Annotated in this window: 39 protein-coding genes; 18 read left to right on the top strand and 21 right to left on the bottom strand. The window is 70.8% G+C overall.

Annotated elements, in window-relative coordinates; genetic code table 11:
• Positions 1-63: 63 nt before the first annotated feature.
• The 4 genes from AC3WLN_RS12765 to AC3WLN_RS12750 all read right to left on the bottom strand — a co-directional run bounded on the left by AC3WLN_RS12765 (position 64) and on the right by AC3WLN_RS12750 (position 5,669).
• On the bottom strand, positions 64-570 hold the full coding sequence (locus AC3WLN_RS12765; protein ID WP_492481692.1) for a cupin domain-containing protein: 507 nt from the start codon (positions 568-570) through the stop codon (positions 64-66).
• 58 nt (positions 571-628) lie between these two features.
• Positions 629-1,705 (bottom strand): catalase family protein, encoded by a 1,077-nt coding sequence (locus AC3WLN_RS12760; RefSeq protein ID WP_492481698.1) that lies wholly within the window; start codon positions 1,703-1,705, stop codon positions 629-631.
• Between the two features lie 334 nt (positions 1,706-2,039).
• Positions 2,040-4,286, bottom strand: a complete 2,247-nt coding sequence (locus AC3WLN_RS12755; protein WP_492481690.1) for a polysaccharide biosynthesis tyrosine autokinase — start codon at positions 4,284-4,286, stop codon at positions 2,040-2,042.
• Between the two features lie 708 nt (positions 4,287-4,994).
• Positions 4,995-5,669, bottom strand: a complete 675-nt coding sequence (locus tag AC3WLN_RS12750; protein WP_492481688.1) for a hypothetical protein — start codon at positions 5,667-5,669, stop codon at positions 4,995-4,997.
• A 578-nt stretch (positions 5,670-6,247) separates the two neighbouring features.
• Between AC3WLN_RS12750 and AC3WLN_RS12745 the strand changes: the two genes are divergently transcribed.
• Together AC3WLN_RS12745 and AC3WLN_RS12740 are read left to right on the top strand one after the other, a co-directional pair.
• Positions 6,248-6,877 (top strand): recombinase family protein, encoded by a 630-nt coding sequence (locus AC3WLN_RS12745; protein ID WP_492481686.1) that lies wholly within the window; start codon positions 6,248-6,250, stop codon positions 6,875-6,877.
• An 89-nt stretch (positions 6,878-6,966) separates the two neighbouring features.
• Complete coding sequence (locus AC3WLN_RS12740) at positions 6,967-7,290, top strand: hypothetical protein (protein WP_492481684.1); 324 nt, start codon at positions 6,967-6,969, stop codon at positions 7,288-7,290.
• A gap of 15 nt (positions 7,291-7,305) precedes the next feature.
• On the opposite strand, the gene AC3WLN_RS12735 is transcribed toward AC3WLN_RS12740, so the two are convergent.
• Positions 7,306-9,441: a carbohydrate porin gene (locus AC3WLN_RS12735; RefSeq protein WP_492481682.1), complete on the bottom strand. Its 2,136-nt coding sequence runs from the start codon at positions 9,439-9,441 to the stop codon at positions 7,306-7,308.
• 371 nt (positions 9,442-9,812) lie between these two features.
• The gene (locus AC3WLN_RS12730; protein WP_492481680.1) at positions 9,813-10,031 is read right to left on the bottom strand and encodes a hypothetical protein; all 219 of its coding nucleotides are present in this window, start codon (positions 10,029-10,031) and stop codon (positions 9,813-9,815) included.
• 431 nt (positions 10,032-10,462) lie between these two features.
• On the opposite strand from AC3WLN_RS12730, the gene AC3WLN_RS12725 reads away from it, so the two are divergent.
• Entirely contained in the window at positions 10,463-12,154 is a 1,692-nt protein-coding gene (locus AC3WLN_RS12725; RefSeq protein WP_492481678.1) for a methyl-accepting chemotaxis protein, read from the top strand.
• Here AC3WLN_RS12725 and AC3WLN_RS12720 read toward each other — a convergent pair.
• The 4 genes from AC3WLN_RS12720 to gntA form a co-directional block, all read right to left on the bottom strand.
• Positions 12,120-12,755 carry a DNA-3-methyladenine glycosylase gene (locus tag AC3WLN_RS12720; protein WP_492481676.1) on the bottom strand — a complete coding sequence of 212 codons (636 nt, stop codon included), beginning with the start codon at positions 12,753-12,755 and terminating at the stop codon, positions 12,120-12,122. The two genes, AC3WLN_RS12725 and AC3WLN_RS12720, sit on opposite strands and share 35 nt — an antisense overlap.
• A complete protein-coding gene (gene rnhA, locus AC3WLN_RS12715) occupies positions 12,752-13,540 on the bottom strand; it encodes a ribonuclease HI (RefSeq protein WP_492481674.1) in 789 nt (262 codons plus the stop codon). The genes AC3WLN_RS12720 and rnhA overlap by 4 nt, the downstream gene beginning before the upstream one ends.
• Positions 13,541-13,645: 105 nt before the next feature.
• On the bottom strand, positions 13,646-14,254 hold the full coding sequence (locus AC3WLN_RS12710; RefSeq protein WP_492481673.1) for a DUF1989 domain-containing protein: 609 nt from the start codon (positions 14,252-14,254) through the stop codon (positions 13,646-13,648).
• Positions 14,244-14,942 (bottom strand): guanitoxin biosynthesis heme-dependent pre-guanitoxin N-hydroxylase GntA, encoded by a 699-nt coding sequence (gene gntA / locus AC3WLN_RS12705; RefSeq protein ID WP_492481671.1) that lies wholly within the window; start codon positions 14,940-14,942, stop codon positions 14,244-14,246. Before gntA ends, AC3WLN_RS12710 begins: the two co-directional genes overlap by 11 nt.
• A gap of 206 nt (positions 14,943-15,148) precedes the next feature.
• Between gntA and AC3WLN_RS12700 the strand changes: the two genes are divergently transcribed.
• From AC3WLN_RS12700 to AC3WLN_RS12690, 3 genes are all read left to right on the top strand, one after another.
• Positions 15,149-16,375: an App1 family protein phosphatidate phosphatase gene (locus AC3WLN_RS12700; RefSeq protein ID WP_492481669.1), complete on the top strand. Its 1,227-nt coding sequence runs from the start codon at positions 15,149-15,151 to the stop codon at positions 16,373-16,375.
• 220 nt (positions 16,376-16,595) lie between these two features.
• Positions 16,596-17,735, top strand: coding sequence for an HPP family protein (locus tag AC3WLN_RS12695; RefSeq protein ID WP_492481667.1), 1,140 nt, complete (start codon positions 16,596-16,598; stop codon positions 17,733-17,735).
• Positions 17,736-17,995: 260 nt separating this feature from the next.
• Entirely contained in the window at positions 17,996-18,298 is a 303-nt protein-coding gene (locus tag AC3WLN_RS12690; protein ID WP_492481665.1) for a cupin domain-containing protein, read from the top strand.
• Positions 18,299-18,301: 3 nt separating this feature from the next.
• Here AC3WLN_RS12690 and AC3WLN_RS12685 read toward each other — a convergent pair whose 3' ends face one another.
• The 4 genes from AC3WLN_RS12685 to AC3WLN_RS12670 all read right to left on the bottom strand — a co-directional run bounded on the left by AC3WLN_RS12685 (position 18,302) and on the right by AC3WLN_RS12670 (position 21,082).
• Positions 18,302-19,105 (bottom strand): TetR/AcrR family transcriptional regulator, encoded by an 804-nt coding sequence (locus AC3WLN_RS12685; protein WP_492481663.1) that lies wholly within the window; start codon positions 19,103-19,105, stop codon positions 18,302-18,304.
• 66 nt (positions 19,106-19,171) lie between these two features.
• A complete protein-coding gene (gene proC, locus AC3WLN_RS12680; RefSeq protein ID WP_492481661.1) occupies positions 19,172-19,999 on the bottom strand; it encodes a pyrroline-5-carboxylate reductase in 828 nt (275 codons plus the stop codon).
• Positions 19,996-20,499: a type III secretion system chaperone family protein gene (locus AC3WLN_RS12675; protein ID WP_463773485.1), complete on the bottom strand. Its 504-nt coding sequence runs from the start codon at positions 20,497-20,499 to the stop codon at positions 19,996-19,998. Before AC3WLN_RS12675 ends, proC begins: the two co-directional genes overlap by 4 nt.
• 304 nt (positions 20,500-20,803) lie before the next feature.
• Positions 20,804-21,082 (bottom strand): accessory factor UbiK family protein, encoded by a 279-nt coding sequence (locus AC3WLN_RS12670; protein WP_463773487.1) that lies wholly within the window; start codon positions 21,080-21,082, stop codon positions 20,804-20,806.
• 296 nt (positions 21,083-21,378) lie between these two features.
• Here AC3WLN_RS12670 and AC3WLN_RS12665 point away from each other — a divergent pair, with 296 nt between their 5' ends.
• Both AC3WLN_RS12665 and AC3WLN_RS12660 read left to right on the top strand, forming a co-directional pair.
• Positions 21,379-22,107, top strand: coding sequence for a response regulator (locus tag AC3WLN_RS12665; protein WP_463773489.1), 729 nt, complete (start codon positions 21,379-21,381; stop codon positions 22,105-22,107).
• A gap of 26 nt (positions 22,108-22,133) precedes the next feature.
• Positions 22,134-23,588, top strand: coding sequence for an ATP-binding protein (locus AC3WLN_RS12660; RefSeq protein ID WP_492481696.1), 1,455 nt, complete (start codon positions 22,134-22,136; stop codon positions 23,586-23,588).
• 133 nt (positions 23,589-23,721) lie between these two features.
• Here the strand turns inward: AC3WLN_RS12660 and AC3WLN_RS12655 are convergent, their stop codons facing one another.
• Positions 23,722-23,991, bottom strand: a complete 270-nt coding sequence (locus tag AC3WLN_RS12655; RefSeq protein WP_492481658.1) for a hypothetical protein — start codon at positions 23,989-23,991, stop codon at positions 23,722-23,724.
• A gap of 157 nt (positions 23,992-24,148) precedes the next feature.
• Positions 24,149-24,805, bottom strand: coding sequence for a glutathione S-transferase family protein (locus AC3WLN_RS12650; RefSeq protein WP_492481656.1), 657 nt, complete (start codon positions 24,803-24,805; stop codon positions 24,149-24,151).
• A gap of 370 nt (positions 24,806-25,175) precedes the next feature.
• Here AC3WLN_RS12650 and AC3WLN_RS12645 point away from each other — a divergent pair, with 370 nt between their 5' ends.
• Positions 25,176-26,390: a polyhydroxyalkanoate depolymerase gene (locus AC3WLN_RS12645; protein ID WP_492481654.1), complete on the top strand. Its 1,215-nt coding sequence runs from the start codon at positions 25,176-25,178 to the stop codon at positions 26,388-26,390.
• Positions 26,391-26,568: 178 nt separating this feature from the next.
• On the opposite strand, the gene AC3WLN_RS12640 is transcribed toward AC3WLN_RS12645, so the two are convergent.
• From AC3WLN_RS12640 to AC3WLN_RS12630, 3 genes are all read right to left on the bottom strand, one after another.
• On the bottom strand, positions 26,569-28,335 hold the full coding sequence (locus tag AC3WLN_RS12640; RefSeq protein ID WP_492481653.1) for an ABC transporter ATP-binding protein: 1,767 nt from the start codon (positions 28,333-28,335) through the stop codon (positions 26,569-26,571).
• 257 nt (positions 28,336-28,592) lie between these two features.
• Positions 28,593-29,951: an MFS transporter gene (locus AC3WLN_RS12635; protein ID WP_492481651.1), complete on the bottom strand. Its 1,359-nt coding sequence runs from the start codon at positions 29,949-29,951 to the stop codon at positions 28,593-28,595.
• Positions 29,948-30,664, bottom strand: coding sequence for a PRC-barrel domain-containing protein (locus tag AC3WLN_RS12630; protein ID WP_492481650.1), 717 nt, complete (start codon positions 30,662-30,664; stop codon positions 29,948-29,950). Before AC3WLN_RS12630 ends, AC3WLN_RS12635 begins: the two co-directional genes overlap by 4 nt.
• Positions 30,665-31,077: 413 nt before the next feature.
• Here AC3WLN_RS12630 and AC3WLN_RS12625 point away from each other — a divergent pair, with 413 nt between their 5' ends.
• The 4 genes from AC3WLN_RS12625 (at position 31,078) to AC3WLN_RS12610 (ending at position 36,192) form a co-directional block, all read left to right on the top strand.
• The gene (locus tag AC3WLN_RS12625; protein ID WP_492481648.1) at positions 31,078-31,455 is read left to right on the top strand and encodes a hypothetical protein; all 378 of its coding nucleotides are present in this window, start codon (positions 31,078-31,080) and stop codon (positions 31,453-31,455) included.
• A gap of 444 nt (positions 31,456-31,899) precedes the next feature.
• Entirely contained in the window at positions 31,900-32,640 is a 741-nt protein-coding gene (gene aqpZ, locus AC3WLN_RS12620) for an aquaporin Z (protein ID WP_492481646.1), read from the top strand.
• A 283-nt stretch (positions 32,641-32,923) separates the two neighbouring features.
• Positions 32,924-35,077 carry an FUSC family protein gene (locus tag AC3WLN_RS12615; protein ID WP_492481644.1) on the top strand — a complete coding sequence of 718 codons (2,154 nt, stop codon included), beginning with the start codon at positions 32,924-32,926 and terminating at the stop codon, positions 35,075-35,077.
• A 440-nt stretch (positions 35,078-35,517) separates the two neighbouring features.
• Positions 35,518-36,192, top strand: a complete 675-nt coding sequence (locus tag AC3WLN_RS12610; RefSeq protein WP_492481643.1) for a response regulator transcription factor — start codon at positions 35,518-35,520, stop codon at positions 36,190-36,192.
• Between the two features lie 109 nt (positions 36,193-36,301).
• Here the strand turns inward: AC3WLN_RS12610 and AC3WLN_RS12605 are convergent, their stop codons facing one another.
• Positions 36,302-38,074, bottom strand: coding sequence for a flagellin N-terminal helical domain-containing protein (locus tag AC3WLN_RS12605; RefSeq protein WP_492481641.1), 1,773 nt, complete (start codon positions 38,072-38,074; stop codon positions 36,302-36,304).
• A 330-nt stretch (positions 38,075-38,404) separates the two neighbouring features.
• Positions 38,405-38,698, bottom strand: a complete 294-nt coding sequence (locus tag AC3WLN_RS12600) for a PilZ domain-containing protein (RefSeq protein WP_492481639.1) — start codon at positions 38,696-38,698, stop codon at positions 38,405-38,407.
• 153 nt (positions 38,699-38,851) lie between these two features.
• Here AC3WLN_RS12600 and AC3WLN_RS12595 point away from each other — a divergent pair, with 153 nt between their 5' ends.
• From AC3WLN_RS12595 to AC3WLN_RS12575, 5 genes are all read left to right on the top strand, one after another.
• Positions 38,852-39,403, top strand: coding sequence for a hypothetical protein (locus tag AC3WLN_RS12595; RefSeq protein ID WP_492481637.1), 552 nt, complete (start codon positions 38,852-38,854; stop codon positions 39,401-39,403).
• A gap of 163 nt (positions 39,404-39,566) precedes the next feature.
• Positions 39,567-40,343 carry a DUF1217 domain-containing protein gene (locus AC3WLN_RS12590; RefSeq protein ID WP_492481635.1) on the top strand — a complete coding sequence of 259 codons (777 nt, stop codon included), beginning with the start codon at positions 39,567-39,569 and terminating at the stop codon, positions 40,341-40,343.
• A gap of 6 nt (positions 40,344-40,349) precedes the next feature.
• On the top strand, positions 40,350-41,075 hold the full coding sequence (gene flgF, locus AC3WLN_RS12585) for a flagellar basal-body rod protein FlgF (RefSeq protein WP_492481633.1): 726 nt from the start codon (positions 40,350-40,352) through the stop codon (positions 41,073-41,075).
• A 4-nt stretch (positions 41,076-41,079) separates the two neighbouring features.
• On the top strand, positions 41,080-42,405 hold the full coding sequence (gene fliI / locus AC3WLN_RS12580) for a flagellar protein export ATPase FliI (protein WP_492481631.1): 1,326 nt from the start codon (positions 41,080-41,082) through the stop codon (positions 42,403-42,405).
• Between the two features lie 191 nt (positions 42,406-42,596).
• A complete protein-coding gene (locus tag AC3WLN_RS12575) occupies positions 42,597-43,835 on the top strand; it encodes a flagellar hook protein FlgE (protein ID WP_492481629.1) in 1,239 nt (412 codons plus the stop codon).
• Positions 43,836-43,890 lie beyond the last annotated feature (55 nt).

Raw genomic sequence — 43,890 nt, 5'->3', positions numbered from 1 at the left:
GGCTCAATGGGGCGGCCTGGCGGGCAGGCCCGGTGGCGCGGGTCGAGACGGGTCGGCTCGACCTCAGCGAAGCCCCTGGGCCGTGCGGCTCGGGTCGTCGGCCGGGTCGATGTAGTTCAGGCCGAAGGGACCGGTTCCATTGACCTGCAGTTCCACCGGCTCGCCCGTGGTCCAGAGGGCGTGCGGCATGTCCTGCGGCAGGTAGACGAAGCCGCCGGCGCGCAGGACCTTGCCGGCGCTCTTGTCCAGCGTCGCGCCATGCTGGTGGTAGATCGAACCTGCCAGGATGGTCAGCGTCTCGGCCTGGGCATGCGTGTGGGGCGCGATCACGGTGTCGGCGGGAAACTTGATGCGCAGCACGAAGGGGCCGGCCTTGGCCGGATCGCCCGCCACCCGGCTGATCTGCGTGCCCTTGGGCAGGTTCGCCGGTCCCGGCTCGTAGACGACGCTGGCCGCGTCCGGGACCGTGACGGCGCCATGGCCTGCATGGTCGCCCGCCTCTGCCAAGGCCCCGCTCGCGACGGGGACCACCAGCAGGGTGGCGACCAGGGTTCGTGCGAGCGGACTCATGCGGCGTCCTTGCATGGGGGGATCTGGGGGGGATCGGGAGGACGGCCGGTGCCGGATCTCAGCGCTCGGCGCCGGGCTCGTGGATGGGGCAGCCGTTGAAGCGCTGCCGGAATTCGGCCGAGTGCTTGTAGGGGGCATTGCGGGCGCGGTTGATGTTGCCCAGCGGCTGGTGCGCGGCGAGCCCGGTCCAGACGCTGAAGCGCATCTCCTCGTTGACCGCCTGCACCCGCGCGGCGTCCCAGCTGTCCTGCGGCCGCACGGTGATCAGCCCGACGCGTTGGAAGGGGGCCTCCTCCTCGCTCCATTCCGAGGTCGGGTCCTCCACCGGCTGGCGCTCGAGATCGCGGCAGAGCTGGACGCGGAATTCCCAGACGCCCTCGATGCCGCGCATCTCGGACTGCACCGTCTCGCGGATCGCGTCGGGACGGCCGGACGCGTCGATCTCGCTGCCGGTCAGCGCGGTCAGGGCCGGAGCCACCGGGGCGACGGAGAACTTGGCGATGTGGTCGCCGTACCGGAACGGCGTGACGCTGTAATAGGTCTCGCCGAGCGGATCGACATTGGGTGCGCCGCCGAGGGAGGCGATGGTGGTGCTCTCCACGCCCACCGCGTGCAGGGCCTTGTTGACCCCGCGCAGCACCGTCGAGGCCGCCACCTTCAGGCCCTCGACCCGGTCGGTGGTGCCGGCCAGTAGCTTCAGGCTGCCGAGGAACTTCTCGGCGTTCGGTGCCTGGAAGACCTTGCCGTTGACCATGATGAAGTTCTGGGTACTGCCCTCGGCCCCCGGCAGGCGCTCGCCTTCCACGTCGAGCACCTTCAGCGCGAGGCCGCGCGGCAGGGATACGGCATCGGGAAGGATGTCGCCCGCATTGGTCGACAGGCGCATGTAGACCGGGTGCTCGCCGGGTCTGGCGAACAGACCCTGCGCCAGTTCCGGCGGAAGGCCATCGTCGATCCGGAGAACGCCTTCGAGGATTCCGTGCGACTTGGCGTGGACCGAACGCACCGCATGGCCCGAATGGTCCGCGACGGTTCCCAGGATCCTGTCGAACGTGTGATTCAGCTGCTCGATGGTCTCGCCCTCATCGGGCCGGATCACCTCCACCTCGGGGCTGTAACGGACGGGCGCTTGCAGGATCGGGGGCAAGGTCACGGGCTCCGGCTGGGACATCTCCCGGATGAACCGACTGGCCGGCCCTGCGTTCCGGGTTCCACCCGTTCAAGGCTGCGTGAGGGGATCTCGCGACGGAGGGGGGAGGGCAAGGCCGGACCGCCGCGTGGCGGCCCCGGATCGTCCCTCGGCGATCGCGGTCTCGGCGATCGCATCCCTGGCCGGCAGGCATGGGGCGGATGCGCGGGCCCCCCGAGGCCGGCGCCCGGCCGATCCGAACCGCGTAGCTCCGCTCGATGGGGAATCCGCGAAGCGTCCCTGGAACCCCGACGGCGCCGTCGCCGTCGGGGAGGACGGATCAGGCCGCTTCTTCGTGGTAGTAGTTGCTGTAGTAGCGGCCCTTGTAGAACTCGAGACGCTTCAGCGCGGCGACGTCGGCATTGTTCAGCACCACGCCGAGGGTCCGCTCGTGGATGGCGGAGGCGTTCGAGAGCGCCTCGACCACGGCGTGCTGGGAGGTCTTGCCCCACTCGACGACGTACACGAAGGCGTCGATGAGGTGAGCCGCGGCCTTCGCGTCCGCGACCGACATGATCGGCGCGAAGTCGACGAAGACGTACTCGTAGGTCCCGCGCGCTTCCGACAGCAGCTGAGCCATCGCCATCGACGAGAGGAGCTCGGCCGTGTTCGGGATCCGCTGCGGTATGACGGCGGGAAGGAAGTCCAGGCCCGTGTCGGTATCGCGGCACACGCCGTCCGCGAGGCTGATCGAGCGGCGCAGGACTTCGACGACGCCCACCTCGGCATGGGGAGTGAGGTTGCGCGTCAGGGTCGGGTTCCGCAGGTCGCCGTCCACCAGCAGGACCCGGTGGCCGGTCTGGGCGACCAGTTCCGCGAGGTTGGCGGCGACCGTGGTCTTGCCTTCCTTGGGCAGCGACGAGATCAGTCCAATAACCCGCACCTCACGGCCCAGGCGCGCGATGTCGATCGAGACCTTCACGTTGCGCAGCACCTCCGTGTAGCGCGAGAAGGGCGTATCGACGACGTGACGGAAGCGACTGCCCTTGCCGAGGGTGACCTTCGAGGTGACGTCGACCATCGCGGGCGGGCTCGCATTCGAATCCGGCACGGACGGAAGGATGCCGATGCACTCGAGGCCGGTCTGCTGCTTGATCTCCGCCGGGGTGCGGAAGAAGCTGTTCAGGAGTTCGAGGCCGATCGCCGCCACGAGGCCCATCATGAATCCCGCGATCGTGCCCGCCGGGACGATCAGCATGGTCTTCGGCCCCGACTTTCCGGATGGCTCCGTCGCCGGCGTGATCACGCGGGCGTCGGTGATCGGGAAGGTCTGCTGCTGCGTCGCCTCCTCGAACTTCTGCAGGAAGGTGTCGTACAGGTTGCGGTAGGTCTGGGAGGAACTCTCCAGCTCGCGCAGCTTCACCTGCGCCTGACTGGTGGTGCCGGCCTGATCGACGAGCTTCGAGAGGCTGGTCTCGAGGGACACCTCACGGGCGCGGGCGATGTTGTAATCGCTCTCGTAGGTCTGGGCGATTCTCCGGACCTCGTCGATGATGGAGCGCTTCAGCTCCTCCATCTGGTTGCGAAGGTTCACCGTGGCGCTGTGCTGGGGGCCGTACTTGGCCGACCAGTCCGCCTCCTTGCGCGCGGCGTCGAGATATTGCGCGCGGGCGCGATTGATCACGTCGTTGCGGAGCGCATCGGCGACGGTGGCGTCCGGAAGGTTGCCGTTGCTGATCTCGCGCACGCGGTCGAGGCGGGCCTTCGCTTCCGCCGTGACTGCCCGAGCCTGGATCAGCTGGCTGTTCACGTCGGCGAGCGACTGCTCGCTCATCAGGCCGCGGCTGGTGTCGACGATGTTGTTGTCGGCCTTGAACGCCTGCACGGCGAGGTCGCTCTGCGTCGCCTGCGTCTTGAGTTCGGCGATGCGCTCCTGGAGCCAGCGGCTGGCCCGGCGGGTCGCCTGAAACTTCGCGTCGAGTTCGCCGACCATGTAGGCATCGGCGATCGCGTTGGCGAGGCGCGCCGACTTCTCGGCACTGCCCGACTGGAAATCGACCTGGATCACGTAGGTCAGGCCGACGCGCTTCGCGGTGACGCGCCGGACGAAGTTCTGGATCGCGTCGCGCTCGATGTCCTCGTCGGAGCGGACCGTCGGCTCGGCATCACCCGGGGACAGCATCGACAGCAGGGAGCCGATCAGCGACGGCGATCCCGAGCCGACGAATTCCGGGTCCTTGAGAAGCTGCTGGTCGCGGATCACGGTCCGCGCCACGCCCTCGGACTTCAGGATCTCGACCTGGCTCTCGACCGCGCCGGCATCGACGGGGCCGCCGAAATTGACCTCCTGCTTCGACATGACGTTGTTCTTGCGGGTGTCGATCAGCAGCTTGACCGAGGCGGTGTAGCGCGGTGCGGCGGTGGCGGCGTAGCCGAGGGCCAGGAGCATGCCGACCAGCGTGCAGGCCAGGATCACAGGCCATTGCCGGCGCAGGATCATGATCATGTCTTTGAGGTCGAGCTTCTTGGCCGGCCGCTCCGGTGGCTCCTCCGGCATGGGACGCGTCTGGTCCAGCAGCTTCAGCATCCCGCTATTCTCCCACCGGTCACTTGGTGCACTCGAAGACCACTTGGTGCGTTCGAAGACAATGTAACAAAACGCCTTGTCTCTGAATCGACGAAGGCAGGTCCGACCTTCCGAGCTCTCGCGCCGGTCTGGACCAGCAATGCGCGTTTAGAAAGGCATGTGCGCCTGACCATCGATCTTGGACCGGAGCCCGTTCGCCGGAGCCGGACATCGCCGCCTCAGCCCCTGAGATCCCGCTCGTCTCTTCATCGCGCAGACTTACGGAACGACATCTGCACGAATCGGGCCGAGGCCGGTCGACGACGCGCGATCCGCGGTCGTCATCCTGCCCGCTGCGCGAGCGCCCGTGTTCGGCTGGGTCCTGCGCCCGATCCCGATGCCCCGGGAGCCGTCACGCAGGGCGGCACCGCGCGTCGCGAGGCCCGCCCGCCCGGACGAGGCGAGGGACCGTGCCTTCGCGCGCAGCGTGGGTGTAATCGATTCGGCGTGGAACCCGGTACGGGACCGGATCGATCCTGCAGCGTCTGGCCATGCCTTCAAGACTGCGACCTCCAACCTGCGCGCGGCCAGAGCGCTACGGTAGTCCCGATCGCGACCGGCTGCGTAGGGCGGACCTTAGACCAAGCCCCCCCTCAGACAAGGGTGTCGTCACCCGAAAATTGTGCGACGCAACGACCGAGGCATGGATCGCAAATTTTCTTGCTCGGTTCAAGGCCGGAAGGTGCTGACGGACCCGAACCGGCCGTTCGGCGTGTCCCGGATCGACTGGACCGAGGAGCCCGACGCCCCGCGTGACCCGATCACGGCGATCAGGTTGCCGCCCAGGAGGTAGGTGGTGCCGGTGGGCAGCGCGCCGCCGCTCCGCTCGACCGGCGGCCGGGGATACACGCCCCCGCCGGGGACGCTGTCGGCGACTTCGCCGGGTGGGGCGAAGGACGTGGGCGCCACGATCGACTCCGTCACGATGTCGCCCGCCACGCCCTCGAAGCCGCGCTGGACGTCGGTGTTGCCCGCGACCACCACGGCGCGCTGCATCTGCAGGGCGATCGCCGGGTTGCTCCGCATGCAGATCACCGCCGCCGCACCCAGGCCGGTGCCGAGGGCGCGCATCTGATCGGTGTTGCCCTTGCCGTTCAGGGAGAGGAGCTGAGGCACGAGGTCGGGGTTCCGGAGCGTCGCGTTCCGAACCTCGATGGCCATCGTTCCGCCACCCGTGCCGAACTGGGTCAGGAGCGAGGCGGGATCGGCCGCGAGACGCTCGGCAGCGGCATCGGTCTCGGTGGAGCGTGCCGACAGGCAGCCGTTCGTCGCCGCCGATGCGCCAGAAATCGAAAGACAGGTGGACGCGACGAGTCCGGCGAGGGCCGCGTGAAGTCTGGTCATTGGCCCAAAGCCCTGAGTCGAAGGGAGTCTAACTGCCCGGGTTGCAACTTTAGACCATCCGTTATGGTTCCACAATCAAATGTCTGCGATATTCACAGGGCGGAAAGGACTCGTCCGCCACTTCGCCGATGGTAAATCAGCGCAGGCCTCCGGCTTGGCTGCGGTACTCGTTCAGTAAACGTCGAGATACGATGCGATGCCCGTCGGTGCGCGTCGCGAGTCGGGGCCGAAATTCGAACGCTGAATGTTGGGGAACATAGAAACGGGCCCGTTCCCCGACAGGTCTGGGCGGATGCAATCGGTGGCTGCGCCGGACGATGACATGCTCCGGTCGAGCCTCCGGGGGCGGTCCAAAGGGAGCTTCGCCCGAACCGAGGCGCATCGACCGGCGGGTCCGGCGCGATCCCCTGTCCCGGACCTCGCGCGCGACCGTCCCGGCGCCGCCGGGCGTCCGGCAAGCCCTCTGTTCGCCCCGAAGATCCCGATTCTCCCCGAGAGTCTCGGCCCGCGCGGAGGATTGACAGCCGAGCCGCTGCCCCCCGTCCTGCGGCCGGATTCCATGAGCGCGGCCGTGAACGATGAAGACCATTCTGTATGCCCGGGTTTCGACAGGCGACCAGACCATCGCGCACCAGCAGGCGCAGGCCGCGGCGGCGGGGTTCGCCATCGACGAGGTGGTGGCGGATGACGGGGTCTCGGGCCTGAACACCGCCCTGCGCGAGCGGCCCCAGGGGCGCCGTCTGTTCGATCTGCTCCGGCGGGGCGACGTGCTGGTGGTGCGCTGGGTCGACCGCCTCGGCCGGAACTACGCGGATGTCTGCGACACGCTGCGGGAGATGATGCGCCGCGGCGTCGTGGTGCGCACGGTGATCCACCGGCTCACCTTCGACGGCGCCACGGTCGACCCGATGCAGCAGGCCGTGCGCGACGCCCTCATCGGCTTCATGGCGGCGACCGCCCAGGCCCAGGCGGAAGCCATGCGGGAGGCCCAGAAGGCCGGGATCGCCCAGGCGCGGGAGCGGAGCGACGCCTATCGCGGGCGCAAGCCGAGCTTCACCCGGCCGCAGTACGAGGCGGTGCGCGGCGCGCTCGGCGAGGGCAGGGGGATCTCCGCCATCGCCGCCGCGACGGGCCTCAGCCGGCAGACCATCTACCGCATCCGCGACAACGCCGCCGAGGCGGAGGCGGCCCTGGCGCGCTGGGCCTGAGGCGGGCCCCGCACGGGGCGCGAGGCTCGCTGCTTCGTATGGTCGCCTCCCCGGAGCGCCCGCATCGGCTACCCTGGGGAACCGGATTGGTGCGGGATGATCACGAGCGCGGGATGACCATGGGCGCCGCCACTCTCCTCGGGCTCACCACGCTGGCGTTCCTCGCGCCGCTGCCCCCCGAGCGGTTCCATCCGCCGGAGCCGCCGCCCCGCGGCGTCGGCTGGGCGGTCTGCGCCGTGGTCGCGCTCCTGCTCGTGGTCACGGTGGTGCCCCTCAGCCTCGCGCTCGCCGACAAGTGGGCCATGGACGCGCACGTCGCCGAGTGCCGGGCCGCGGGCGGCCGCTTCGTGCCGGTCGCCTCGGTCAACGGGCGCGCCTATCGCTGCGACCAGCCGGAGCGTCCCCGCTCCTGACGGAGCGCCCGGGATTCAGAAATCCGCGTGGATGCGGGTGCCGAAGAAATCGGCCGGCCCGCGGTCGCGGTTGTAGGCCGGGTTCACCACGTGCTGGTAGTTCAGCGACAGGGTCAGGGTCTTGTTCAGCGCGAAGGCATAGTAGGCCTCGACCGCGCGTTCGGGGGCGTAGTTGAGCCGCCCGTCGCCGATGAGGAGGCCGACGCCGCCTTGGGCGAAGAAGGCGCGGTGGCTCGGCGAGATCGCGTTCATCGAGGTGCCGAGGCCCACCGTGTCGCCGGGGCGGCCCCAGGCGGTGCCCTTGAGCGACACGCCGCCGGAGACGGAGCGGTCGATGTCGGTGAAGGACAGGCTCTCGCTGCGGCCGTCATTGGCGCTGAAGCGGGCGAAGACGCCGAGGTCCGGCGTCACCGCCTGTTCGAGGTTGAGGTAGAAGCCGGTCTTGCGCCGGGCCGCCCGGGTGGCGGCGGCCGCGTCGTTGATGTCGCCGAACACGCCGGCCTGGGTCAGCGACACGACCTCGCGGAAATCGGCCGTGTTGCCGACATTGGTGAAGAAGCCGAGGCGCAGCTTGCCGGGCTGGTCGAGGCCCGGCAGCACGTGGCGCTCCTCGAACTCGATGGTGGTGCCCGCCCGGCGGAAGACGCGCGGGTCGAGGACGTCGCTGGACGGCTCCTTGGGCACCTGGGTGTAGGCGGCGCGGATCGCGAACTCGGCGCGATTGTACTCGACCATCACGCCCTGGGTGAAACCCGGCAGGTTGGCGGGAAAATCGTAGGCGCCGGAGGCCCAGATGCCCCAGTTCATGAAGTCGACCCGGGGGTCGTGCGCGTAGACGTTGCCGTCGAAATAGTCGCCGAGGGCGAACTTGCCCGCCACCACGGTGATCCGCTCGATGTCGCGCCGGGTGGCGACCTGGTTCGGGCCGTCCGGCACGTCCTCGGTCTCGCCGCCGAGGCCGAAGGTTTGGCGCACGAAGTAGCGGTTGGAGCGCAGCTTCGGGAACGGCGCGCCCGCCTTCTGCGCCTCGCCGTTGACGAAGCCGGCGACGCCCAGGGTCCGGCTCAGGCCGAAGCCCTGGGAGAATTCCGGGTTGTAGTAGAGTTCCGTGCCCTCGAAGAGCTTGAGGCCCAGGAAGGCGGTGGCGGTGGTGGTCGACTGGACCTGGTGGCCGATCAGGCTGGCCGGACCGGTATAGGGCGCGCGGAAGCCCGGCACCCCTTGGGCGATGAAGGTGGTCTGGCCATGCAGCGAGAAGCGGTCGCCCAAGCCGTCGCCGGGGTCGTGCGGGGCGGCCTCCTCGGCCTCGGGCGGGAGCACGAAGCCGTTCGGGTGCCAGGACAGGCGCGCCATCATCTGGTGCGAGGTGAACGCGTCCAGCCGCGTCGCCACCGGGCCGAGGCCCGGAACGGCGCCGAGGCCGAAGCGGCCGCTGCCGCCGAGGTCGAGGTAGCGGTAGTCGATTCCGAGGGCGAGACTCTCGGTCACGGCGAACTGCACGCCGGCCCCCAGGGTGAAGCCGAGCGAGGAGAGGTCGCGCCGCGCGGTGGAGACGAGCCCGGTGCCGGGGTCGGGATAGCTCGCCAGGATGCGGGCATCGGCGCCGGCGAGCCCGAAGGTCGCGTAGACCAGCGCGCGCTCGAAGGCGTAGCCGAAGCGCCCGCGCAGGGTGCCGTAGACATCCGTCTTGGCCCGAATCAGGCCGAGGCCCGGATCGCCGCCACCGACGTCGCCGAGGGTGGGCAGGAGCACGGGACGCTTCAGGTTCGCCCCCGCGACATCGGCCTCGATGCCGGCGAGCCAGGGGCCGGTCTGCCAGTTGTAGCCGCCGAACAGGCCGCCGACGGCGGTCGTCGCGTTGCGGCCGAGGTCGGACCGGCCGGTGGCGTCGCCCGTCTTGAACGCCTGGACCGGGCGGCCGCCGACCGTGGTGTCGCGAAAGTTGTAGGCGCCGTAGGAATTGCCGGCGCTGCCCTCGATCCCGAGATAGGGGCCCGACCAGTCGACATAGGCGGGCGCCGGGACCACCGGGCGAGGCTTGCCCGGATCGGCGGCCTGCGCGCCGGAGATGGCCGTCAGGGTGAGCAGGGCGAGGCCGGCGGCCAATCCGCTGTCCGGGCCGCCGCGCCCAAAGCGATCCGATCTCGTCATGACGCCCCCCGAGCCTCCGTTCCAGGGATGCGGTATAGACGATGCTATAACTGTGACAATAGGGTTTAATCCGGGTCCGCAGCGGAGCGGTCGCACTGTTGCGCAAACAGCGCAGGTGCGCTCCCGGCCCAGGCCCCATCGCCATCGACGACTCGCGGGGCCGCTCCAGTGCGCTCGCGGATTCCGGACTCCGGATCGATGCCTAGACGCCGTTTGCGAAGGACTGATGATCGTCGCCGCACCCCCCATTTGAAGGATGTCGGGCCTGGAGGTGCGGTCTAACCTCGGGATCTCCAAGGTTTCGGACCGTCTCGGCCCGCGGGGCATCGACCCTGCGGGCCCTTTTTTGATGGCGGTGCCCGGCCCGCGCCTCAGGCGTCGCCCGTCTCGATCTTCTCGATCAGCGCGGTCAACTCGCCGATACGCAGGCGAAGGCCTTCGCGGGCGCTCTCGTCCATGTCGCGCAGGGCGTAACCGTCCTCGAACTGGCGCTTCTCCGTATGGGCTTCTTGCCCGAGCGCGGCGAGCTCCGCCATCAGGCGCGCGCGCTCGGCGAGATACTGGGTCTTCCGGTCGTCGATGGCGGACATGGTTATTCCCTGGTGTACGGCGCAGGCCCCGCCGTGGGCAGACCTGGCCAGGGGAACGCGGGGATTCGACCGGCGGTTCAGGAGCCGTGCGCCGAACCGGAACCATAGCGCCGCCCGACCGTTGCACCGACGACCCAAGCTCGATGACCTCAATCCCCGCCCGGCGCCCGCCGAGGCGGGTTTTTTTCATCCGTGCCTGCGGGGCGCCCAGCTTTCGAGACGTTGGGATCGTCCGTGATGTATTCATGTTCAAGTGGCGCAGAAATTTGCATGAGACATGACAGAGCCGGCAGATAAACTTTCCGTGTGACAGTAATTATAATGCCGCGTCGAGATCAGGGGCTAGAAAAACCACTCCGATACGATTCCTTAGCGGGACTTTAAGCATCCGACCGTTAGTCAGGATGTCGATGTCGGTCCGGAGATCTCTCGTGGGTTTGCTCGCGCGCTTCAGTATCATCACCAAGTTGATCGCCGTGGTCAGTCTGATCGGGGTCATCGTCAGCGGCTGTCTCTGGTACGCCACCACGCAGATGACGATGATCGACGGCGCCTACAGCCGCTTCATCTCCCACGATACGAAGGCGATCGCCGACCTGCGGACGGTCAACCGGCTGGTCTTCACGATGAGCTACTTCAACTTCCGCAACATCGCCGAGGTGAGCCCCGTCGAGATGCAGAAGACGGACAAGGGTTTCGAAGACGCCAGCGAGCGCCTGAACAAGGTGCTGGCGGAGTTGCGGGACGGGGCGCCCAGCTTCGCGCCGCGCATCGACGCCCTGAAGCAGAAGGTCAACCGCTTCATGGCCGACAGCTCGGAGGCGCGCACCCTGGCGAGCAGCGGCCTGAAGGCCGAGGCCGTCACCCTGCTGCACGAGACCGTCGATCCCACCTTCGACGCCATGGTGGCGGAGGGCAGCGCCCTCGGCCGGGACATCCGGACCTTCGTCGACGACGGTGCCCGCGACCTCGCCGCGATGACCGACCGGACCCGGTTCAACACCCTGCTCCTCGGCGGCCTCGGCCTGCTCGCCGGGCTGGCGGCGGCCGGGCTCGTCGCCGTGTTCGGGATCACCCGTCCGATTGGCCAGCTGGTCGAGGCCCTGCGCCGGATGGCGCGCGGGGACGGCGACGCGGTGATCCTCGGGCGCGATCGGCGCGACGAGGTCGGCGCCGTGGGCCGTGCGGTGGAGGAGATCCGGGCCCTGGTCGCCCGCAAGGCCTCCGAGGAGGCCGAGCGCCGCCAGATCGCCGATGGGGCGGCGGCGGCCGAGCGCCAGCGCACCATGCGCGAACTCGCCGACGGCTTCGAGACCGCGGTCGGCTCGATCATCGCCACCGTCTCGGCCTCGGCCGGCGCGCTGCAGGAGACCGCCGAGGCGATGAGCACCAACGCGGCCCGCACCACCGACCGGTCGGTGACGGTGGCCGCCGCCGCCGAGGAGGCCGCCTCCAACGTCAACACCGTGGCGGCGGCGGCCGAGGAGCTCGGCTCGTCGGTTCAGGAGATCGGCCGGCAGGTGGACGGCTCGGCCAACCTCGCCCTGCGGGCGGTGGAGGAGGCGGCCCAGACCGCCGGTCTCGTGCAGGACCTCAGCACCGCGGCCGCCCGGATCGGCGACGTCGTCGCGCTGATCACCACCATCGCGGGCCAGACCAACCTGCTGGCACTGAACGCCACCATCGAGGCGGCCCGGGCGGGCGAGGCGGGGCGCGGCTTCGCGGTGGTCGCCGCCGAGGTCAAGGAACTCGCCAACCAGACCACGCGGGCGACCCACGAGATCGAGGAGCAGATCGGCCGCATCCAGGCCTCGACGGCGCAGGCGGTGGGGGCGATCCGCACCATCAGCGGCCGCATCGGCGAGATCAGCCAGGTGACGACCTCGATCGCGGCGGCCGTCGAGGAGCAGGGTTCGGCGACCCAGGAGATCGTGCGCAACGTGGGCCAGGCCGCCAGCGGCACCAGCGAGGTCACCGAGAACATCTCGGGCGTGGCCCACGCGGCCGAGGAGACCGGCGCCGCCGCCCGTCAGGTGCTGGTGTCGGCCTCCGACCTGACCGCCCAGTCGGAGCACCTGACCGTGCAGGTCACGCGCTTCCTGGAGACCGTCCGGGCGGCGTGAGCGCGCTGCCGGGACTCGCGTGACGCGACGGCGGCCGGCTCACCGAGCGCGATCCGGCGAGCAGGAAGCGCCAGGGCGTCTCCACCGCGCGGGAGATGCCGATCCGGCGATCGGCGATCCAGGCCGGCGCCGTCCCGGGGGCGGCGAGCGCGAAGGGCGGCGCGTCGAGGGGGAGGCCGTCCATCGCGAGGCCGACGGCGAGCGCCTGGCAGAGGCGGCCGGGGCCGGCGCAGAACAGGCGCGGGTCGGACAGCCGGCGACGCGCCGCCATCATCTCCAGCCCGTGGCGGGGCTCCAGCGCCCGGATCAGCACCGCGCTGCCCGGCTCGCAGACGAGGTTCAGGCACCAGTGCATGCCGTAGGAGCGGTAGACATAGGCGTGCCCCGGCGGCCCGAACATGCTGGCATTGCGCCGGGTCGGGCCGTTGGCGCTGTGCGAGGCGGGGTCGCCGCGATCGTAGGCCTCCGTCTCCACGATGATCCCGCCGATCCCGTCGACCCGCAGGTCGCAGCCGATCAGGGCGACGGCCACCGCCGCCGCCGGCCGGGCGAAGAAGCCGGCAGGGAGGGGCGCGCCCGCGGGGTCGCCCGCCGGACTCACGGGGTGGATGCGCCCTTCGCGCCCTTTTGATCCTCGGCGCCCTTCGCGACCTTGGCGCCGCGCAGGTCGGCGCGGGCGCGCTCCAGCCCCTCGGGGCCGAGGTCGAGGGCGAGGCGAACGGCCCGTTCCACGTAGGCCTGGGGCGTCAGCCCGGAGGCCTTCGCGGCCCGCGACACCTCCAGGCCGAGCCCGAGATCGAGGGGGATCGCGCTCGTGCGCGGCGGGGCCGCCTCCGCCGCCGCGGGGGCCGTGGCCAGGGCGGCCGGCGAGACCGACGGGGACATCGCCGGGGCGCCGGCACGCAGGGCGGCCGTCCCGGTCAGCGGCGCCGGTCCGCTCTCCGGGCGCGGCGGCAGGCCGAGGGCCTCGCGCCGGCCCTGCGCGGCCAGCCGATCGGCGCGCTCGTTGCCGGCCTCGCCCGCATGGCCCCGCACCCAGGTCCAGCGCACGTCGCGGCGCGCCGCCAGGGCGTCGAGTTCCTGCATCAGCTCGACGTTCTTCACCGGGCCGGTGGCGGTGCGCCAGCCCTTGGCCTTCCAGCCGCGCATCCACTCGGTCACCGACTTGATGACGTACTGGCTGTCGCAGCGCATCTCGATCTGCGCGCCCTCGGGGAAGTGGCGCAGGGCGTTGATCGCGGCGGTGAGCTCCATGCGGTTGTTGGTGGTGGTCCGGTCGCCGCCGCAGAGCTCGATCCGGCCGCTCTCGGCCTCGATCACCACGCCCCAGCCGCCGGGGCCGGGATTGGGGTCGCATCCGCCGTCGGCATAGACGATGGTTCGCATGGGGCTCGCTTCGACCTGTTCACGACGGGCCGCCCCCGGGAGGGACGGCGCCGGGGTATCCGGGCGCCGCCCATAGCACGCCCGCGGGCCCCTCGGGCACCCGCCTCAGGGGCGGGCCGGGTCGATGCGGTAGCGGATCGGCTTGAAGCTGTTGTTGTTCGACTGCAGGGCCGAGCAGGCGGTGAGCCCGATCACGAGGTCGCATTCCGCCGCGAAGGTGACGTGGTCTCCGGCCCGGCTCAGCGGCGGCTCCACCTTCAGTTCGCCCGTGCCGCCGTCCACCGTGACGTTCATGAACACGTTGAAGGCCACCGGAATCCGGTCCGGCGCGACGCCGTAGGGGGCGAGCGCCGCCGCGAGGTTGCCGAAGCAGCCCCGGTGCGGGTGGGCGTCGCCGTAGATGATCCGGAAGGTGTCGGCCGAGCACGGCGTCAGCAGGAAGTCGTGGCGGCCGACCGTGTCCTCGACGATGCGCAGCAGCACGTTCGAGCGGTTGGAATAGATCGGGTCCCCGGTGGTGAGGTAGATCCGGCTGGCATAGTCCAGGGTCCGGCCCGACGAGATCACCTCGTCGAGGTCGCCGCGCACGAAGGCGAGGAGGTCGGCCACCTGCTCGCCCTGCGGGTCGATCACGGTGAGGCGCTCGCCCTTGTCGAGGGTGAAGGCCACGCCGGAGCGGGGCGCGATCTCGTGCGTCGGGGCGTCAGGCGGCATCCCGGTCCTCCGTCGCACGGCCGCGGAACGGACAGATCCAGTCGGCATCGACGGCGCGGCCGCTGTACTGGCGCGCCTCCGAGGCGTCGCCGTGCCGGGCGAGCATCGGGTTGATCGAGCCGGCCAGCGCCTCGTCGCGGGAGAGGATCGCGCTGCGCAGCTTCTCGTAGCGGCCTTCGGCGCGGAGTTGCTCGAACTGGGCGCGCAGGTTGAACACCAGCACCGGGTGCGGGAAGCGACGGGCGGGCCGGCTCGCGCCGGGATGCATGCCGACGACGAAGAACGCCTCGCCGCCGAACGAGAGCGAGAAGTGCGGATCGTTCGGATCGGCCTCGACGCGGGTGTCGTAGCGCTGGCCGAGGAACGCGTCCTTGTCCGACAGGGACTGCACCCGGTCCCAGAGATGGCCCTCGAAGGCCTCCTCGCCCAGATCGGTCGCATCCTCGAAGATGACGGCGAAGCTCTGGAACAGGTCGGGCTTGGCGCGGTAGCGGCAGATGAAGGCGAGCAGCGCCGGATAGAGTCGGGCATCGTCCCAGCTCGAGGCGATGCTGCGCGCCACGACGATCTTCATCTGGCCCTTCGAGAGGGCGGATTTCGCGCCGACGCAGGGGAAGGGCTGGCTCCGGATGAAATCCTGGAAGGCCACGGCCAGGGGATGGCCGCTGTCGTCGGTGGGGATATGCATGGGGACTCGACGCTGACCGCACCCGGAACGCGGGATGCCGAGGTGAACCGGGGGCGGATGGCCCTGTTCCGTTCGCGCGACGGCATGGCGCGCACCGTCCACAGCCCTTCGGTCGCGGCCGAAGCGGCGCACGCCGAACCTTTGCCGGCGCCGGGCATTGAACCGCCGATGCCGAAACGGGGCCCCACGACGATGACGACGCACCCATGACCGGCCCGAAAGGGGCCGCCCGGTTCGCGAAGGGCACCTTGCGGGCGCTGCGCCTGCTGGCCAAGCCCGTGCGCCGGTCCCAGGGCCGCGCCGGCACCGTGGTGGAGACCTACCGGGGCTACGGCTCGCGCGACGAGGTCTTCCTCATCGGGCGGGTCTTCCGCCAGTCGCGCCGGGCCGCCGAGGCGCCGGACGAGGGCTGGGCCGCCGAACTGCGCGACATCCGGCGCCGCATCACCCGCCGCAAGGTGGCGGGCGCGGTTCTCACCGCGCGCTTCTTCGGCTGCGAGGAGCGGGTCGTCACCGACCGCGACGGCTATTTCCGCGTCCACCTGCGGCCGAACCTGCCCGCGCCCCCGCAGGCCTCCTGGCACGAGATGGAGCTCGATCTGGCCGGCCCCGAACCCGTGCGGGCGACGGGACAGGTGTTCATCCCGTCGGCCGATTGCCGGCGGGTGGTGATCAGCGACATCGACGACACGGTGATGCGCACGGGCGTGGCCAACAAGGTCAAGATGCTGTGGCGCCTGTTCGTGGAGGACGCCGAGAACCGGGTCGCCTTCCCGGGTGCCGCCGCGCTCTACCGGGCGCTCTATGCGGGGCCGTGCGGAGCGGAGGGCAACCCGATGCTCTACGTCTCGCGGGCGCCGTGGGGCCTCTACGACATGCTGAGCGAGTTCTTCGTCCTGCACCGGATTCCCGTCGGGCCGGTGCTGTTCCTGCGCGAATGGGGCCTGTCCTGGACGAGCCCGCTGCCGCGCCGGGCCGAGGACCACAAGCGCCACCTCATCGACCACATGCTGGCGCTCTACCACGACCTGCCCTTCGTGCTCATCGGCGACAGCGGCCAGCACGACCCGGAAGTCTATGCCGGCATCGTCGCCGCCCATCCGGGCCGGGTGGCGGCGGTCTACATCCGAAACGTCTCGCGGGATGCCGGCCGTCTGGAGGAGATCGCCAGGCTCGCCGAGGCGGTGGAGGCGGCGGGCAGCAGCCTCGTGCTGGCCGCCGACAGCCTCGCCATGGCGGAGCACGCGGCCGAGCAGGGCACGATCGCCCGCTCCGCCGTGGCCGAGGTGGCGCGGGAATACGGCGCCGTGCCCGAGACGCGCCGCCGCGCCGGCCGCACCCGGGCCCGCGCCCTGCGCAAGGTCCTCGACGGCGCCGGCCCGACGCCCCCCAGCGTCATCGTCGAGCCCGGCCGCTCCGACCCGCAGGGCTGAGCCGCAGGGCGCGCGCCCGACAGCCGCGAACGCGCGTCCACCCATCACGCCTTCCGACCGGTGACTCGGACCAAAGGTCTGCCTTTGCGGAAGGCATTATGCCTATACGGTTTGCAATTTGCGCCTCGCTCTGTAAGGTCGATCTGGTATACCAGAGTCGCAAGCCTGCATTTTCAGCGGTCGCCCGCTCTGCGGGCCCTGCGCGAGCGAGGGCAGAGGAATGTCCGACACCGCCGGCCCCGACCGCCCAGCCGCCACGCTGTTCGGCTCCCGCCTGTTCCGGCCGATCCTGGCGGGCGCGACGCTGCGTGAGCGCCTGATCGGCTGTCTGGGCGCCCTCATCGGCATCGCCCTGACAGGGCTGGTCTCCGGCTGGATGGTGGGGCAGGGGCCGCACATTCCCCTCATCGTCGCGCCCATGGGGGCGACGGCGGTGCTGCTCTTCGCGGTGCCGGCGAGTCCGCTCGCCCAGCCCTGGCCGATCATCGGGGGCAACACGATCTCGGCCCTGATCGGCGTCACCGCCGCCCACTTCATCCCGAACCCGGTGCTGGCCATCGGGGTCGGCGTCTCGCTCGCCATCGCGGCGATGTCGTTCACCCGCTGCCTGCACCCCCCGGGCGGCGCGGCCGCCCTGACCGCGCTGATCGGCGGCCCGGCCATCGCCTCCTCGGGGTTCCTGTTTCCCTTCGTGCCGGTCTGCCTGAACTCCATCATCCTGGTCAGCCTCGGCATCGCCTTCCACCGGATCTCCGGCCGCACGTATCCGCACGTCCCGGCCGCACCTCCGGCCAACCCGCACGGCACCGCCGACCTGCCGGCCCCGATCCGGGTCGGCTTCAACGCCCGCGACGTCGATGCGGCGCTCCTCAGCCTGCACGAGACCCTCGACATCGACCGCAGCGACCTCGACCGCCTGTTGCGCGAGGTCGAGAACCAGGCCCTCGTGCGGACGCACGGAACGCTGGCGTGCCACGCCGTGATGTCCCGCGACGTGATCACGATCGGGCTGCACGAGCCCCTGGCGCGGGCGCGCGACCTGCTGCTCCGGCACAACATCCGGACCCTGCCGGTGGTGGACGAGGCCGGCCGCCTCGCCGGGACCCTGGGCCTGCGCGAACTCGCCCGGAGCGGGGAGGGCGACCTCGCTGGGGTGATGTCCGAGGCGCGCACGGCCGGCGCCGCCGAACCGGTGCTCGGCCTGATCGAGCCGCTCACCAACGGCCACGCGCACGCGGTAGTGGTCACGGCCGAGGACCGCAGCATCCTCGGGATCATCACCCAGACCGACCTGCTGGCGGTGCTGATGCGCCTCGTCGCGAACAAGGCCCTCGACCGGAGCGCCGCACCGCTATCCTGAGGGGCCGGCGGCGCGGGGCCGGAATCCATGGCGCGGTTGTTGCAGGGAGGCGCATTCCCTCGCACCGCAGCTCCACGGGTTCGAGCCGATGCACGACGCGCCGCTTCTCCTCCACCTCCTCTACGCGACCCTGATGGTCGCGAGCATGATGCTCACCTGGCAGGTCCATCGCCTGCTCGGCCGGGGCTGACGCCGGACGCTGCGGGCCGCCGGCCCGGCCCTCGCCGGCCGCCGCGAGCCCCGCACCGAGCCTGTCCCGGATGATGCCCGGCGCCAACCTGCTCGCCGAGTTGCCCGACGCCTCGGAGGGCGAGGTCTCCACCGAACTCCTCGCCCGGCCGGGCTGCCGGATCGAGCGGATCGTCTCGCAGGGACAGGTCACGCCGCCGGACCAGCCCTATCGCCAGGCCCATGACGAATGGGTGCTGCTGCTCGCGGGGGCGGCGCGGGTCGCGATGGGGGATGCGGAGACGGTGCTGGGGCCGGGCGACACCCTGTTCATCCCGGCCGGGACCGTGCACCGGGTCAGCTTCACCGATCCCGACCGGTCGGCCGGGGGGTAGGAGTCAGATCGCGGCGGCCGGATCGCCGCCGAGGGGGTTGCCCTCGTCCTCGTTGCGGTCGTCCGCCGCCTGTCGCGCCCGGCGCGAGCGGCCCCCGCGATCGAGCAGCGAGCGGCCGAGTGCCCGGAAGGGGGCGGTGAGGCGGCGGGCGTCGTCGGCGCGCTCCATGAAGCGCTCGCCGTTGCGGATCTCCCTGTCGAGCCGCGCCATGGTGCGGGCCAGCGCCGGATCCTCGTCGTCGAGCCAGACCTCCACCGTGCGGGCGAAGGCGATGACCACGCCCTGGAGCTTGAGGCGGCCCAGGGGGCCCTCGGTGTTGATGCCGGCGGCGGCCAGCATGTAGCGGTGCGAGTTCAGCGCGACGCCGTTCAGCGCCAGCATCGAGAGCGGGTCGCCGCGAAGGGCGTAGGAGATCCGGCGCAGGGCGTCCTTGTAGGGCGTCATCGCGTCGAGGCGGCGCATCAGCACGTCGAACAGGCGCTCGCGGGTCGGCTCGTCGGCGAGATCGGCCGTGTCGCCCTCCAGCACCTTGCGGTCGATGATGCGGGAGAGGCCCCCGAGCACGGCGCCCTTCGAGGGGAACAGGTCGCGCAGGTCCGCCAGCGTCAGGCCCGCCTCCCGGGCGATGTCGCTAACCTCGATGTCGTTCCACGGCTGCTCGGCGGCGAGCCGCATCAGGGCCTCGACGGCCGCTTCGCGCGGAGGCAGCGTCGTCCCGGGCGCTGCGGCCGACACCGGCAGGGTGTCGGCGGAGTCCGTCTCGGTCGTCTGGGTCTCGGGCTTGGGAGAGCCGGGGCGTTTGGCCATGGTCGTGCGATCCTCGTCCAATCAGGCCTTCATGTAGGGTCCGCCGGCCGGATCGTCAGGGCCGGCTCAGCCCGCGAGGGCCCCGGCGCGGCGCCGCGCCGCGTCCACCGCCTCGCGCATCAGGTCCGGTAGGCCGCCGCTGCGCATCAGCACCGCGAGGGCCTCGGCGGTGGTGCCCCCCGGCGAGGTCACGTCCTGGCGCAGGAGCCCGGCCTCGCGGGGGCTGGCGTCGAGGAGCGCGGCGGCGCCCGTGACCGTGGAGCGGGCGAGGCGCGCGGCCATGTCCGCCGGCAGGCCGGCGGCGACGCCCGCCTGCGCCATCGCCTCGGCCAGGAGAAAGACGTAGGCCGGGCCGGAGCCCGAGACGGCGGTGAGCGCGTCGATCAGCCCCTCGTCGTCGAGCCATTCCACGACGCCGACGCTGGCGAGGAGCGCGTGGGCCTGGGCCCGCTGCTCCGGATCGACCGCCGCGCTGGCCACGGCGCCGGTGGCGCCCCGGCCGATGCTGGCGGGCAGGTTGGGCATCGCCCGCACGATGGCGCGGGCGCCGGGCAGGCGGTCGCGCAGGTTGGCGATGGTCTTGCCCGCCAGGATCGACACCACCAGGGTCCGGGGGCCGACGAGCGGCGCCAGCGCGGGCGCCGCGCCCTCCAGCCCCTGCGGCTTCATGGCGAGCACCAGCGCATCGGCGACCGGCGGCGCGGCGGGGTTCAGGGCGAGCCCGTGCGCGGCACAGAGCGCCTGCATCTCGGGGGACGGCTGCGGATCGAGAACCGTGGTGCGGGCCGGGTCGAGACCGCCCGCCAGCCAGCCGGCGAGCATCGCGCCGCCCATCTTGCCGGCGCCCACCAGGGTGAGGGAGGCGGGAAGGACGGGGGTGGCCGGCGTGCTCACGCCTCGCCTTCGGTCTCGAACAGCACCGCGTCGAGGGCCTCGCGGGCCGACTTGCCGGCCCAGAGCACGAACTGGAAGGCCTGGTAGTAGCGCTCGCAGGCGTCGACGGCCGACTTCAGCATCATGGTGCACTGGCCCTGGGTCGGGGCCGCGCCGCCGGTGAGCAGCAGCGAGTGCCGGAACATCACCACGTTGTCGGTGGACCAGAGGTCGAAATGCCCGACCCACAGCTGCTCGTTGACCAGGGAGACCAGGGTCAGGATCTCGGTGCGGCGGCGCTCCGGCACCTTGAGGTCGAAGGCGGAGGCGACGTGCAGCGCCTCCACGTCCTCGATCCAGGTGAACGCCACGTGATAGTCGGCCCAGCGCCCGGCCACGGAGACCGACATCTCGTCGGTCTCGGCCCGGTCGAAGATCCAGTCGCGCAGCGACGCGAGGCGCTCGACGATGTCGAGGGGATGCTCGTGCCGATCGTAATCTTCGATGTGGAGTTGGGTCATGGCGGTCCAGTGTGTCGATCTCGGTGAAGATCGGCGAAGTCGTTGTGAAACTCGATCCTGCCACCGCTGGCGCTCTGGTCCGGAAATGCTCCACGCCCACCCGGTGAGGGTACGGCAGGCGGCGATTCTGTTCGGTTCAGGACGTTTCGGGGCGGGAGCGAATCAGGTCATGACCCACTATAGACCGTGCTGGACTCGCGTTTCAAAGCGGCCCGGGAAGCCGGTGAACAGGAAAGCGACCGTCCACCGTTCCTTCCTGTGCACAAGCGTGGCGGGGCGGGAGCGCCCGCGAATCAACCTGGAATCAGATCGCCTCGCTGGCCCCGGCCACCGGTTCGGCGCCGAGTTTCGCCTCAAGGGCGGTGACCCGGGCGGCCAGGGCGTCGTTCTGGCTGCGCAAGGCCGAGACGAGGTCGCGCAGCACGTCGAGCTCCTCGCGGGAGGCGATGTCCATGTCGCGGATCAGGCGCTCGACCTGGGCCTTGAACACCGTCTCCGCCTCGCGGCGCACGCCCTGTGCGGCTCCGGCGGCGTCGGTCATCAGGCGGGCGAAATCGTCGAACAGCCGGTTCGAGCCTTGCATCGTCGTCTCCCGGAGCAGTGAGGCCGCCATCCGTCCGTGACGGCCACGAGACCGGCGCCTGCGCGTCCCGACATAAGAATCCCCGCGCGTCCCGGCAATCCGCGCCGGTGCTTTGTGCGCCCGGCCGCGGATGTTTCCGGCCGTGTGGCGCGGGCGCGCGAAACAGGCATTTACAAATCCCTGCCGCGCTGGCCCTTCGAACTGCACGCAGCCGGGCGCATAATCCCGCGTTGACAGAGCCGCATGGGGTCCGGGCGCCGGTCCCGGATGCGGAGGGAGCCGCGATGCTCGGGACCATGACGCAGACGACCGCCACCCATCCCCACATCCTCCTGGTGGAGGACGACCGCGAGATCAGCGCCCTCGTCGCCCGCTACCTGCGCGCCAACGAGTGCCGGGTCAGCCTCGCCGGGGACGGGGTGGCCATGGACAAGGTGCTGGCCGATGCCCGGGTCGACCTCGTCGTCCTCGACCTGATGCTCCCGGGCGAGGACGGGCTCAGCCTGTGCCGGCGGCTGCGCGCCACCTCGCGCATCCCGATCCTGATGCTCACCGCCAAGGCCGAGGAGATCGACCGGATCATCGGCCTCGAGATCGGCGCCGACGATTACCTCGGCAAGCCCTTCAACCCGCGCGAGCTGCTGGCGCGCATCCGCGCCATCCTGCGGCGGGGCACGGGCACGGAGGCCGAGGCGGAGGAGGGCGTGCGCCGCCTGCACTTCCTCGGCTGGACCCTCGACGTCTCCCTGCGCCAGCTCCTCAGCCCGGAGGATGCGCGCATCGCCATCACGGGGGCGGAGTTCGACCTGCTGCACGCCCTCTGCCTGCGTCCCGGCCGGGTGCTCTCCCGGGACCAGCTCCTCGACCTGACGCAGGGGCGGGCCGCCGGCCCGTTCGAGCGCAGCATCGACGTCCTGATCAGCCGCATCCGCCAGAAGATCGAGCAGGACCCGCGCAACCCCGAGATCATCCGCACCATCCGCTCCGGCGGCTACCTCTTCACGCCGGAGGTCACCCGCGCATGAGGACCCCGCGCATCAACGACCCCCGGATGGGGACCCCCGATGAGGGCCGCGTCACGAAGCCGTCCTGGAGCCGCCTGCGCGCCCTGGTGCCGTCGAGCGTCGCCGGGCAGATCGCCTTGCTCATCGTCGCCGCGGTGGTGCTGGCGCACGCCATGGCGACGCTGGCCTTCTTCACCCTGCGCGAGCCCTGGCGTCCCGACGACCATCCCGGCGTCGCCGCCAACCGCCTCGCCACGGTGGCCCGCCTCCTCGACGGCGCCAGCCCGGCCGACCGACCGGCGCTGATCGCCAATGCCGCCCGGATGCTGCCGACCCTGCGGATCGAGCCGTGGGACGGGACCGAGGCCGGGAGCGCCCTGCCGGAGCCGGCGGGCGAGGACCGGCTCAGCGACCATTTCGTGGTCCAGCGCCTGCGCGACGGCTTCGGCCGCCCCCTCGCCATCACCGACCTGTCGGCGGCCGGGCGGCCGGCGGATGCCCCCCCGGGCGTGCGCGTCGGCATCGCGACGCCGGGGGGCGCCCGGCTCTCGGCCCTGGTGCCGGACGACGACCGCCCGCCCATGCGGCAGGGCGCCATCATCTTCACCTTCGTGTTCCTGGGGGTCGCCGTCTCGCTGATCTGCCTCTGGGCCACGCGGGCGCTCACCGCGCCCCTGGCCCGGCTCGCCGAGGCGGCGGACGTCTTCGGCACCCGCATGAACCTCGTGGACCTGCCGGAGAACGGCCCGCGCGAGGTCGTCGCCCTGTCCCGGGCCCTCGACCGGATGCGGGCCCGCGTGCGCCGCCTCGTGGACGACCGCACCCAGATGCTTGCCGCGATCAGCCACGACTTGCGCACCCCGATCACCCGCCTGCGCCTGCGCGCGGAGTTCATCGACGACGACCACGCACGGACCATGACCCTGCGCGACCTCGACCAGATGAACGGCCTCGTGGAGGCGGCCCTGTCCTTCGTGCGCGACGGTCACTCCCCGGAAGGGGGCGCCAAGACGCTGATCGACCTCGCCTCCATCGTGCAGACCGTCGCGGACGAGTTCGCCGATATCGGCGCCGACGTCCGGGTCGCCGAGACCCGCCACGTCCTGGTCCAGGGCCGGCCGGACGAATTGCAGCGCGCGATCATGAACCTCGTCGACAACGCGGTGAAGTATGGCGGGGCGGCACGGCTGACGGTGACGCAGACCGAGCGCGGCGTGGCGGTGGACGTCAGCGACGACGGTCCCGGCATCCCGGAGGCCGAGCGCGACGCCATGCTCCAGCCCTTCGTGCGCGGCGACCGGGCGCGCAATCTCGACACCGCCAGCGGCTTCGGCCTCGGGCTCTCCATCGTCCTCGCCATCGTGGATTCGCACGAGGGGCGCTTCACCCTGCGCAACCGGACGCCGCGCGGCCTGACCGCGCGGATCGAGCTGCCGCGCACCGTCTCGGCGTCGCCGCCGGCCGTCGCGGCCGAGCCCGGCCTTCGCGCCGCCGCCGAGTGAGGGGAGCCCGGGGGGGTGGAACGCGAAAAGGCCCGGACCGCACGGGGCCGGGCCTTCCTCCGTGGCCGGGCGCTCGGCGCCGGCCCACGTCACGTCACGTCACGTCGCCGGATGTCGCGGTGTCAGGGCCGCATCAGCAGCGCGGGCCGCCCGAGGTCTGGCCATATTGCTGGACCGGGAAGTTCTGCTGGTTGGCGTTGCCCTGGCTCGCCGAATTGTCCGCGCAGCGGCCCGTGGCCGGGACATCGTAGGAGCGGATCGAGCCCGTCATGATGTCGTCGTAGCGGGAGGCGGGCACATCGCCGTAGGCCGGCGCGACGCGGTCGAACGCGAAGCTTCCGGTCGCCGGAGCAGCAACGGCAAGGACAGTTGCGGCAACGAGGGCGAAAAGACGATGTTTCATGAAAAGAATATCACTCCTGTGTGAGACGAAGACCCTGTGTCTTCTGCGTCTCGACTGCGATGAGAGTAATATGGGTCGCGTCGCGCGATGGTGACGTGCCGCCGCGCACGCGACCCTCCGTTGCCGGTCCGAAGGGGCGGCGGTCGGATCGGAGCCGTCAGAACTCCATGTCGAGTTCCTCGATCTCGTCGGGCTCCCGCGCCGCCTCGTCCGCCCATTCCTCCATCAGCGGCCAGGCCAGGATGGTGTCGCGATAGGCCTCGGTCCGGCGCGACAGGCTGACATCGTAGGTGCGGAAGCGCGTGCAGACGGGGGCGAACATCGCGTCGGCGAGGCTCGGCGTCTCGCCGAAGAGGTACGGGCCGTCGTAGCGACCCAGGCATTCGTCGACGATCGTGATCACCCGCTCGATGTCGCCCCGCGCACCGTTGAAGATCTTGAAGTTCCGGTGTCGCGCCTTGAGGTTCATCGGCAGGGCCGAGCGCAGGTTGATGAAGCCGCCATGCATCTCGCCCGAGATCGAGCGGCAATGGGCCCGGGCCACGGCGTTGCGCGGCAGGAACCCGGCCTCCGGCCGGATCTCGTTGAGGTACTGGGCGATGGCGAGGGTGTCCCAGACGATGATCTCCCCGTGGACGAGGCGGGGAACGAGGAACGAGGGCGACAGGTGCAGGAGTTCCGCCCGGGTGGAGGCGTCGTTCCCGGAGAGGAGCTCCGTCTCGAAATCGAGCCCGGCCATGCGGCAGACCAGCCAGCCGCGCAGCGACCACGACGAGTAATTCCGGCTCGAGATCGTCAGCGTCGCCGCAGGCATGGTGTCCCCCCGTGTTCCCTCGCCGACACGTGATCCAAGACTCGTGCCGCCGGGCCGCGTCGATAGGCAGGATGTTTCCGGTCGCCGCATCGCCGGCTCACCCGGTACGGGAGCCTTCTGTCACGGCATAGGTTGACCTTTCACAGTCACGGCCCGTGGTGAGACGATGTTCACCTGTTATTCCGATGCGATGCGCGACACTTCCCCGGTGATGCATACGCACAACAACCGCAGGATATCACACGGCAAGGCCGTTGCGTCCGGGCCCTGCCTGCCGCAGCCTAGCGCCCCATCGTCGGCGGCTCTGCCGTCGCGCCCGCTCGCCGCGGACGTTCTGCGATTTGACCGTTCGCGTAGGAGTTCGGGCTGCATGCTCTACCGTGCCTTCGATGCCCAGTCTGACCTGGCGGAGCAGACGCGCGCCTGGGGACGTCTCGTCCACGACGCCGTCTCCCCCTGGACCTCCGCCGGCTACCGCGAACCGCTGACCTGGTGGTCCGCGGGCGCCCGCATGATGATGCGCGCCGGGCTGACCTTCACCCGCCCCGCCTACGGCATCGACAGCGTGACGGTCGGCAACCGCGAGGTGCCGGTGACCGAGGAGGCGGCCTTCGCGACGCCGTTCGGGACGCTGCTGCGCTTCAAGAAGGACATCGACACCGAGCAGCCCCGCGTCCTCGTGGTGGCGCCGCTCTCGGGCCACTTCGCCACCCTGCTGCGCGGCACGGTGCGGACCCTGCTGCCCGACCACGACGTCTACATCACCGACTGGCACAACGCCCGCGACGTGCCCCTGAGCGCCGGGCCGTTCGGGTTCGACGACTATGTCGACCACCTCGTTCAGTTCCTCGGGGCGATCGGGGAGGGGGCGCATCTCGTCGCCGTGTGCCAGCCGGCCGTGCAGGCGCTGGCCGCCGCCGCCGTGATGGCGCATTCGAAGGACGTGGCGCACCCGCGCAGCATGACACTGATGGCCGGCCCGGTGGATTGCCGGATCTCGCCGACCTCGGTGAACCACCTCGCCACCTCGAAGCCGATCGCGTGGTTCGAGAAGAACCTCATCGCCACGGTGCCCGACCGGCACAAGGGCGCCGGCCGCCGGGTCTATCCCGGCTTCATGCAGGTCTCGGCCTTCGTCTCGATGAACGCCAAGCGCCACATCCAGGGCCATGCCGACCTGTTCTGGCACCTGGCCAACGGCGAGACCGACAAGGCGCGCCAGATCGAGGGCTTCTACGACGAGTACTTCGCCGTCCTCGACCTCGCGGCGGAGTTCTACCTCGAGACGGTCAAGACCGTGTTCCAGGACTACACCCTGGCCAAGAACGAGCTGACCTATCGCGGAAACCCCATCGACATGGGCGCCATCCGCAAGACCGCGCTGATGACGGTGGAGGGCGAGCGCGACGACATCTGCGCCGTGGGCCAGACCATGGCGGCGCACGACCTCTGCACCAGCCTGCCCCACCACATGAAGAGCCACCATCTCCAGGCCGGCGTCGGCCATTACGGCGTGTTCTCAGGCCGCAAGTGGGAGAGCCAGACCTACCCGCTGGTGCGCAACTTCATCCAGTCGCACAACTGAGCGGGACCCGTCCGTCGGCGGGCTCGACCGGACCACGCCGCGCCGGATAAGGGCCGCGATCCCGCCGGCAGGCGGATTGGCGGCCGAGGCCGTCTCCGCATCGCCACGGCAAAACGCCCTCCCGGGCGGGGGAGGGCGCTGGTCGGCTCCGATCGTTGGGAATCGTCCCGCCCGCGCCTCAGGCGGCGGCGAGCGCCATCGACATCGATTCCTTCTTCATCAGCTCGCGGTAGAAGCCGTCGAGATGGGTCAGCTTGTCGGGCGAGCCGTCCTGGATGATGCGGCCGCCTTCCAGCACGACGATCCGGTCGAAGTCCTTCAGCGTCGAGAGGCGGTGCGCGATCGCGATCACCGTGCGGCCCTTCATCAGGTTGGCCAGCGCGTGGCGGATCGCCTCCTCGGACTCGGCGTCGAGGGCCGAGGTCGCCTCGTCGAGGAGCAGGATCGGCGAATCCTTGAGGATGGCCCGCGCGATGGCGATGCGCTGGCGCTGGCCGCCGGAGAGCTTGACGCCGCGGTCGCCCACGATGGTGTCGAAGCCTTCGGGGAGCGCCTCGATGAAGTCGGTGCAATGGGCCGCCGCCGCGGCCTTCCAGACGTCCTCGTCGGAGGCGTCGGGCCGGCCGTAGCGGATGTTCTCGCGCAGGGTGCGGTGGAACATCGAGACGTCCTGCGGCACCACCGTGATGGCCTCGCGCAGGGATTCCTGCGTCACCCGCTGGATGTCCTGTCCGTTGATCAGGATGCGGCCGCCCTGCGCGTCGTAGAAGCGCTGCAGCAGCGAGAACAGGGTCGACTTGCCGCCCCCCGACTTGCCCACGAGGCCGACGCGCTGGCCCGGCTGGATGACGAGGTCGAAATCGGTGAAGACGCCGCGCCCGTCGGGATAGGAGAAGGCGACGTGGTCGAAGGTGATCTCGGCGCCCGTGCTGCCGGAGAGCGGCTCGGCCTCAGGGTGGTCGATCAGGTCGTGCGGCTGCAGCAGGGTGTGCAGGGCCTCCGAGAGGCGGGCCGTGTGCTGGGTCGCGTCCACCAGGGCCACGGCGAGGTCGCGGGTCGCGGCGAGGATGCGGATGCCTAGGGTGCAGACGAGCACCACCTGGCCGTTGGTGGCCTGCCCGGCCTCCCACATGGTGATGGCCCAGTAGAGCAGGCCGAGCACCGCCAGCACCGTCAGGATGGCGTGCACGATGCGCAGCTTCTCGAGATAGAGCAGCGAGGAGCGGCGCGAGCGCATCTCCTGGCCGATCGTCCCGTCGAAGCGGGTGTATTCGCGCTTGAAGGCCGAGAAGGCGCGCACCAGCGGCATGTTGCCGACGAGGTCGACCATCTCGCCGTCGACGGAGGCGGCCTTGGCGGCGAAGTCGTGGTGCAGGGGCTTTCCGGCCGCCGCCATCTTGAACATCAGCAGCACGACGGCGGCGAAGATGCCGGCGAGCACCAGCGCCATCGTGAGGTTGACGCTGCCGATGTAGAGGATCGAGCCGAAGGCGGCGACGCAGGGCGGCATCACGTTGAACACGAACATGTTCTCGACCGTGAAGATCGCGTTTGAGGTCGCGGTGATGCGCGAGGCCAGGGTGCCGGGCTGCCGGTCGGCGAAGAAGGTCGGCGAGTGCCCGGTCATGTGCCGGAACAGGTCGCGCCGGATGTCGCCGGTGACGCCCACGAAGGTGAACGAGCCGACCAGGCTCGCCACGCGCCAGAGCATGTTGTCGGCCGCGATGAAGGCGATCAGCAGGGCGAGCGCGCTCCAGATCAGGCCGGCCTGCGGCCCCTTGCTCAGCGCATCGACGACCCCCTTCAGCGCGTAGTCGGTGCTGACGGAGAAGCCCACGGCGCCGAGAACGGCGCACAGGATGACGATGTGCGGCAGGGCGCGTCGGCGCAGATAGCGTCCCACGAAGGCGAACGGCCTATCGGCATAAACGCAGAGGTCTTCCATCGCGGTGACCGTCCCGGTTTCGAGGGTCCGCCCGGACGTTGGGTGGACCTGCTTCTGTTTAGGCGTCCTCGCGGACCCTGGTTTCCCGCGCGTGCCCCACACAGGATCTTGAGCCCCCCTGACTCGCAACGCGAAGCGGGGGCAAGCGTTGCAGTGTCCGGCGGAGGTTTGCGCGTTTTAGCGTGCAAACCTGAACATCGCTTGAGCGGCAAGCGAATTCGATGCCGTGGGCCCGCTTCCGCGCGCTCCGCCGGGTGTCACGCCGCCGGATCGCGGCGCGTCTCCGGCATGATCAGCGCCACCAGGGCGAAGGCGGCGAAGCCCACGATGGCGAGGCCGAGGAAGGCGGTGTGGCTGCCGAGCCGGTCCGCCATCACGCCGGCGAGCGAGGTCGACAGGGCGGCGCCGATGCCCATGGCGGTGCCGACCGCGCCCAGGGCGAGGTTGAAATGGCCCGTCCTCCGGGTGGCGTCCGAGACCACGAGGGGCACCATCACGCCGAACACCGCCGCCGAGATGCCGTCGAAGACCTGGATCGCCACCAGGAGTTCGGGGCTGTCGACATAGGCGAAGAGCAGGCCGCGGATCGGCAGGGCGGCAAAGCCGATGAGCAGCAGCGGGCGGCGGCCCCAGCGCTCGGCCAGGCGCCCGATGGTGGGCGCCGACACGGCGAGGACGACCTGGGGCACGACGATGCAGGCGGCGATCAGCGCCGTCGCGGTCTCGCTGGCCCGCAGGGTGAGCATGCTGCCCACCAGCGGCAGCATCGCCGCGTTGGCGAGGAAGAACAGCGTCATGCAGGCGGCAAAGCACAGCAGCGCGCGGTTGGTGAGGAGGGCGCGCAGGCCGGCCCCGTCCCGCGCCGCCGCGGCGTCCCCGGCCGGCCGGGCCTGGGGATGGGACGGGCCGTCGATCTCGTCGGACCGGATCCGCGAGAGCGCGATCAGGGTCGGCACCATCAGGGCGGCGGTGAGGTAGAACACGGCGTCGTTGGAGAGGTAGTAGCCGCAGGCGCCCATCCCGGCGGCGGCGACCGCGTTGCCGAGGGCCGAGAAGCTGGCGTTGCGGCCGAGCCGCTCGCCCGCCCGGGCATGGCCGACGAGGCCGATGCTGATCGCCGCGATGGCGGGGGTGAGGATGCAGCTCGCCGCGGAATGCGCGGCCATGGCCAGCAGCACCACGAGGAAGTTCGGCCACATGGCGAGCGCGAAGGCGCTCAGCGCGATGGCCACCACCGAGAAGCCGGCGGCGAAGCGGCGCGAGCGCACCGCGTCCACGAAGGCGCCGCCGGGCACCTGGCCGAGCAGGCTGACGAGGCTGCCCACCGTGAGGGCGAAGCCGATGTCGGACTGGGTCCACTTCGCCTGGGTGAAGTACACGGCCAGGAACGGTCCGAAGCCGGTCTGGAGGTTCGCCACGAAGAACGCGAACCCGTCGAGGCCGCGCGTGCTCCGGCGCGAGATCACCTTCATGTCGGCCGGGTTCTCCGCTGCCGTCGCCGGCGGGACATCGTCCGTGGGGGCGTCGCGGCGTGGGAGCGGCCGGGGCCGGAACTCCGGACGCGCGACGTCCCGCGGCTTGAGCGCCCGGCGATCCTTCGGGAGCGGAACCGTCATCGATCCGGCGACTTCTCGGCCGGCTTGTCCGGCACCTTCTCGGGTGCGGGTGCGAGCGGAGCCGCGGGAGCGGGCGCGGCGACCGGCGGAGGAGCGACCGCCGCCGGGGGCGCGGGCGGTCCCTGGACCGGGGCGGCGGCCTGCTCGCCCTCGGCGGGCGCGGCCGGGCTGGCGGGGCCGAGCACCACGATGGGCTCGCCGGCCTTGTACTCGGGCGAGACCCGGACCTGGTTGCGGCTGAGCTGCAGGACCGGCCGGCTCGCCTTGCCGTCGGTGGTGAAGCGCATGGCGCGCCAGTCCACCGCGATCTTGCGGGAGCCGACGCCGAGGAAGCCGCCGAAATCGATGATCGCCGCCCGCGGGCGGCCGTCCTTGTCCAGGATGATGTCGATGATCCGGCCCATATCCTCGCCGGTCGAGCTGCGCACGCCCTTGCCGAGGATGCCCTCGTAATCCTGGGTGTCGAGCACCGTGGCGGGCGTGCCCGTGGCCGGCGCACCGGGGGGCGGAGCCGGAACCGGAGCCGGCGTGCCCGCGAGGGGCGGCGTGGCGGGGATCGCGGCCGGAGCCGGCGCGGGCGCCGGGGTCGCGGGCGAGACCTCGCCGGGGCTCGGCGCGGCGTCCTTGCCCGGCGCGGCCGGGGTTTCGGCGGCCGCGGAGGCGGCCAACAGGGTGATCGTCGCGGCGGCGATCATCCGGACAGTTCTGAACACGCGCGTTCCCCGAGTGGTGCGTCTCGCCGGCCTGACACAATGGCAGCTTGGGCGGCGGGTTCCGCCCCAGGGGCGGTTCCAGCCTCATTGCGCGTCGACCAAGGCGAAGTTGTGGATGGGCGAGAGGAATGGACGCGCGGGTCGCGGCCGCCTCCGGTCGTCGGCGCGGAGGGACCCGGCTCCGGCGAAGGCAGGACGGCGCGACGTCGCGCGCGGCACTCGCGCAAGAACTGGACCGGTCTCGCGCCGATCCCCGCCCCTGGCGGCGCACTCTGGCACCGGGCCAAGCGTGGCCGCAATCCCCCACGCACCGGAGCGTGTCTGGTTTTCGCCAAAACCGCGTCGTACAGAGGCAGACAGTGTGAGTGGGCGCCCCGAAGCGGTCGCCGGCGTTTTCCCGAGGACCAGAGCCGATGTCCCTTCCGTCCAGAGCCTGCGCCGTCGCGCTCGTTGCCGCCGCGCTCGCCGGGTGCCAAGCGCTCGGCGGCGGTGGCGGCGTGATGCCCGAGACGGAGGTCGGTCCGCCCCCCTCCATGCGCGGCTCGGTGCCGGGTCCCCAGCGCGGCCGCTCCGCGGAGATCGATCCCGACGGCGCTCCGCTCCAGACCGCCCCGACGCGCCGCATCGCCGTGCCGAGCGCCGCCGGCGGCCAGACCCGCGCGGCGGCGAACGAGGAGCGCCGCATCCGGCGCGAGGACATCGAGGGCGAGACCGCGACCCGGTCGAGCTCCGGCGGCCTCGCCCCCCAGATGGGCCAGGGCGGCAGCGTCGGTCTCGGCGGCAAGTTCTAGGACCTGATCCTGCGTCGGGCCCGGTCGCCCGAGGCCCGATCTTCCAAGACCTGATCTTCCAGGAGCCGGCTCTCGAAGCCGCGCTCTTCCGAGAGCCCGTCGAATGCGCAGGGACCCCGCCGGGTCGCGTGCGCGGTCGCCCCTCTGCGCCGGGCCCGGGTGGCGGGCTCGGGCGCCGCAGCGCCGATGGCGTCTTCGGACGAAACAGTTTCTGATCCGCGCCTTGGCGGTTCGCGCTATGAAAAGACAGTTTTCGGCGCTCGCCATCCGTCTGGAAATTTGACCGTTCCCGAGCGTTGCTGAGATCTGACGATTGTGCGATCCTCGAATACTGCGCTGCATTGAATCCGGCGCAGGATCTTTGGTGTCGCGTCGTGCCGAGCGGTGGCGGCGAGCCCGCCCTGGGAGGAGCGCTGCGCGACCGCACGAGCGGGAGGCATCGTCATGGATCACGACACGATGCGGCGGGCGACCGCCGAGTTCTTCGGCACGTTCTGGCTCACCTTCGGCGGCTGCGGCGCCGCCATCCTGTCGGCGGCCTTTCCCGAACTGGGGATCGGCTTCCTCGGGGTCGCCCTGGCCTTCGGCCTCACCGTCCTGACCATGGCCTACGCGGTCGGTCACATCTCCGGCGGTCACTTCAACCCGGCCGTGACCCTGGGGCTGTGGTCGGCGCAGCGCTGCGCCAACCGGCACGTCGTGCCCTACATCGTGGCCCAGGTGGTGGGCGCGATCCTGGCCGCCGGCGTCCTCTATGCCATCGCCTCGGGCAAGCCCGGCTGGGTGCCGAACGGGTTCGCGGCGAACGGCTACGGGGAGCTCAGCCCGGGCAGGTACAGCCTCGCCGCCTGCCTCGTCACCGAGGTTCTGACGACGTTCTTCTTCCTCGTGATCATCGTCGGCACCACCTCGAAGGGGGCGGCGACCGGCTTTGCCGGCATTCCGATCGGGTTCGCCCTGGTGCTGATCCACCTCGTCTCGATCCCGGTGACCAACACCTCGGTCAACCCGGCGCGCAGCACCGGCCCGGCCCTGATCGCGGGCGGCGATCATCTCGGGCAGCTCTGGCTGTTCTGGCTCGCGCCGATCGTCGGCGCGATGGCGGCGGGCGCCATGGCGCGCTGGCTCTACGAGCCCGCCGACGTCGTCGACACGCGGGTGATCGAGAAGGGCAGCGCGATCTGACGGATGGCGGGCCGCCCCCGTCGCGGACCCCAAGGCCCCCGGGGGCCCGAAGGCTCCCGGGGATCGGAAGGCTCCCGTGGAGCGCAGGGCTCCCGTGCCGACCCCGGCGGTTCCGCCGGGCGCGGAAGCGCCCTAGATCGCGGAGATACGGAGGGCCTGCGCCCTCCGGGAGCCCGCCGCGTCCGCGATGTCCCCTTCTCCCGCCCGCTCAGCTTCTCCCGAGGCCACCGCTCCGCAGGGCCGTCCGGCCGGCTCCGCCCCGGGGACCGGCCCGCGCCGGCGGATGCGCGCGGCCGCCTTCCTGCGCGGACGGGGGACGCTGACCAATCCGGGGCTCGACCTCACGCGCCTGCCGATCGGGCTCGATCCACGCGGCCTCAGCCTCGTCGACGGCGTGCGGGCGGCCCTGGCCTTCGGCCTCGTCATCCTCCTGCACGAATGGTTTCCCTGGCCGCCGCTCCTCACCGTGGCGCTCGCGGCGAACCTCGCCTGCTTCGCCGATGCGGGCGGGCCGATGCGCTCGCGCCTCCTCGTGCTCACCGTCTTCTCGCTGCTCGGCGGCGTGATCTGGGGGCTGTTCGGCCTGATGCAGCCCCTCGGGCCGGTGCCCGTGGTGCCGCTCGCCGGCATCGTCATCTTCGGCTGCACCTACGCCCGGGTCTGGGGCGTGCAGGCGCAGGCGGCCGGCAACGTCCTGGTCCTCGTCCTGTGCTTCGCCCTGGACCGGCCGCTCACCCCCGACCAGGCCCTGGTGGCCGGGCTGGTCTTCAGCGCCGGGGGCCTGTGGGCGACCCTGCTGGCGCTGCTGCTGTGGCGGCTCCACCCCTATCGGCCGACGCATCGCGCGGTGGCCGAGGTCTGGCGCCGCCTGACCCGCCTCTGCGACGACCTCGAGGACCTCGCCTCCTTGGCCTGGCCGGAAACGCCCGAGGCGAAGACCGCCCGGGGCGGCGCCCGCCAGATCTTCGATCGCCAGACCTTCGACCTGCAGGCCTTCGACCGGCACGCCCGCGCCCACCGCCGGGGCGTGCGCGAGGCGATCGAGCAGGCCCGCACGGTGATCGTCGATCTCGCCCGCAGCCGCGAGCGCATCTCCGACCGCACCGCCCAGGCCCTGATCCGCCTGGAGGCCGCCGAGCAGATCTTCGCCGCCCTCATCGCCCTCTCGGACCTGATCGAGGGCGAGCCGGACCCGCGCCGTCGGCGGATGGCGCGCCGCCTCCTGCGCCGGCTGCGGCCGCTCCTGGGCGTCATCGCCCGTGCGATCCGCGACGACAGCGTGATCGATCTCGCCCGCCTGGAGCGGGCCATCGACCGGAGCACCCGGCGCCTGGCCCATGACCGCGGGCTGCACGACCTCGCCACCCGCATCCTCGACCGCGTCCGCATCGGCGCCAAGCTCTCGACGCCGGACGGCTACCGCCCCGGCGGCGCCCTGCTCGGGCGGGCGAGCCTGCCCCTCGCGACCCGGCTGCTCGGGCCGCTCAGCACCAACTTCACCTTCGCGTCGGCCAACCTGCGCCACGCCGTGCGGGCGACCGTGGTGGCGGCCCCCGCCCTGTGGGCGACCCTGGTCTGGGCGGGGCCCTTCGCCCACTGGCTCACCATGACGGTGGTGCTGACGATGCAGCCCTTCTACGCCGCCACCTGGCAGCGGGCCCTGGAGCGCATCGGCGGCACCGTGCTCGGCGGCCTGATCGGCGCCGTTCTGGCGAGCTTCGCCACCTCGCCCCTGGCCCTGGCGGCCCTGGTCTTCCCCCTGAGCATCATCGGCTTCGCCGCCCGCCAGGTGAGCTACGGCGTGTTCATCGCCTGCCTGACGCCCCTCGTGGTGCTGCTGGTCGAGGTGGTCGAGCCCGGCCACGGCTCCTGGGAGGTGGCGGGCATGCGCGCGCTCCTGACCCTACTCGGCGGCCTGATCGCGGTGGCGAGCGCCCTCGTGCTCTGGCCGATCTGGGAGCCCGACCAGGTCCGCCTCGAACTGCGCAAGGCGGTCCGGGCCCATGCCGCCTTCGCCCGGGCCGTGCTCTGTGCCGGACCCGAGGCGGAAACCTCCGGCATCCGCGCCCAGGCCGCCCGCGCCTCGGGCCTCGCCCTCAACGACCTCGAGGCCGCGCTCGCCCGCGCCCTGCAGCAGCCCCGCGCCGGGCGCCACCCGCAGGTGGAATCCGCCATGGTGGCCGACGCGACCCTGCGGCGGATCTCGGCGCGCCTCACCGCCCTGCGCTACGCCGTCGAGACGGCGGAGCCGGACGCGCTCGCGGCCTGGAGCGGCTGGATCACCGCCACCCTGTCGAGCCTCGGCGGCGAGGGGGACGGCGTCCTGCCGCCGATGCCGTCCGCGCCCCGCAGCGAGGGCCTGACCCGCCTCGTCGCCCAGATCGAACTCCTGGGCGAGACGCTGGCGCCCGCCGCGACCCGGACCGCCCGGGCCTAGCGCACGGGGACGGTTCTCCGGGCCGCCCTATCCGGACATCGCGTCTCGCGGGCAGCGCCGCCGCCTCGCGACCGGCCTCCCGTGCCGATTCGAACCCGCGCGGAATCCCGGCGTCGCTTCGGCTCCGGCCGCTCCACGGGCCGTGACCGATTGGCCACAGCGCCGCCGGACGAGGCCCCGACGGAGCCTCTGGCAGGCCGAAAATCGGCCCGGGATCACAGGACCGTGAACCCCTTAATTCAAAATTAACCATTTTATTAAAGAAACATTTCCAACGCAGATCGACGGACGGCAGCCAATACATCTCCGAAGAGAGATGCGGCTGCGAAGGCATCATCAAGTAAAACCTGGATGATGAGAGCGAACAACGAAGTCGCTCCGCTTCCAAGGTGATCGTCGGGTCGGTTTGCACAACAATTCGTTTTCGGCGGGGCGCTGAAATGTATATCGTGGTAGACGAGCGGCATCAGGTGGCCGCCGAGTACGTGGCCGGTTTCAACGCGCAGTCGGTTCCCGCGCGGAGCAGCAACGCCGACGATTTCCTGGCCTGGCTCGCCGGGAACCCGGCCGACGCGCTCCAGGGGATCGTGCTCGGCGAATGCGCCGATCGCGCCAGCCGGACCGCCGCGATCCGCAGCTTCTCCCAGGCCCCGATCATCGCCCTCAACGAGACCCGCTCCCTGGAGCAAACCCTCGACCTCTTCACCGCCGGCATCGACGACGTCGTGCGCCGCCCGGTCCATGTCCGCGAGATCCTGGCCCGGGCCGAGGCGATCCGCCGCCGCGGCATCCGCGGCGAGGTCCGGGCGCCCGCCGCGCAGGATCGCAGCGGCCGGCTCAAGGTGTTCTCCGACGGCCGCGACCCGGAGATCGACGGGGTCAGCCTGATCCTGCCGCGCCGCGAGCGCCACATCCTCGAGTACTTCGCCGCCCAGCGCGGCCGCCAGCTCAGCCGGGCGCAGATCTTCAACGCCGTCTATGCCGACCACGGCGCCGACGTCGAGGAGAGCGTGGTCGAGGGCCACATCAGCAAGCTGCGCAAGAAGCTGCGGATGCGCCTGGGCTACGACCCGATCGAGGCCAAGCGGCTGGCGGGCTACACCTTCGTCGGTTGAGACCGCGCGGCCCGGGATGAGGTTCAGAACGAAGAAGGCCACGCCTCCTCGCGGAGGCGTGGCCTTTCTGCGTCAAGCGCCCCCGGAGGTTCCGGGGGCGGGGTCCGGCTCAGCGGAAGAGCGAGAGGATGCCCTGGCTGGAGGAGTTGGCGATGCTGAGGGACTGCACGGCCAGCTGCTGCTGGGTCTGCAGGGCCTTCAGCTTGGTGGACTCCTCCTCGATGTCGGCATCGACCAGGATGCCGATGGTGCGGTCGTTGGCCTTCATCAGGGTGTCCACGAAGGTCTTCTGGCCGTCGATCTGGGTCTTGTTGGCGCCGAGCTTGGTGCCCGAGTCCGTGACCTTGGCGATGGCCTTGTCGATCTGGGTGATGATGGCGCTGAGGGCGGTATCGCCCGAAGTGCCCACCATCTGCGAGATGTCGACGCTCGCGACCGACACGTTGGTCGAATTGTCGATGGAGTCGAGGATGCCGCGTGCGACCGTCGTACCGGCATCCGTGCCGTAGCCAACGCGCACGATGGCAGCCGAAACGAGATCCGTACCTGAAACGGTCTGAGCCGCGGTGAAGCCGAAGCTCGTCACATCAGCCCCGTTCACCGTGATGGCGTTGGCGGTACCGGCGCTGTTGAGGCTACCCTTCTCCGGCGTCGTGAACGTGAATTTCGACGAGGCGAACGACACCGTGGCTTTGCTGCCCTGAGCGGCGAGCTGCGAGTTGATCATCGCAACCACGTCGGCACCATTCACGGCGGTGTTGGCGGTCGAGGTGGCCGCGCCGCCGAGGGCCGTGTAGCTCGCGGCATTCAGCGTGACGGTCTTAGCGCCATAGCCGTCATTGACGGTGATCACCTTTGAGCCGGTGGAGAGGTCGAGGTTGGTGTAGTTGGTGCCGGCCAAAAGGCTCGGAGCCGCTAAATCCGTTGCGGCCGCGAGGCCGTAACCAACGTCCACGAGGGTCTTGAGGGCAGTGACGGTGCCAGCCTCGACGGTCATCTTCGTCGCACCACCGGTCGCGGTCGAGGTGAAGGTCAAGCGGCCTTGCGTATCGAGGTCAGCCTTGACCTTGCCCGAGAGGTTCGTCGAGGCAGCCAACTGGTTGTTGAGTGCGCTGAGAAACTCCTCCGTGGTGACCTTGGTCAGATCGATCGCTGCTGAGGCAAGGGTCTCCTTGTTGAGCTTGATCGTGTCGTTGACGCCGCCGATCGTGATCTTGATCGCGGACTCGGCGGCACCGCTGAAGTCAGCAGTACCCCCTCGCACGAACGCCGCTGTACCGGTGAGCGAGTTCGCGGCTGAGACGACGGCCTTCGTCGCCGTCGTGGTCACGCTGGTGCTGTTGGCGTCGTACAGTTTGATGTTGTTGACGTCGACGTTGACCTTCGAGAAGTTGATGGCGCCGCTCGGATCACGTGAGAAGCCAGCAACAACGTTCTGGATGCCCTGGTAGGACGTATTCGAGGTGGCAGAATTGACGGAAAGCCAGTTCTGGCCGCTCGAGTTCGACGAGTCGGCGGTGGCCTTCATCTTGTTCTGGATGGCAGTGATTTCGGTCTGGACCTTGGAGCGGTCGACACCCGGCTGCAGCGCGGTCTGAAGCTTGGCGCGCATGTTCTGCAGATCGGTGATGATGCTGTTGAGGCCGTTATAGGCCGTGTCCACCGCCGACGAACCGAGGCCCAGCGAATCCTTCACCGCCGAGAGCGAGGCGTTGTCGGTGCGGACCGTGGTGGCGATCGACCAGTAGGCGGCGTTGTCGGACGCGTTGGAGACCCGCTGGCCGGTCGAGACCCGGTTGCTGGTCATGTCGAGCTGAGTGTTGATGCTCTTGAGGGTCGTTAGCGCCGTCATGGCGGCGTTGTTGGTCAGCAGGCTGGTCATGTCGAGGATGTCCGGTTGGCAGGAATTGCAAGGAATTCGTGTGCGTAGCCGAGCAATAGGCCGCGGGGGCTGAAACTCTCCTGGTGCGGAGAGACGCTATTGCTTCATACATCCCGGATTTTCACCGGACCGGTGGGGCGACATCATGTCTATAGGTCCACGAAACCTATCCACCGCGTTCGCATCGAGGGCTTCGGTCCCGATCTGGGACAGTCGCTTGCCGATGGGGCCACTATGACCCGTCCGACTTAGCAGGAGCTTAAGGGCATCGGCCCGGACCTGTGCCCGGATGCACCGACGGCCGCCTTGACCCGCCTGCCGGGCGCAGCCTCAGTCCTGGGCCAGGAAGGTCACGCCGGCGAAGTCGGCGCGCTGCCAGCGCAGCCGGACCGCGACGGTGCGCAGTTCGTGGCCGGCGATCACGAGGTCGAAGCGCTCGGGCAGGGGGGCGGGGCGGGGCAGGCGCAGGCTGGCGCCCATCGGCGAGAGGTCGCGGATGATGCAGGGCACCAGGGTCTCGGGGCCGAGCACGATGCGGCCCTGCTGCATCACGCGGAAGCGCTTCGGCGAGGGCGTGCGCGCGGGCCGGTCTCCCCGGGCTACCGCCTCCTGCCAATCCGCCATCGTCGTGCCGTCCCGTCCGCGAACCGTGCGCCCCGCTTAACAGGGGGGTGCCGGACTGTCGATCGCGGCCGGGTCTTAAGGATTTGGTAACTATAACATGTGACGGTTTTGGCTGACCCGCGGCTTCCTCCTGCGATGGCCACGACCACGACCATGACCACGACCTTCCCCCGTCGCACCCCCGCCGACCTCGCACCGCGTTCCGGCTACCCCCGTCCGTCCGCCGGGGCCGAGATCCTGCGCCGCTCCCGGGCCGCCGCGGTGGAGCGCACGGCCATCGGCATCTGTCTCGCGCTCGCCCTGGTCTCCGGCAGCTTCGCCGCCTACGCAATCACCGGCGCCTCGAACACCTACTCGGTCCAGCCGTTCCTGCCGGCGGTCGGCGGCGGCTTCGCCTGGAAGCGGCCCGTCGCACCGGTGCGCGAGGCCGCGGTCGACCTCGATCCGACCACCACGGGGGCGCTGCCCGATCCGGTCCCGGCCGCCTCCGAAGCGGAGCGGACCGAGCCCTCCGCGCGGACGCGCGCCTATGTCCTGCGCCGGGTTACCGAGGGAGCCGCCCTGGTCGAGGGGCCCGAGGGCCTGCGCCAGGTCGTGCCCGGCGCCGTGCTGCCGGGCGCCGGCCGCATCCTCTCCATCCGCGCCACCGGCGCCGGCTGGGTCGTGATCACCTCGGAGACGATCATCGGGCCGACCCCGCTGTGACGCCTCTCCCGAGCCTGGCGGCACCAGCTTCCCGCAAGCCATCCGCCCTAGGCCGGGCGCGGCCCGCACCGGGTCCGGGCGCCGGGACCTTTCCCGCCCGACGGTCCGACCTTCCCCTCGATCCGGCGCTGCCGCCGCGCCTCACGAGCGAACGCCCCCTGCCATGACGAGCACCTTCGCGAGCTACAGCCTGATCGCCCGCGACCTCGACGCGTCCCTGGCGCGCAAGGCCAAGCAGCCCGACATCGCCCGCGAGACCGCCTACTACACGGCCAAGATCGGCGCGGTGAAATCCATCGACGACTTCCTCGGCGACCGGCGCCTCTACGCCTACGCGATGAAGGCCTACGGCCTGGAGGACATGACCTACGCCAAGGCCTTCATGCGCAAGGTGCTCACCGAGGGCGTCACGGACCGCACGGCTTTCGCCAACCGCCTCGCCGACGACCGCTACGTCGCCTTCGCCAAGGCCTTCGACTTCAAGACCTACGGGGACTTCACGACGACCCTGCCCGCGGCCACGACGGATACCACCGCCGCCTACCTGCGCCAGAGCCTGGAGGGCGATGCCGGGAGCGAGGATACCGGCGTGCGCCTCGCCCTGTACTTCGCCCGCGTGGCGCCCACGGTCTCCTCGGGCTACGGCGTGCTGGGCGATCCGGCCCTGTCGCAGGTGGTCAAGACCGTCCTGGGCCTGCCCGATATCTCCTCCTCGGACGGGATCGCCCGCCAGGCGGCGGTCATCGAGACGCGGGTGGATCTCGCGAGCTTCAAGGACCCGGACAAGCTGCAGCGCTTCGTGCGGCGCTTCACCGCGATCTGGGATGCGCAGAACAACGCCGCCTCGGCGCCGGTCCTCAACCTGTTCGCGGATTCCACCGCGCAGGGCCTCGACGCGAGCGTGCTGCTCAGCCTCCAGCGCATCCGGTCGGGGAGCTGAGGCGCCATGCAGAACGCCCTCTACGTCTCGCTCTCGGCGCAGATCGCCCTCGACAAGCGCCTGAACGCGGTCGCCAACAACGTCGCCAACCTGTCCACCAGCGGCTACCGCGCCGAGGACACCAAGTTCACCGCCCTTCTCGCCCAGGCGACCAAGGGCGCCGTCGCCTTCGCCTCCTCGGGCGACACCTACATCTCCCAGCGGGCCGGGCCGACGATCAAGACGGACAGCCCCCTCGACGTGGCGGTGCAGGGCGACGCCTGGTTCGCCGTGCGCGGCGCCAGGGGCCCCGTCTATACCCGCGACGGGCGCATGACGATGGATGCGCTGGGGCAGCTGCGCAGCCTCACCGGGCAGCCGATGCTCGATCCCGGCGGCGCCCCGATCCTGCTCGACCCGCAGGCCGGTCCGCCCACCATCGGGCGCGACGGCAGCGTCTCGCAGGGCATCAACCAGGTGGGGGCCATCGGCCTGTTCACCCTGGATCCGAAGAGCACCCTGACCCGCGCCGAGCCGAACGGCGTCAGCACCAGCCTGCCGGCGGTCCCGGTGCAGGATTTCACCCGCATCGGCATGGTCCAGGGCTACGTCGAGGGCGCCAACGTCAACCCGGTGCTGGAGATGACGAAGCTCATCACCATCCAGCGCGCCTTCGAGAGCGCGGCCACGCTCGCCTCCGAGACCGAGACCACCTTCTCCGGGGCGATCCGCTCCCTGAGCCCGCAGGGCTGAGCCGATGCGCGACGCCCTCGACCGTCTCGGCGCGGCCCTGGCGACGGGCCGCGAGGCCCTGCCCCTGGTGCGCGTCGGCGGCGCCATCCAGGAGGTCACCGCCAGCGCGGCCCGGGTCGTGGGCGTCGCGCCCTTCATGACGCTCGGTGACCGCATGGGCTTCCTGGCGAATGGCCGCGAGCAGATCGGCGAGGTCGTGCGGGTGGACGCGGCGGGCGTGACCGTGAAGCCCTTCGAATCCCGGATCGAGGCCGGGATCGGCACCCTGGCCTACCGCCTCGGCGACCCGACCCTGCGGCCGGACCCGAGCTGGAAGGGCCGGGTGATCGATGCCCTCGGGCGCCCCATCGACGGCCTCGGCGCGCTCGTGCCGGGCGCCCGCGCCGTGCCGCTGGAGGCGTCCCCCCCGCCCGCCATGGAGCGGGCGCGGGTGACGAAGCCCCTGCGCACGGGGGTGCGCGCCCTCGATCTGTTCACGCCCCTCTGTCTCGGCCAGCGCATCGGCATCTTCGCCGGGTCCGGCGTCGGCAAGTCGACCCTGCTGGCGATGCTGGCCGGGGCCACCGGCTTCGACAGCGTTGTGGTCGCCCTGGTGGGCGAGCGCGGCCGCGAGGTGCGCGAGTTCCTGGAAGGCGCCATGGCGCCGAACCGGGCCCGCGCCGTCATCGTGGTCTCCACCGGCGACGAGAGCCCGATGATGCGCCGACAGGCGCCGAAGATGGCGCTGGCCATCGCGGAATCGTTCCGCGATGCCGGCGAATCCGTCCTGCTCATCGTGGATTCGGTGACGCGCTACGCCCATGCGGCCCGCGACGTCGCCCTGGCGGCCGGAGAGCCGGCGGTGGCCCGGGGCTATCCGCCGAGCGTGTTCTCGGACCTGCCCCGCCTCCTCGAGCGGGCCGGCCCCGGCCTCGATGGGGCCGGGACCATCACGGGCGTGTTCTCGGTGCTGGTGGACGGGGACGACCACAACGACCCCGTGGCGGATTCCATCCGCGGCACCCTCGACGGGCACGTGGTCCTGGACCGCGCCATCGCCGAGCAGGGCCGCTATCCCGCCGTGCATCTCCTCGGCTCGATCTCGCGCCTGGCCTCCGAGGTCTGGACGCCCGAGCAGCGCGAACTCGTGCGCCGCCTCAGGGCCATGATGGCGCGGTTCGAGGAGACCCGCGACCTGCGCCTGATGGGCGGCTACCGCGCCGGCGAGGATGCCGAGCTCGACCAGGCCATCCTCCTGGTGCCGCGGATCTACGAGGCCCTGCGCCAGGAACCCGGCATGGCGGCGAGCGAGGATGCCTTCCTCGAACTCGCCCAATCCCTGCGGACCTGAGGCGACGATGCCGCTCGCTCCCACCCCGGCCGCGTTTCGGCCCGGTCGCGCAGGGCCATCCAGCCCCGCGCAAGCCTGTCTTCCTTTAGTGCCCGCCGGTCCTTCCGTGTCCGCCGATCCGTCAATGCCCGCCGATCCCGGCCCGCCGATCCTGCGCGCCGCGCCGCGATCCCCGTCTTCGAGGTGACGTCATGAGTCTCATCAGCGTTTTGCGCACCGGCGTCTCCGGCATGAATGCGCAGTCGAACCGCATCTCCACCGTCGCCGAGAACGTCCAGAACGCGAGCACCACCGGCTACAAGAGCTCGGCGGCCGAGTTCTCGTCCCTGCTGATCGACGGCGGCTCCACGGCGAACTACACCTCCGGCGCGGTCGAGACCACGGTCCGCCGGTCGATCGGCTCCCAGGGCCCGATCACCTTCACGAGCTCGAAGACCGACCTCGCCATCCAGGGCAACGGCTTCTTCGTGGTGCAGGACGACAACAAGGCGCCCTTCCTGACCCGCGCCGGCAACTTCGTGGTGGACGGGCCGACCGGCAATCTCGTCAATGCGGGCGGCTTCTCCCTGATGGGCTACAGCCTCGCCGACGGCCAGAATCCGAGCCCGGCCCTCAACAGCACCGACGGCTTGGTGCCGGTCAACATGGCGAGCCTCGGCCTTCGGACGACGCCCAGCACGAAGGCGACGATCGGCGGCAACCTCTCCGCCGACACCCCGGCGCTCAGCGGCGTCGTCTCGCCGACGAACTATTCGAAGAAGACGTCGGTCGTCACCTACGACAAGCTCGGCAAGAGCGTGACCCTGGACGTCGTCTTCAAGCGGTCTCCCGCCGACCCGAGCGCCGCGCCCCCGGTCCTTCCCAACACCTGGACCGCATCGGTCTATGACCCGGACAAGAACGTCCTGGCCGGGCCGATCCCGTTCGTGTTCGGTGCCGACGGCAAGCTGAGCGGCCCCAACACGATGAGCTTCACGATCCCGGGCGGCGATCCGTTCACCCTCGACATGGGCGGCCTGACGCAGCTCGCCGGCGCCGACGCCCTGCAGGGCACGGCCGACGGCAAGGCGCCCTCGGCCGTGACCGGCACCGAGTTCGGCCCCGACGGCGTCGTCTACGCGACCTACGCTGACGGCACCCGCCTCGGGGTGTTCAAGATCCCGGTGGCCTCGGTCAAGAGCCCGGACAACTTGGACCCGCGCGCCGGCAACGTCTACCAGACCTCCCTGAACTCCGGCGATCTCCAGATCGGCTTCGCCGGCCTCGGCGGCCTCGGCACCGTCAAGGCCAGCGCCCTCGAGCAGTCCAACGTCGACGTCAGCACCGAGCTGACCGCGATGATCGAGTCGCAGACCGTCTACACCGCCAATTCGAAGGTGTTCATGACGGGCAACGAGCTGCTCGAGACCCTGATGAACCTCAAGCGCTGAGGCCGCGCCGCGAGCCCTCGCTGACCCGTCCGCCGCGCCCCCCGGCGCGGGGGGG

It is taken from the genome of Methylobacterium sp. FW306-05-D, assembly GCF_058782155.1.
The sequence above is the reverse complement of the archived record's forward strand: the minus strand, read 5'-3'. Positions and strand labels throughout refer to the sequence as shown.

Bases quoted from the DNA above. Each gene is read 5' to 3' on its own strand.
- AC3WLN_RS12765 (WP_492481692.1), bottom strand. From the start codon at position 570: ATGAGTCCGCTCGCACGAACCCTGGTCGCCACCCTGCTGGTGGTCCCC.
- AC3WLN_RS12755 (WP_492481690.1), bottom strand. From the start codon at position 4,286: ATGCTGAAGCTGCTGGACCAGACGCGTCCCATGCCGGAGGAGCCACCG.
- AC3WLN_RS12750 (WP_492481688.1), bottom strand. From the start codon at position 5,669: ATGACCAGACTTCACGCGGCCCTCGCCGGACTCGTCGCGTCCACCTGT.
- AC3WLN_RS12745 (WP_492481686.1), top strand. From the start codon at position 6,248: ATGAAGACCATTCTGTATGCCCGGGTTTCGACAGGCGACCAGACCATC.
- AC3WLN_RS12735 (WP_492481682.1), bottom strand. From the start codon at position 9,441: ATGACGAGATCGGATCGCTTTGGGCGCGGCGGCCCGGACAGCGGATTG.
- AC3WLN_RS12730 (WP_492481680.1), bottom strand. From the start codon at position 10,031: ATGTCCGCCATCGACGACCGGAAGACCCAGTATCTCGCCGAGCGCGCG.
- rnhA (WP_492481674.1), bottom strand. From the start codon at position 13,540: ATGCGAACCATCGTCTATGCCGACGGCGGATGCGACCCCAATCCCGGC.
- AC3WLN_RS12710 (WP_492481673.1), bottom strand. From the start codon at position 14,254: ATGCCGCCTGACGCCCCGACGCACGAGATCGCGCCCCGCTCCGGCGTG.
- gntA (WP_492481671.1), bottom strand. From the start codon at position 14,942: ATGCATATCCCCACCGACGACAGCGGCCATCCCCTGGCCGTGGCCTTC.
- AC3WLN_RS12700 (WP_492481669.1), top strand. From the start codon at position 15,149: ATGACCGGCCCGAAAGGGGCCGCCCGGTTCGCGAAGGGCACCTTGCGG.
- AC3WLN_RS12695 (WP_492481667.1), top strand. From the start codon at position 16,596: ATGTCCGACACCGCCGGCCCCGACCGCCCAGCCGCCACGCTGTTCGGC.
- AC3WLN_RS12690 (WP_492481665.1), top strand. From the start codon at position 17,996: ATGATGCCCGGCGCCAACCTGCTCGCCGAGTTGCCCGACGCCTCGGAG.
- AC3WLN_RS12685 (WP_492481663.1), bottom strand. From the start codon at position 19,105: ATGGCCAAACGCCCCGGCTCTCCCAAGCCCGAGACCCAGACGACCGAG.
- AC3WLN_RS12675 (WP_463773485.1), bottom strand. From the start codon at position 20,499: ATGACCCAACTCCACATCGAAGATTACGATCGGCACGAGCATCCCCTC.
- AC3WLN_RS12670 (WP_463773487.1), bottom strand. From the start codon at position 21,082: ATGCAAGGCTCGAACCGGCTGTTCGACGATTTCGCCCGCCTGATGACC.
- AC3WLN_RS12665 (WP_463773489.1), top strand. From the start codon at position 21,379: ATGACGCAGACGACCGCCACCCATCCCCACATCCTCCTGGTGGAGGAC.
- AC3WLN_RS12660 (WP_492481696.1), top strand. From the start codon at position 22,134: ATGGGGACCCCCGATGAGGGCCGCGTCACGAAGCCGTCCTGGAGCCGC.
- AC3WLN_RS12655 (WP_492481658.1), bottom strand. From the start codon at position 23,991: ATGAAACATCGTCTTTTCGCCCTCGTTGCCGCAACTGTCCTTGCCGTT.
- AC3WLN_RS12650 (WP_492481656.1), bottom strand. From the start codon at position 24,805: ATGCCTGCGGCGACGCTGACGATCTCGAGCCGGAATTACTCGTCGTGG.
- AC3WLN_RS12645 (WP_492481654.1), top strand. From the start codon at position 25,176: ATGCTCTACCGTGCCTTCGATGCCCAGTCTGACCTGGCGGAGCAGACG.
- AC3WLN_RS12640 (WP_492481653.1), bottom strand. From the start codon at position 28,335: ATGGAAGACCTCTGCGTTTATGCCGATAGGCCGTTCGCCTTCGTGGGA.
- AC3WLN_RS12635 (WP_492481651.1), bottom strand. From the start codon at position 29,951: ATGACGGTTCCGCTCCCGAAGGATCGCCGGGCGCTCAAGCCGCGGGAC.
- AC3WLN_RS12625 (WP_492481648.1), top strand. From the start codon at position 31,078: ATGTCCCTTCCGTCCAGAGCCTGCGCCGTCGCGCTCGTTGCCGCCGCG.
- aqpZ (WP_492481646.1), top strand. From the start codon at position 31,900: ATGGATCACGACACGATGCGGCGGGCGACCGCCGAGTTCTTCGGCACG.
- AC3WLN_RS12615 (WP_492481644.1), top strand. From the start codon at position 32,924: ATGCGCGCGGCCGCCTTCCTGCGCGGACGGGGGACGCTGACCAATCCG.
- AC3WLN_RS12610 (WP_492481643.1), top strand. From the start codon at position 35,518: ATGTATATCGTGGTAGACGAGCGGCATCAGGTGGCCGCCGAGTACGTG.
- AC3WLN_RS12605 (WP_492481641.1), bottom strand. From the start codon at position 38,074: ATGACCAGCCTGCTGACCAACAACGCCGCCATGACGGCGCTAACGACC.
- AC3WLN_RS12600 (WP_492481639.1), bottom strand. From the start codon at position 38,698: ATGGCGGATTGGCAGGAGGCGGTAGCCCGGGGAGACCGGCCCGCGCGC.
- AC3WLN_RS12595 (WP_492481637.1), top strand. From the start codon at position 38,852: ATGACCACGACCTTCCCCCGTCGCACCCCCGCCGACCTCGCACCGCGT.
- AC3WLN_RS12590 (WP_492481635.1), top strand. From the start codon at position 39,567: ATGACGAGCACCTTCGCGAGCTACAGCCTGATCGCCCGCGACCTCGAC.
- flgF (WP_492481633.1), top strand. From the start codon at position 40,350: ATGCAGAACGCCCTCTACGTCTCGCTCTCGGCGCAGATCGCCCTCGAC.
- fliI (WP_492481631.1), top strand. From the start codon at position 41,080: ATGCGCGACGCCCTCGACCGTCTCGGCGCGGCCCTGGCGACGGGCCGC.
- AC3WLN_RS12575 (WP_492481629.1), top strand. From the start codon at position 42,597: ATGAGTCTCATCAGCGTTTTGCGCACCGGCGTCTCCGGCATGAATGCG.